A 57,671-nucleotide genomic window follows, 5' to 3' on the forward strand; every position below is an offset into this window, starting at 1 on the left:
GCCCTGGGGTACCTGAACCAACCGCGACTGAGCGAAGAACGCTTCGTCGCCAACCCCTTCAGCCAGGCGCCCGGGGCACGCTTGTACCGCACCGGCGACCTGGTGCGCTGGCGCGCCGACGGCGTGCTGCTGTTCCTGGGGCGCAATGATTTCCAGGTGAAGATCCGTGGCTTTCGCATCGAGTTGGGGGAAATCGAAACCCAACTCAAGGCCTTGCCGGGAATCAGCGAGGCGGTGGTGCTGGCCGATGCCCAGCAACGCCTGCTGGCCTACTTCAGCGCCACCGAGACGCACGAGCCCAACGCCCTGCGCGCCCGCCTGGCGGCCGTGCTGCCGGACTACATGCTGCCGGCGGCTTTCGTCCAGGTGGAAGGTTTCGCGCTGACCGCCAACGGCAAGCTCGACCGCCACGCCCTGCCCGAACCCGACGAACAGCATTTCGCCCTGCACCGCTACGAAGCGCCCCGAGGACCAGTGGAAACCCGCCTCGCCGAGCTGTGGGCCGAGGTCCTCGGGGTACCGCGGGTCGGTCGGCAAGACAACTTCTTCGCTCTCGGCGGGCATTCGTTGCTGGCGGTGCAACTGGTGGAACAGCTGCGGGTACAGGGCTGGCCGCTGGACGTACGCACGCTGTTCGGCGCCCCCAGTGTCGCCGCGCTCGCCGACTGCCTGGCACAGCGTCCGGCGCTCCCGGGGCTTGAGCTTGCATCACCGCAGGCCGCGATACCCCCTGGCTGCAGTCGTATCGTCCCTGAGCTGCTGCCCTTGGTGGAACTGACCCAGGCGCAGATCGACGCCATCGTGGCCCAGGTCGAGGGTGGCGCCGCCAACGTGCAGGACATCTACCCCCTGGCGCCTCTGCAAGAAGGCTTGTTCTTCCACTACCTGCTGCAGGAAGAAGGCGACACCTACCTGTTGCACACCACCCTGGCCTTCGACGACGAAGCCGGCCTGGACGGTTTTTGCCAGGCGCTGCAACAGGTCATCGCCCGCCACGACATCCTGCGTACCGCCCTGGCCTGGGAAGGCCTGGAACAACCGGTGCAGGTCGTCTGGCGTGACGCGCCGCTGCCCATCGAGGTGCTGCCTATCACCGAGGTCGACGCGCTCGCCCAGTTGCAGGCGCACACCCATCCACGGCAGCGCCGCCTGGATATCCGCCAGGCGCCGCTGCTGCGGGTCGTCAAGGCCTTCGACGCCGCCGGGCAACGCTGGCTGCTGCAAGTGCTGCACCATCACCTGGTGCTGGACCACACCACCTTGGAGCGGATGGTCGAGGAAATCGTGCTGATTCAGCAGGGTCGCGCCGCGCAACTACGCGAGCCGGTGCCGTTCCGGGCCTTCGTCGCCCACGCCCGACACGGCCAGGACAGCGCCCGCCAACAACGGTTTTTCGAAGCCATGCTGGCGGACGTCAGCGAACCCACCGCGCCGTTCGGCCTGCTGGACGTGCAGAATACCGGTGCACTGGACGAAGCCCGCGGCGTCCTCGACCCGACGCTGGCGCTGGCCCTGCGGCAAACGGCACGCCGCCACCAGGTGAGCGTCGCCAGCCTGTTCCACCTGGCCATGGCGTTGGTATTGGGCAAGGCCACGGGCCGCGCCGACGTGGTGTTCGGCACCGTGTTGCTGGGTCGTCTGCAGGGGATCGAGGGGGCTGACCAGGCCTTGGGGGTGTTCATCAACACCCTGCCGCTGCGCATCGGCTTCGCGCAGACCTCGGTAATCGACAGCCTGCAGCAAACCCATCAGGCGCTGCTAGGCCTGATCGAGCACGAGCACGCGCCGCTGGCGCTGGCGCAGCGCTGCAGTGGCGTGCCGGCGGGGACGCCGCTGTTTTGCGCGTTGCTGAATTTTCGCTACAGCCTGGAGGACACGCCTCACCAGAGCGTCACCGGCATGCAGGTGCTGAGCACCGCCGAGCGCACGAACTACCCCTTCACCTTCTCGGTGGACGACCTCGGCCAGGGCTTTGGCATCACCGCACAGATTGCCGGTTCGGTGGGTGCGCAGCGGGCGCGGGGGTTCCTGGAACAAGCCCTCGCCAGCCTGGTGCAAGCCCTGGACAGTAGCCCACAACGTCTGGCCCGGACCCTGGATGTGCTGCCGCCAGCGGAACTCGCGCAACTGGACCGGTTCAACGCCACGGCGCGTCCCCAGCCCCAGCGTGCCCTGCTCCACGAGCACTTCGAGGCCCAGGCCCGGCAGACCCCGCAGGCCCTGGCAGTGCACTGCAAAGGCCGCCGGCTCAGCTACGCCGAGCTCGACCGCCAGGCCAATCACCTGGCGCGGCGCCTGCAAGCGCTGGGCGTCGGACCAGAGGCGCGGGTCGGCATCCATCTGCGCCGCACTCCGGAACTGATCGTCGCCCTGCTCGCCGTGCTCAAGGCCGGCGGTGCCTACGTGCCGCTGGACCCGACCTATCCGGCGCAGCGCCTGGCCTACATGCTCGACGACAGCGCCCCACTGGCGGTGCTGACCCTGGCCGACGCGCCGCTGGAACTGACGCTGGCCGACGATTGCCACCGCGTGAACATCGATGAAGTGCTGCGCGGCAGCGAAACCGCGACCAGCGACGGGCCGCTGGCCCTAGGGCTGGAAGGCCAACATCTGGCCTACATGATCTATACCTCAGGCTCCACCGGACAACCCAAGGGGGTGATGATCGAACACCGCAACGCGCGCAATTTCCTCGACTGGGCGCTGGGCAGTTTCACGCCGCAAGTGCTCAGCCAGAGCCTGTTCAGCACCTCGATCAACTTCGATCTGTCGGTATTCGAATGCTTCGCGCCGCTGTCCTGCGGCGGCACCCTGGAGCTGGTGGACGATGCCCTCGCCCTGCTCGACCAGCGTCCGGAGCTGAGCCTGCTCAATACGGTGCCCTCGGCCCTCGATGCGCTGTTGCGCGCAGAAGCCCTGGCGGGCTCGTTGGAGAACGTCAACCTGGCTGGCGAGGCGCTGCCCCGGACCCTAGTGCAGCGTCTGTTCGAGCAGAGCCGCGTGCGTCAGGTCAACAACCTCTATGGCCCGACCGAGACCACGGTCTACTCGACCTGGGCGGCGATGGACCGCGAAGTCGGCTTCGTCCCACACATCGGCCGCCCCATCGACAACACCCAAGTGCACGTCCTCGATGACGCCATGCAGCGGTTGCCCGTGGGCGTGCCGGGCGAGCTGTACATTGGCGGTGCTGGCGTTGGACGCGGCTACCATCGGCGGCCCGACCTGACCCGTGAACGCTTCCTCGCCGACCCCTTCAGCGACCAGCCCGGGGCGCGACTGTACCGCACCGGCGACCTGGGCTTCTGGGATGCCCAGGGCCAGCTCCACTACCTGGGGCGCAATGACTTCCAGGTCAAGATCCGCGGCTTCCGCATCGAACTGGGGGAGATCGAAAGCGCCCTGTTGGCGCTGCCGCAAGTGGCCACGGCGGCAGTCCTGGCGGTCCCGCGCAATGGCCGCGAGCCGGCGCTGGTGGCTTACGCCGTGGCCAGTCCTGGCCACGGGCCGTTGGCGCTGGCGGCCCTGCGCGACGCCCTGGCGAACCGACTGCCGGGCTATATGGTACCGGCGGTCATCCTGCCGCTGGACGCGCTGCCGCTGACACCCAACGGCAAACTCGACCGCGGCGCCCTGCCACTGCCCGGTGAAGAGGCCTGGAGCAGCCAGGCCTACGAAGCTCCGCGGGGTGAGCAGGAAACCCTCATGGCCGCCATCTGGCGCGACCTGCTGGGGGTCGCCCGGGTCGGCCGGCACGACAATTTCTTCGAATTGGGCGGCCATTCACTGCTGGCGGTGCAATGGGTCTCGCGGGTGCGCCAGCGCCTGGGCCTGGAATTGCCCCTGGCGACCCTGTACGCGAACCCGACCGTTGCAGCCCTGGCCCCGCTGATGGCGGGCGCGGCGCGCTCTGCCCTGACGGCGATCCCGGTATTGCCGGACACTGCCGAACGGCCGCTGTCGTTCGCCCAACAGCGGCTGTGGTTCATCAGCCGCCTGGACGCCCAGGCGAGCGCCGCCTACCACATCAGCGGCGCCCTGGCCCTGGATGGCGAACTCGACGAAGCCGCCCTGGACCAGGCCCTGACCCGGATCGTCGAGCGCCATGCGGTGCTGCGCACCCGGTTCGTTGAACAGGACGGTGAAGTCCGGCAGGTCATCGAGCCAGGGCCGCGCTGGGGATCCTCGCGCCTGACCCTGGAAGCCAACGACGACGCCGGCCTGCGGGCGGCCCTGGCCACCGAAGCGGCACAACCGTTCAACCTGAGCGAAGGGCCCTTGCTACGGGCTCTACTGGTGCGACAGCAGGGCCAGCGCCATGTGCTGCACCTGACCTTGCACCACATCATCGCCGACGGCTGGTCCATCGGCGTGCTGGTGGACGAACTGTCGGCCCTCTATAAGGCCTTTCGCCGGCGCACCCCGGACCCGCTGCCGGCCCTGGCGATCCAGTACGCCGACTATGCCGCCTGGCAACGCCAGTGGCTGGCCGGCGAGCGCGGTGCCGAACAGCTGGCCTACTGGCTCGCGCACCTGCGCGACGCACCGGCACGCATCGACCTGCCCAGCGACCGGCCGCGGCCGCCGCGCCAGGACTTCAGTGGCGCGCGCCTGGCGGTCGCCCTCGATGAATCCACCAGCGCCGCGCTCAAGGAACTGGGCCGGCGCCACGGCTCCTCGCTGTACATGACCCTGTTGGCCGCCTGGGCCGTGGTGGTCGGGCGCCTGGCCGGGCAGGAGCAGGTAGTGATCGGGACACCCGTGGCCAACCGCACCCGTGCTGAAGTCGAACCCCTGATCGGCTTTTTCGTCAACACCCAGGCGCTGTGCGTCGACCTGCGCGGGGAACCGGACGTTGGCCAATTGCTGGCCCAGGTCCGCGAGCACGCCTTGGGGGCCCAGGCGCACCAGGACGTGCCGTTCGAGCATGTGGTGGAAGCGCTCAATCCGCCGCGCACCTTGGCCCACAGTCCAGTGTTCCAACTCATGTTCGCCTGGCAGAACGCGCCGCGCGGATCCCTGGACCTCGATGGCCTGAGCCTGACCAGTGTCGCCGGCGAGCAGATCACCGCGCCGTTCGACCTGTCCCTGGAGCTGTACGAGGCCGATGGACGCATCCTCGGAGGACTGAACTACGCCACCGCGTTGTTCGATCCCGCCAGTGTGCAACGGCATTGGGGCTACCTGGCCAATGTGCTGCGCCAACTGTGCCTGGACGACCGCCAGCCAGTGGCGCGCCTGTCGCTGGTGGACGACCTGGAGCGCGAGCGCCTGTGGCACCAGCTCAATCCGGTCCCGACGCCGTTCCCCGAAGCTGGCTGGGTCCACCGGCCGTTCGAACGGCAAGCCCGGCAGCAGCCCGAGGCCCTTGCCGTGGAGCTGCATGGACGCGGTTTGAGCTATGGCGAACTCGATCGCCAGGCCAGCCACCTCGCCGCGCAGTTGTTGGAGCTGGGCGCAGGCCCGGGCCAACGGATCGCCATCCACCTGCCCCGCAGCCTGGAAATGATTTTGGCCCTGTTGGCCACGCTCAAGACCGGCGCGGCCTACGTGCCCCTGGATCCGAGCCAGCCCATCGCCCGCCGGCAGGCTATCGTCGACGATTGCCAACCCTGCCTGCTGCTCTGGGATGCCCAGCGCGTCGAGACCCTGAGGCTCGGCGAGCGCTGCCGGGCGCTGTCGGTTCGCCTGGCGGCCACCGTGGGTCCGGCGTCCGTCCTGCCGGAACTGGCGCCGCCGCGGCCGGATGACCTGGCCTACGTCATGTACACCTCCGGCTCCACCGGAACGCCCAAGGGCGTCGCCATGGGTCACCTGGCCTTGGGCAACCTGTTGGCCTGGCAGGCCGCCCAGGCGCTGCCCGGTCCGGCGCGGACCCTGCAATTCGCCGCGCAGGGCTTCGACGTGGCGTTCCAGGAGATTTTCTCCACCTTGGGCACCGGGGGCACCCTGGTGCTGCTGGACGAGAACCAGCGCCTGGACCTCGCCGGCCTGCCCCAATGGCTGGCGCAGGCGCGGATCGAGCGGCTGTTCCTGCCCTACATCGCCCTGGCGACCCTGGCCGACGGTTGGGCCGAGGCGCCGCTGGCGTTGCCGATGCTGCGGGACGTGATCGTCGCCGGCGAAGCGCTGCGCATCAACGGCGCCCTGCGCGCGCTGTTCGAAGCTCATCCCCAGGCCCGTCTGCACAACCACTATGGCCCCACCGAAACCCACGTGGTTTGCACCCACACCCTGTCCGGCGACCCTGCGCTCTGGCCGGACTTGCCAGTGATCGGCCGGCCGATCGCCAATACCCAGGTGTGCCTGTTGGACGGCACCGGTCAATGGGTACCCCAGGGCGCCGCCGGCGAACTGCATGTCGCCGGCGTGGCCCTGGCCCAGGGTTACCTGAACCGGGCGCAGTTGACCGCCGAGCGTTTCATCGAGCACCCTTTCGACACCACCCCCGGCGCGCGACTGTACAAGACCGGCGACCTCGCACGCTGGACCGCCGAGGGCACCCTGCAGTACCTGGGGCGCAACGATTCCCAGGTCAAGATCCGCGGTTACCGGGTCGAACTGGCCGAAGTGGAAAGTCGCCTCGATCAGTTGCCCGGCCTGCGCGAATCAGTGGTGATCGTTCTGCCGGGCGACAGCGGTCAGGCGCGTTTGGTGGCCTATTACAGCGCCAGCGAGACTCTCTCGCCGCTGACCCTGCGCAGCCAACTGAGCGAGCGCCTGCCCGAGTACATGCTGCCCAGTGCCTTCGTGCAACTGCCGGCACTGCCGATCACTGCCAATGGCAAGGTCGACCGTCAGCGCTTGCCGGCGCCTCCCGCCGATGCGTTCGCCCAGGGTCAATACAGCGCGCCCCAGGGCGAACTGGAAACCACCCTGGCAGCGATCTGGTGCGAATTGCTCGGGGTCGAGACAGTGGGTCGTGACGATGATTTTTTCGCCCTGGGTGGGCACTCGTTGCTGGCGTTGCGCTTGCTGGCCAAGGTGCGCCATCGACTGGGCCTGGAAATGCCGCTCTCGGCGGTCTTCGCCCAGCCACGCCTGCACGCGCTCGCCGCCGCCCTGGGTAACGCCGGGCGCAGCCGCCTGGGGCCGCTGCTGGCCAGTGACCGCAGTCAGCCGCTGCCGCTGTCGTTCGCTCAACAGAACCTCTGGCTGATCCAGCAGCTCAATCCGGATTCCACCGCAGCCTTCAACATGCCCGCAGGCCTGCGTTTGCGCGGGCACCTGGATATCGACGCGCTGCGCAGGTCGCTGGAGCGCATCGTCGCGCGGCATGAAAGCCTGCGTACCCGCTTCGTCAGTGTGGCGGGACAGGCGCGCCAAGTGATCGATTTGCCCCGGGCGCTGGCCCTGCCGACCCTGGACCTGAGCGCCTCCGGCGCGACAGACTGGCAATCGATCTGCGCCGAGGAAGCCGCTCGGCCGTTCGACCTCACCCGCCAATGGCCGATCCGCGCCAGCCTGCTGCGTCTGGACCACGACGACCACGTCGTCCTCGTCACGCTGCACCACCTGGTCTCGGACGGCTGGTCCATGGGCATCCTCACCGACGAGTTCTCCCGCCTGTATCAAGCGTTCAGCCAGGGGCGGGTCGATCCACTGCCGACCCTGGATCGCCAATACGGTGACTACAGCCTCTGGCAGCGCCAATGGCTGCAAGGCGACGAACTGCAACGCCAGCGCGCCTACTGGGCCCGCCACCTGCAGGACGCACCGACCTGCGTGGCCCTGCCCACCGACCGGCCGCGGCCGGCACGGCTGGACTACGCCGGCGCCAACCTGCCGGTGCGCATCGACGCTGAGCTGACCCACGGCCTCAAGGCCCTCGGCCAGCGCCACGGCACCACGCTGTACATGACCGTGTTGACGGCCTGGGCGGTGGTGGTCAGCCGGTTCTCGGACCAGGACCGGGTGGTCATCGGCTCGCCGGTGGCCAACCGCAACCGGGTCGAGCTGGAGCCGCTGATCGGTTTCTTCGTGAACTTCCAGGCGCTGTGCATCGAAGTGGACGACGCCCCGACGGTGGAAACCCTGCTGGCCCGGGTCAAGGACCTGGCGCTGGCCGCCCAGGAACATCAGGACCTGCCGTTCGAACAGGTCATCGAGGCGCTCAATCCGCCACGTTCCCAAGCCTACAACGCGGTGTTCCAACTGATGCTGGCCTGGCAGAACGCACCGGCGGGCGAACTGGACCTGGGCAACGGCTTGCATCTGGAAAGCGTCGGTGCGCCGGTGACCACGGCCAAGTTCGATCTGGCGCTGGATGTACACGAGGTGGACGGCGTGATCGAAGGCGGCTTCAACTACGCCACCGCGTTGTTTGACGCCGATACCGTGGCTCGTCACTGGCAGGCGCTGCTCTCGGTGCTACAGGCGATGGTCGCGGACGACCGTCAATCGGTCGCCGACATCGACCTGCTCAGCCAAACCGAACGCGAGCAACTGCTCCATGGCTTCAACCCCGCCGTGGCGCTCCCCACGACCAATGGGGAGCGTCTGCACCAGCGTTTCGAGGCCCAGGCGGCTCGCCGCCCGGATGCCGTTGCGGTGGAGTACGGTGAACAACGGCTCAGTTATCGAGCGCTCAACGAGCGCGCCAATCGCCTGGCCCATCGCTTGCGTGGGCTGGGGGTCGGCGCGGACAGCCGCGTGGCAATCCATGTCGAACGCAGCCTCGACATGCCCATGGCCATTCTCGCGACCCTCAAGGCCGGCGGCGCTTATGTGCCGCTGGATCCGGTCTACCCGGCCCAGCGCCTGAACTTCATGCTGGACGACAGCCAGCCGCGGGTGCTGTTGACCCTGGCTGATCTGCCGGTTGAACTGCACGTACCGGCCGGTTGCGAAGTCCTTTCCCTGGACCCGGATCGCGGCGGCTGGCGCGACCTGCCCTGCACCGATCCGGCAGCCGATCCGCACGCCAGCGACCGCGACCTGGCCTACATCATCTATACCTCTGGCTCGACCGGCATGCCTAAGGGCGTGATGATCGAGCACCGCTCGTTGTTGCGGCTGTTCAGTGCCACCGATGCCTGGTTCGGCTTCGATGAGCGAGACGTCTGGACGCTGTTCCACTCCTACGCCTTCGACTTCTCGGTCTGGGAGCTCTGGGGCGCGCTGCTGCATGGCGGCCGGCTGGTGGTGGTGCCTTACCTGACCTCGCGCAGCCCCGAAGACTTCTACCAGCTGCTGGTGGAGGCCGGCGTCACCGTACTCAACCAGACGCCCAGCGCCTTCTACGCCTGGATGAAGCAGACCCGCGCCGAACCCCATCGCCTGCGCTGCATCATCTTCGGCGGCGAGGCCCTCGATGGCGCTGCGCTACGGCCTTGGTTCGAGCGCCCGGACAACCAGGGCACGCAGTTGGTGAACATGTACGGCATCACCGAGACTACGGTGCATGTCACCTACCAACCCATCGATGCCGCCCACTGCCACGCCGGGCTGGCCCCCATCGGCCGGCCAATCCCCGACCTGCGGGTCTATCTGCTCGATGAGCGGGGCGAACTGGTGCCCCGCGGCGTAGTGGGCGAACTCCACGTCGCCGGGCCAGGGCTGGCCCGCGGCTATCTCAACCGTCCAGCGCTGGACGCCGAGCGATTCCTGCCGGCGCGTTTTGCCGGTGGCGAGGGCGAACGCCTCTACAGAACCGGCGACCTGGCGCGTTGGAGCAGCGACGGCACCCTGTACTACATGGGACGCAACGACCAGCAGGTCAAGGTGCGCGGCTTCCGCATCGAGTTGGGGGAGATCGAAGCACGCCTCACGGCGCTGGACGACGTGCGTTCGGCACGGGTCCTGGCACGCCAGGACGAACCCGGTGATCCGCGGCTGGTCGCCTATCTGCTCGCCGAACCGGGCCGCCAGTTGGAGCCGGCGTCACTGCGGTTGGCGCTGGCCGAACAGTTGCCAGCACACATGGTGCCCGGCGCCTATGTGCAACTGGAACGATGGCCGTTGACCGCCAATGGCAAGGTCGACCGCGGCGCCTTGCCCGCGCCTGACCGGCAAGCCCTGCAGCAACGTCCCTACGCCGCGCCCCAAGGCGCCACGGAAAACCTGCTGGCACAACTCTGGGCACGGTTGCTGGGAGTCGAGCAGGTGGGTCGCGAGGACAATTTCTTTGCCCTCGGCGGGCATTCGCTGCTGCTGGTGCAAATGCTCGACGCCCTGCGCGAACAAGGCCTGGGCGTGTCCGTGGGCGACTTGTTCAACGCCGCGGACCTGGCGGCACTGGCTCGTGAAGTGCTGCCCCTGGATGCCCAGGACATCGACCAGCAGGCGCTACTGTGTATCCGCGCCGGCACGGACCAACGGGCCCCGCTGTTCTTCATCCACGAAGGCACCGGCGAGGCGCTGCCCTACGCTCGCCTGGCACGCTACCTGGACCCGGCGCTGGGGATATACGCGGTGCAAGCCGCCGCCGAACTGGAGCAAGGCATCAGCAACGAGACGCTCGCCAGCCGCTACATCGCGCTGCTGCGCAAGGTCCAACCCCAGGGTCCCTACCGGCTTGCCGGCTGGTCGGCGGGCGGCCTGCTGGCCTATGAAATGGCACGCCAACTGCGAGGCGAGGACTGTCCGGTGGCGTTCGTTGGCCTGATCGACAGCAGCCAGCCGGGCGCACTGCGCGCCGCGCCGGTGCCCCTGGACTTGGACGATGACGCACTGCGCCAGCAACTGCTCGCTTATCTGACGCAGCAGTGGCGCAATGGGGACGGCCAGGAACCGGGGGACGCCTGGCATGCAGGCCTCGACCTCGATGCGCTGATCACCACGGCCCAGGAACGCGGCTGGCTGCCCGGCGGCTTTGACCGCCAGGCACTGGACCGTCGCGCCCGCCTCAACCTGACCCTGCGCAACGCCATGGTCCGCTACAGGCCGGCGCCCCTGGGCCTGCCGGTGCACTTGTTCAGTGCCACTTCGCCTGTGCCGGGCTTGTCCAGCCCGAACGGGCTTGGCGCCGATTGGCAGGCTCTGCTGGGCAACGATCTGATGGAACAACGCATCGAGGGTGATCACTGGTCGATCATGCGTGACCCCGAGCCGCTGCGACACCTGGCCCAAGCGCTGGAGCAGGCCTTGAGCCAGGCCGAACGGGATGCCGACGAACTGCGCGACGGCCGTACCGGCTTTGTCTTGCAGACCGGCGCGGCGCAGGCGCCTTGCCTGTTCATGATCCCCGGGGCCGGGGCCAACGTCGCCAGCTTCGTCCCGCTGATCCAGCAGTTGGATGTGCGCTTGAACGTGGTCGGCCTGCAGGCCCGCGGCTCCGACGGGCACAGCGAGCCCCACGGGACGGTGCAGGCGGCCGCTAGTGCCTATGTGAAGGAGATCCGCAGACAGCAGCCGGATGGCCCGTATTACCTGCTCGGCCATTCGTTCGGCGGCTGGCTGGCGTTCGAAGTGGCCCGTCAGCTGCTAGCCGAGGGCGCGTTGGTGGCGCCGGTGTTGCTGCTCGACAGCCGCGCGCCCGGCCCGCGTCTGGCCAGCGACGCGCGCGACGCCCTGGCCCGTTACGTCGGCTTGCTGGAGATGGATGCCGGGCGCGACCTGGGCCTGGACATCGACCGCCTCGCCAGCCTCGAAGTCGACGAGCAATGCGCTCAACTGCTGGCGAGCATGCAAGCGGTCGGGCTGATGCCGGCGCAGGCCCGAGCCGAGGCGTTGCGCGGGCCACTGCGGGTGTTCCAGGCCAACCTGGCGACGCAGTACCAGCCAACACCGCCCTACCCAGGGCCCGTGATACTGGTCGAGGCTGGCCAGCACAGCGCCGAACCGGACGACCCGGCGCGACGCTGGGAGGCGTTCGCCCCCGACTGCAGGCGGCACGTTCTCGAGGATTGCAATCATTTGTCGATTCTCAAGTCTCGCGCGGCGCCGGCCCTCGCCGGTTTGCTGCACCACCATTGGCCCGTGATCGAGGCGCTGCCGAACCATGGCGATTGAACCTTCGCTACGCCCCTGGCTGTGGGCCTGGGGCGCCCAGGTCGCGTCCACCCTGGGCTCCGCCCTGGCGGCGTTCAGCCTGGGGATCTGGTTACTGCAGCAACACGGCAGCGTCACCGACTACGCCTGGGTCATCGCCTTGTCAGCCTTGCCCGGCCTGGTGCTGGCGCCGCTGGCCGGCTGGCTGGTGGACCGCTGTGAAGCGCGTGCCTTGCTGTTGGGCGTGGAAGCCTGTAGCGGCGCGGCGGCGCTGGCGCTCTGGTGGCTGTTCGAATCCAACGCCCTGGACCGCTGGCAGGTGTATGCCTTTGCCGCGGTGAACTCCAGCACCCTGGTGGTGCGCATGCTGGTCTGTCAGGCGGCCATCCCGCGACTTCTGCGCAGCCCCCAGGCAATCGGCCGGGCCAATGGCCTGATGCAATTGATGGTGGGCTCGCCGCAGCTGATCGCCCCCACCCTGGCGGCGCTGCTGTTGGGCAGCGTCGGGGTGACGGGGGTGCTGTTGTTGGACCTTGGCGCCGTACTGTCATGCGCCACCGTCCTTGTCTGGATCGGCCTGTTTGTCAGTGCCGTGCGCGGCACTGGCCAGGGCCGTGTCGACTTCGCGAGCGGATCGTCGGTGGTCCTGGCAGTGCTGCGTGGGCGTCCGGCGCTGTGGGCGTTGCTGGCCTACCTCGGGCTGGAGCACTTGATGCTCGGCCTGGCATCGGCGCTGTTGTCGCCACTGGTGCTGGAACGTCACTCGGTATTGGTGCTAGGCACACTGATGACCTGCGGCGGCCTGGGCATGCTCGGCGGCTCGCTGTGGGTGGTGGCCCGGCCGCCGGTGCGGCTGATCCGCACTGTATTGCTGGCCGACCTGCTGCTCGGCGCCGCCGTCCTGACCATCGGCGCCAGCGCTTCGCCGGTGGTGCTGTATGTGGCCGCCTTCGTCGCGTTCGGCTGTTTTTCCCTGAGCACCAGCAGCGACCAGAGTTTCTGGCAACGCAGCCTGCCCGCCGACGCCCTCGGCCGGGTCTTGTCGGCCCGGCAGATGGTTTGCCTGCTGGCAATGCCCATTGGCGCCCTGGGCGCCGGCGCATTGGCCGACGGCTGGGCGATCACATTGATGAGCAAAACCGGAGAGTGGCAAGCCAGACTGGCACCGCTGTTGGGAACGGGCAAGGTGGGTGGCCTGAGCCTGCTGTTTGCCGCGGCAGGCCTGTCATATGTGCTGCTGGCCAGCCTGGGGCTGGCCTTCGGCCCCTTGCGGCGCTTGCAGCCGGGCGTGCCACTATACGGCGAGACGAGGCGCGGAGCCGGGTTGACGGCAGCAGGCAGCGATGATGTTCACGACGGGGCTCCACGTTTGGAACAACAAGGCTGACTCACCACAACGACGGTCGCTAACCGGCCACAAACAGTCGTTCAAGCATATACCGGGAATGTCTACCAGAGCGGGGTAGTCCAAGCAGTCATTCAATGCGTCCACAAAAAGCAGGGTCGATTCAGCTGGATGCGTTTTTGATTTCAATCCTTTGCGCTGGGTAATAGATTACTTATTGAACATTTCGTAAAAAAGCGTAACATCGCCGCCCATGATACTCGAACAGCTCAAAGCCCTGGGCAATGACACTCGCATGCAAATGATGGAGTGGCTCAAAGACCCACTCAGTAATTTCCCCCCTCAGGATCATGGCGATCCCGCGATAGGCGTGTGCGTCACCCATTTGCAGCACAAGGCCGGGCTTTCACCTTCTACCGCGTCTGCACATCTAGCTATCTTGCAACGTGCAGGCTTCGTGCTGACCACCCGCATCGGAAAGTGGACCTACTACCGGCGCAATGAGCAGGCGATTGATGACTTTGCGGCCAGGCTGATCATCGAATTGTAATTTTTAAACTTTCATTTCGTTATTTCGCGTAATGAGAAAACATGAGGAAAACTCTATGAGCAGCAAAACTATCTTCGTTGAACCCGGTGGCGGCTATGAAAAGGTTGTGGTTGGCAGCAGCGAAGTCCGAGCCGCAGCGCGTGGTGAAATCACCGTGCGCCTTCATGCCAACTCGCTCAACTACCACGACTTCGCGGTGGTCAGCGGTATGTGGGGCCCTAGCGAAAAACGCATCCCCATGGCCGATGGTGCAGGTGAAGTCATTGCTGTCGGCCCAGATGTCACTGAATTCAAGGTGGGTGACTCGGTCGTCAGCACCTTCTTCCCGGAATGGATCAACGGTGTACCGCTGGTTGAAGGCTTTGTCAGCGTGCCAGGTGATGGCATTGACGGCTACGCTCGCGAGCAGGTGACGGCCAACGCCACATCGTTCACCCTCGCGCCTATTGGCTACAGCCATGCTGAAGCGTCGACGCTTACCACCGCCGGCCTTACTGCTTGGCGCGCCCTGATGGCCGATGACTCACTCAAGCCGGGCGACACGGTGCTCGTCCAAGGCACGGGTGGCGTTTCAATTTTCGCCCTGCAGTTCGCTAAAATGGCCGGTGCCACCGTTATTGCGACCTCTTCAAGCGACGAAAAACTTGAACGTTTGAAAGCGCTAGGTGCTGATCATGTGATCAATTACCGCAAAGACCTCAACTGGGGCGAAACTGCACGCGCGCTAACGGGTGGCCGTGGTGTTGACCACATCATCGAAGTCGGCGGCCCTGCGACGCTGGAGCAATCGATGAATGCAGTTCGGGTTGCTGGTCACATCTCCGTCATCGGCATATTGAGTGGCGTAAGCGGTGCAATGAATTTTGTACCGGCACTGATCAAGCAAGTGCGTCTGCAGGGTGTATTGGTGGGTAGCCGCAGCCAGCAGCAGGACATGATCCGAGCCATCAATGCTAATGGCATGCGCCCGATTATCGATCGTCATTTCCCTTTGAGCGAGATTGTCGAAGCGTTCAAGTATCAGGAAACCAACCAGCACTTCGGTAAAATTTGCCTGGATATCTAAGCACGCATGCATGGGCATGATCCGTATGCCTATCTCAAAGATGGGCTGCCACGGCTGCCGACGCAGCGGACGGGCGAGATTGACCCCATGCTGCCTGTCACAACCGGCAGCATGGGGTCGTTTTCAGCCGGCCACCACGGGCGGTACAGCCCTTCGCCTACCCTCAGACCTTGAAGCGCGCCACTAGATGATTGAGTTCAATTGCCAGGTTTGCCATCTCACTGCAGGCGCTGGCGGTCTGGCTGGCGCCTGCCGAGCTCTGGATTGACAGTTCGCGGATGCTGGTCAGGTTCTGGTCAGCCTCGCGGGCCACCTGGGCTTGCTCTTCGGAGGCGGTGGCGATCAGCAGGTTGCGTTCGTTGATCTGGGCTATGGTCTCGGCGATCTGCTTGAGCGAGAGGTCGGCATTCTGCGCCACCGAGATGGAACTGCTGGCCATCTGGGCGCTGACGTTCATGGCGCTCACCGCGTGGGTCGAGTCGGTCTGGATCGCGCTGATCATCTGTTCGATTTCCTGCGTCGACTGCTGGGTGCGATGGGCCAATGCCCGCACCTCATCGGCCACCACCGCGAAGCCACGGCCCTGCTCCCCGGCCCGAGCGGCTTCAATGGCCGCGTTCAGCGCCAGCAGGTTGGTCTGCTCGGCAATGGCTCGAATCACCTCGACCACCTTGCTGATGTCCTGTGCCCTGCCTGACAAGGCCTTGACCTGTTCACCGGTGGTGGCCACGTTGTTGGCCAGACCTTCGATGGCTTTGAGGGTTTGCGCCACGTTCTCGATACCCGAGCGGGTGAACTCCATTGATTCGCGGGAAGATTGGGCGGCGGCCTCGGCATTGCGTGCCACCTCGTCCACAGCGGCGCTCATTTCGGTCACCGCGGTGGCAGCCTGATTGACCTCGTCGTTCTGCCGTACCAAACCGCGGCTGGCGTCTTCGGTCACCGCGGTCATTTCTTCAGAGGCCGACGCCAGTTGGGTGGAGGAATCAGCGATGCGCGCGATGGTTTCCCGCAGGTTGCCCTGCATCTTCGCCAGAGCGGCCAGCAGGCGGCCGGCTTCATCGCCGCCATTGATCGAGACCTCCCGGGAAAGGTCACTACCGGCGATGCGCTCAGCCACAGCCAAGGCATCGCCGATGGGCGACGTGATGCTTCGGGTCAGCACCGCAGCCAGCGCTACGGTGAGTACCACGGTTACCACCAGCAGGCCAATTACCAGCGTCACGCCATTGCTGTAGGTGGAGGCGGCGTCCAGGCCCGCACGCTTGGCGCCCTCCTCGTTAAAGTTCGAGAGCTTGTCCATCTTGTCCTGCAGGGCGTTGGTCATAGGGCTGATGCGGGTATTGATCAGGGTGATGGCTGCGGCATTGTCACCACTGCGCAGCATCGGCTCCAGCTCATCCAACAGTTTGAAATACTGCTGCACATCGTTGGACACGGCCAGGTACAGTTCACGCTCAGTCGGACCCGTGATTAAGGGTTCGTAATGGCTGATGGCGTCCTGCAGCGTGCTGCGGTAGCCGCTCAACGCAGCAATGCGGGGCTGGCGCTGTTGTTCGTCGGTGATCACGGTGATGCGGATGCTTTCAAGACGCAGGCGCAAAATGCCTGTCTGCATCTTGCTGGTCTCGCGGGTGCTCGCCATCCAGTTGGTTTCAACATCCTGCTCCGAATCTCGAAGCTTCCCCATTTGCAATAGGGCGACGATGCCTAGAGCAAAAACCACCAGGACAATGAGCGAGAAGAACGTGGCAAACCTGGGAGCGAGGTTCATAGTCCTGATGTTCATTTTTTTATTCTCTTAAAAAGGTCGATACGGTGCTGCTGTCATTCCGGGATATCGACCAGAACGCTTGGAAATAAAAGCCATCCGACAAATGGGCTAGCGCAGCCTCTGGCAAACGCCAGCGTGCGCGCAACACATCTTGTGTGGTCACACGGACGTCGCACGGGGCGGACGTCATTGCGAAGGGAATCAGGCACTGTCGCTTCAGTAGCGTTCGCCGACGAGCCACTCGCTCTGGTGCCAGAACGCAGCCGCCCGCAATGGGTCGAGGGCATAGGCAAATAGCTTAAAGACACGACCTTGGCTTCCAGGTGTTGCGAGCGATCTCGCTCAAGACTTGCAGTGGTCAACCACGAGACAATCGGTCGAACCAGATCCCCCAGTTCACCCATTGATCACGACCTAACGGATTTCATTGACGTACATGAAGTGCTCGGTACTGACACGCTGATGGGTCATCATGACCGGTGTCGCAGCCTGGTCGAACGACACGGCGTCGATAATCATCACCGCGTGTGGCGAGGTCAATTCCAGCAAGCGGCAATCCTCATCATTGGCCAGCCCCGCGGTCAGTTGCTCGCGCACTGCAGCCACCCTTAGCCCGTACTGTTCAAGCAGATAACGGTAGAGCAATTCTGGCAACTCATCGGGGCCGGGAAAGTTTGGCACTTTGCTGGCGACGACGGTAAACCGTTCGTGCATCGCTGCCACACCGTCAATGCTGCGCAAGCGGTGCAAGCGATAGACGGGGCTGCCCTCATCGATCAACAGCTTTTGCGCATCCAGCGCGGTGGCCTCGCCCATTTGGTAATCGAGCAAGGCAGTGCGCGACTTCAGCAGTGCGCCTTCCTTGTTGTGCAGACGGAAATACTGGAAGAAGTAGCGCAGGTTATGCAGAGGCGCCCAGCCCGTCACTACCGTACCGGTCTTGCGCCGACGCATCAGCATTCCCTCCGACACCAACTCCGCCAGCGCACGCCGCACCGTCCCAACCGATACGCCAAAGTCATTGGCCAAGGCATTCTCGCTGGGTATGACCGTGCCGCTGGGCCACTCCCCGAGAAGGATCGCTTCCGAGATATGTCGCTTTACCACCTCATAGAGTGGCGCACTGTCGTGCTCGCTCAGGCGCGAAAAAGAACTGGCAGGCGCAGACGGCGCGTTGCTATCGGTCATATTTTTTCCTTGACGGGCTCTATCGAGATACTTAACTATAAACTATATAGAAATACAACGAGACTCAAAAATGCCCTCCCATGCAGCTCTGACGCAGGCACTCGAGTCGATCGAGGCGGATCATGATTCGCTGATCGATGATCTGCAACGAATGATCGCAGTCGACACCTGTTTTCCACCCGGCGCGGGCTACGGCGCGTTTGCCGACCTCATGGAAACGCTTGTCGCGCCGCTGGGCCTGCAGACCCACCGTGTCACCGTGCCAGAAGCGTTGTGGCAGACTCGCAGCGGTGAAGCCCATGGCGAGCGCATCAACCTGATCGCACGCCAGGCCGGCGAACAGGAAGTGTGCAGCCTGTACTTTCACGTCGACACCGTACCGCCAGGCGATGGCTGGACCCAGCCGCCGCTGCAACTGACCGAAGTCGACGGCAAGCTGATCGGGCGCGGCACCGCCGACATGAAAGGCAGCGTGGCCGCTACCCTCGCCGCCCTGCGCGCTGCCCAACGCTTCGACCTGCCGCTGCGCTTCTGCCCGTCCCTGTTGCTGTGCACCGATGAAGAAGGCGGTCTGTATCCCGGCATTCGTTATCTGGCCGAACAGCAACTTGTTGAAGGGCACATCCTCAGCTTTAACGGAGGGGCCGCGCCGCGTATCTGGGCTGGATGCTTCGGCAGCATTGACTTGAAGATTACCGTGAAGGGGCGCTCATCCCATTCCGGTGAACCGGTGGATGCAATCAACGCTATCGAACAGAGCCTGCCGCTGCTCGATGCCCTGTACGGCCTGAAACAACAGGTGCAAAAGCGCGCCTGGCCGATGCCGGCGCCGCCCCACTACAACGGCGCGCCGCTGATTTCACGCATGACCCTCGCCGCCGCCCACGGAGGCAGCAAAGGCTCTACCGTCCCGGCGCAGTTCGAGATATTGATCAATCGTCGCTACGCACCGCAAGAACCGTTCGAGTCGGTGATGGCCGAGTTGCAACAATGCATCGACACCGCCATGGCCGGTACCCAAGCATTGTCCGTGGAGCACGAAGTGATCGGCCATCTGGCGCCGGTCGCCGACCCGACAGGGCCGCACTGGCCACGTTGGCAGGCGGCGCTGGGAGTTGGCTTCGGTTTTACCGCAGAACAATTCCAGTGCTACGGCTCCTCCAGCAGTTCGGACATGGGCTGGGTCCAGCAAGCCGGGATTCAGGAAATCCTGCTGGGCGGGCTGATACGCCCGGAAAGCCGAATACATGCCGCCGACGAATACACCACGCGCAGCGATCTGGTTGCCCTGGCGCAATCGATCCTTGCCTACCTGGCCGAAGATTTCACCCCGCAAACCATCACCGCCGCACAGTCTGGCTGAGCGATGAGCCCCCGAAGACTGGCGCCAAGACTGGTCATCGGCTTTTTTACGTAGCTGCCCCACGCTTCTCTCATTGTCATGTGGAGTATTGCCATGAACACCGTCTTCAGGCTGAACCGCCGTCGCTTCCTGACCACTTCCGCCATTGTCACCGGCACCGCCATGCTGCCGTTTTCCTCGACCTTGTGGGCCGCTGCGACTGCGCAAAAAGGTGGGACCTTGCGCATCAGCGTCGACCAGGCGGTCGGCATGCTCAACCCGCTGCTGGCCAGGGTCAACCCCGAGTATCTGCTCAGTGAATTGCTCTACAACGGCCTCACCCGCCTGAGCCAGGACATGCAGGCCGAACCCGACCTGGCGCAGTCCTGGAGCCACAACGCTGACCTCACCGAATGGACCTTCACCCTGCGCGGCAACCTGCGCTTCCACGATGGCAGCGCCTGCACCGCCAAGGACGTCGCCGCCAGCCTGCAAGCCGTGCTCGACCCTAAAACCGCCTCCCCTGGCCTGCGCAACATCGGCCCGATCAAGCGCGTCGAGGCGCTGGACGACCTGCACGTCAAGCTGACCACCTCCGCCCCCTATGCCGACTTGCCGGTAAGCCTTGCCTACCCGGACGCCAAGATCGTGCCGGCCGCGATCCTGCAAAGCGACATGGCGCGACTGTCTCGCGAAGCCGTGGGTACCGGGCCGTTCAAGCTGGTGTCGTTCGAGCCGGAACGTATGGTGGTGGTTACCCGCAACGAACACTTCTACGACCCGCAACGCCCGCACCTGGACCGCGTCGAAATCCGCGTCTACCCCGACCCGGCCTCGGAAGGCTCGGCGTTGATGTCCGGCGATATCGACCTGATGCTCTCGGCCCAGGCAACCGAATTCAGCCGACTCAACGAGGCCAACGGTGTCAAAGGCCTGCGCGTGGCGTCCGGGCAGTTCCTGAACATCAACATGGCTTGCGACCAGCCGCCTTTTAATGACGTGCGCGTGCGCCAGGCGTTGTCGCTGTGCGTCGACCGTTCGGCCCTGGTCGACTTTGTCGCCGAAGGCTTTGGCACGCCGGGCAACGACACGCCGCTGAATGCCGCCTACCGCTATCACACGGACATCGCGCTGCGCCAAGCCAACCTGACCCAGGCGAAAAAACTGCTGGCCGACGCGGGTTACCCCAACGGACTGGACATTACCCTGGTGGCCTCGGACAAACCCTCCACGCGTACCCAACTGGGGATTGCCGTACGCGAAATGGCCAAGCCTGCCGGTTTCAACATCACCGTCGCGACCATGGCCAACAGCACCTACCTGGAGCAGGTATGGAAAAAGGGCAACTTCTACGTCGGGTTCTACAACATGCAGCCTTCGGCCGATGCGGTTTTCTCGCTGCTGTACACCTCGGATGCGGCCTGGAACGAAACCCGCTGGAACAACACCGATTTCGACGCTGCCGTGGCCGCCGCCCGTGGCACCGACGACCCGGTCAAGCGCACCGCGCTGTACGCCACCGCGCAACAGTTGATGCACGAACAAGTGCCGTCACTGATCCCCACCTTCTTCGACGTGCTGGCCGCCCAGCGCACTTACGTCCAGGGCTATCAACTGCATCCACGCGGCGCAGTCTTCCGTCTGGACCAGGCCTGGCTTGACGACAGTGCTCCAAAGCGCGGATGAACCGAGGATGAACCTGTGACTGCTGCTTACCTGACCAAGCGATTGCTGTTGGTGGTGTACACCTTACTGATCGTTTCACTGTTGGTCTTCGCGATTACCCAACTACTGCCAGCCGATGCGGCGGTTACGCTACTGGGCCAAAGCGCCACGCCCGAAGCCTTGGCCGCCCTGCGCGCCAGGCTCGGCCTGGATCAGCCCGCCTGGCTGCAATTCAGCCATTGGCTGATGGCTGTGCTGCAAGGCGACCTGGGCGTGTCGATGCGCAACGGCCAGCCGGTGCTTGGCTCGCTGATCGATGCCCTCGGCCGTTCGCTGTTGTTGGCGGGTTGTTCATTGCTGTTGATGCTGATGATTGCGATCCCGCTGGGCATCGTCGCCGCCGTGCGCCGTGGGCGTCCGGTGGACCTGATCATCGGTGTGCTGTCGTACATCGGCGTGTCATTGCCGGAGTTTGTGACGGCCACGCTGCTGATCCTGCTGTTCGCCGATGTCTGGCAACTGTTGCCAGCGACCGGTTATGTGCCCCTCGGCGACAACTTCAGCGAGGGCATTCGTCATCTGATCCTGCCGACGCTGACGGTGTCGATGATCATGGTGGCCCATGTGTCGCGCATGGTGCGCTCGGAAATGATCGACGTGCTGGAAACCGACTACATCCGCGCCGCACGCCTCAAGGGCCTGTCGCGGCGCCGGGTGCTGCTGCGCCATGCGTTGCGCAACGGTTTGCTGCCGACCATCACCATTGTCGCCCTGGACGTCGGCTACCTGCTGGGCGGGATTGTGGTGGTCGAAGAGATCTTCAACATCCCAGGCATCGGCCGCGAACTGCTGGTAGCGGTAGCCGCCCGCGACCTGCCGGCGATTCAGGGGGGCGTGTTGATCCTTGCCGCCACCTACTGCCTGGTCAACTTCGTGGCTGACCTGACCTATGCCTATCTCGACCGGCGAATTCAATATGCGTAATGTTTTTTATCGCCTGCTGGCGACTCCCCAGGGTTTTCTCGGCAGCCTGATCCTGCTGCTGGCGGTGGTGTTGGTGTGCGCGGGCCCGGCGCTGGCGCCTTTCGACCCTGAAGCCATTTCGATTCTCGCGCGCTACAAGGCGCCGGGCATGGTGCACTGGTTCGGCACGGATCAACTGGGCCGCGACATCTTCAGCCGCCTGCTGATCGGCGCCCGCGCGACGATCTCGCTGTCGGTCATGGCCACCGCCATGGCGATGCTCATCGGTGCGCTGTTGGGCACCGTCAGCGGTTACCTCGGCGGACGCATCGACGAAGCGCTGATGCGCACCCTCGATGCGGTGATGTCGATCCCTACCCTCTTGTTCGCCCTTCTGATCGTCAGCACCCTGGGTCGCAGCGACTTCAACGCCGTATTGGCGATCACCATTGCCTTCATCCCGAGCATGGCGCGCATCGCCCGCAGCGTCGCTCTCGCCGCCCGGCGCCAGGACTACGTGAATGCCGCTATCGCCCGAGGCGAATCGACGGGCTACATCGTGGTGCGCGAAATGCTGCCTAACATCGTCGCGCCGATCATCGTCGAAGCGACCATACGCGTGGCCTTCGCCATCATGCTTTTCGCCACCCTCAGCTTCCTCGGGCTGGGCGCGCAACCGCCGCAGCCGGAATGGGGACTGATGGTCGCCGAGGCGCGGCGCTATTTCTTCCAGGCACCGTGGATGATGCTCATGCCGGGCCTGGCCATCGCCACTCTGGCGATCGGTTTCAATCTGTTGGGCGATGGCTTGCGCGATGCCCTCAATCCAAAGGGGCAGCGCTCATGAGTACCGTATTGGAAGTGGCGGATTACAGCCTCGACTATCAATTGCCCGGCGGCGCCCTGCACGTCCTGCAAAACATCGACTTCAGCGTAGCGGCCGGCGAAGTGGTCGGGCTGGTGGGCGAGTCCGGTTCGGGCAAGACCACCCTCGGCTGGGCAATCATGCGTTACCTGGCCGGCAACGCGCGGGAAATCGGCGGCAGTATCCGTTTGCAAGGCGAGAACCTGCTACAGATGCCCCAGCGCCAGGTCGAACAACTTCGCGGTGGCCGCCTGGGAATGATTTTCCAGGACCCCAGCGCCTCCCTCAATCCGACGCTGAGCCTGGGCGAGCAGGTGGTGGAAGTCCTCACCCGCCACCGTAACCTGAGCTATCGCGACGCGTGGGCCCTGGGCGAACAACTACTGGCCGACGTCGACCTTAAAGACCCGGCGGCCATGATGAAGCGCTTTCCCCACGAAGCCTCGGGGGGAGAAAAACAGCGTGTGCTGATTGCGACCGCCTTTGCCTGTCGCCCGCAATGCTTGATTTTCGATGAGCCGACCACCGCCCTCGATGTCATCAGCTCCGCGCAAATCCTGCAGCTGTTTCGTCGCCTGCGGGAAGAAACCGGGGTTGCCTCGTTGTATATCTCCCACGACCTGGCGCTGGTGTCGCAAGTCGCTGACCGAGTGTGCGTACTCAACCAGGGGCGCATCGTCGAACAAGCCCGTGGCGGTCGCATTTTCAGCGCGCCGAAGGATGCCTATACACAACGCCTGGTGGCGGCGGTGCCAGCCGCCGACAAGCGCTTGCTGGACGAACCGACGGCCAGCGGCGAGCCCCTGTTGCGCGTCAGCGGCCTCAACGTGCGCTATGGTCGCCCCGCCCTGCTCGACAGCCTGTTGCGGCGCAAATCGGTGCCGTCCATGGGTGCTCGCGACATGAACCTGAGCATGGTGCGCGGTGAAATCCTCGGCATCGTTGGCGAGTCCGGCTCCGGCAAGTCGACCCTGGCCAAAGCCCTCACCGGCTTGACCCTGTTCACCGGAGCGGTGCATTTCGATGGGGCGCCGATCCATGGCCCGGCGCAAATGAACCGCGACTACCGGCGCAAGGTGCAGATTATCTTCCAGCACCCGGATGCATCGTTGAACCCACGGCAGACCATCGGCCAGATCCTCTCGCGGCCGTTGCGTCTGTACGGCCTGAGCGAGGGTGAAAATGAAGCCCAGGCGATTGCCCGCCTGCTGCGCGAAGTGCGCCTGCCCGAAGACTTTGTCAGCCGCTATCCCCACGAGCTGTCCGGTGGGCAAAAGCAGCGCGTGGCGATCGCCCGTGCCTTTGCCGCCCGACCGGAACTGGTGATCTGCGATGAAATCACCGCCGCCCTCGACGTCTCGGTGCAGGCCACGGTGATCGAGTTGCTCCTGGAGCTGCGACGCCAGCACGGCACCGCCTACCTGTTCATCACCCATGACCTCAACCTGATTCGCCAGATCGCCCACCGCATCGGTGTGATGTACCGCGGCGACCTGCTGGAGATTCTGCCGGCGGTGGGCATGGCCGCCCAGGCCACTCATCCCTATACCCGCGCCCTGCTCGATGCAGTGCCGCAGCCTTTGAACGAATTGGATTCCCTTCATGACGCCTGACACGCTGCTAGACCGAATTGACGAGACGTACTGCCTGGATTTTCTCGCGCGCATGGTGCAGCACAAAAGCTACAGCGCCACCCCTGAAGAACGACAGTTGGCCGAATACATGGCCGGCCAGATGCAGGAACTGGGCCTGCACACCGAGCTGATGCCCGTGCCCGGCGAGCGTCTGAATGCCATCGGCACGCTCAAGGGCAAGGGTGGCGGTCACAGCCTGTTGTTCAACGGTCACCTTGACACCAACCCGGTGACCGAAGGGTGGACCGTGGATCCGTGGGAGGGAAAGATTGATGACGAGTTCATCTATGGGATAGGCGTGTCGAACATGAAGGCCGGCGATGCCGCCTATTTCTGTGCGTTGAAAACCCTGATCGACGCCGGCATCAAGCTCAAGGGCGACGTGATCCTGACCTACGTGGTGGGTGAGTTACAGGGCGGAATCGGCACCATCGCCGCCATTGAACAGGGGGTGAAGGCTGACTACTTCATCAACTCCGAACCCACCGACCTGCAGGCCGTGACTCTGCACGTAGGCTCGCTGATGTTCGTCATCGAACTGACCGGCGACACCCGTCACCTGTCCAAGCGCGAAGAAGCGGTCGACGTGATCACCGCCGCCGTGCAACTGATACCACAGATCAACGGCATCACCTTCAGCGGAGCACGCTCGCCGGAACATGCCCAGGTCAATCGCGGGCATATCGGTGTGATCCGTGGCGCCCTTGGCCGAGACCTCGAAGAGTGGCGTCCACCGCAAGTCGCAGACTTCCTGCGCCTGCGCGGCTCAGCCCGCTACACCCCGGGGCAAACCGTGGAATCAGTGCTGGCGGATCTGCAACGCCTGCTCGATCAGCTCTGCGAGCAGTTTCCCGGCCTGCAGGCAACGTTGATCAATGACAGTGACAATCAGCCGCTGATGCCACCGTTCGAGGTGTCCCACGACTCGCTGATCGTCAAGGCTGTGAACGCTGCCTACCAGCAGGTGCGGGGCGAGCCCCAGCCGACCGGCATCATTACCCCGCCCGCCTATTTTGGCACCGACGCCGCTCACTTCTACCAGCGCCTTGGCATGCAAGGCGTCGTCTGTGGCCCTGGGGGCAAATTCAACACCATGCCCGATGAGCGCGTGCACAAGCGCGACTACCTGGACATGGTGCGCATCTACATCCTGGCCATCCTCAGCATTTGCGAGGTGTCCGAAACGCTCTGATTCATAAGCAAGAAGCAGGGATGCCAATAACAAAAACAACACTTCTTCGACTTCGCCATCTGCTGATTATTTGATAGGGCTTACAACCATGAGATCGGCTTTTGTATTCGGCAGTGCAACGCTGTGCGCGGCTATTTCCGGCGCGGCGTTTGGGGATGACATTCAGGACAATCCCTTCTTCAAGGACAGCACCACCTCGATCGTCGCGCGAAACTTCTACTTCAACCGCGACTTTCGCAATGCGCCATCCACAGCGCAAAGCTATCGCGAAGAGTGGGCGCAGGGCTTCATCGGCACATTTACCTCAGGGTTCACCCCTGGAACGGTTGGCTTCGGTATCGATGCAATTGGCCTTTACGGTATGAAACTCGATAGCAGTTCTGACCGTATCGGCAGCGGCTTGCTGCCGAGCAGCGGTAACCATGTCGCGGGCGTGGATCATGCGGCGGACAACTACTCGCGGGCTGCGGGGGCAGTCAAGGTGAGGATCTCCAAGACGGTGCTCAAATACGGCGGGCAAACGCTCAATCTGCCGGTTTTCTCAACCGGCGACAGTCGTTTGCTGCCGGAAACCACAGAAGGCTTCTACCTGAGCAGCAAGGAAATCGACAACCTGCGCGTGGACGTGGCGCATCTCACCTCCCTGAGCGCCTATAACCAGAGTGCCCACAACGCCGGCGCCATGACGAAGGCGGATGTGGTGGGCGCCACTTACAACTTCACCCCCAACCTCACTGGCGCGCTCTATGCCTCTGATGTCCAAGACCTGTGGAAGAAGAAATACGCGGGGCTGAGCTGGGTCAAACCGATCGATACCAAACAGACATTCTCCACCGATTTTCGCTTCTATAACCAGAAGAGCGTCGGCGCGGAAAACGGTGGTGTAATCGACAGCAACTCGTTCAGCCTCAAGGGTGCCTATGCCTATGGTTCCCATAAGGTGACCCTGGCTTACCAGGCGATAACCGGTAAGAACGGCTATGTGTTCTATACCGATGGGGGCAACACCGATTACCTGGCCAACTACGTGCAATACGCCGAGTTCACGCGTGAAGATGAGCGTTCGTGGCAAGCACGCTACGACTTCAACTTTGCCGCGTTCGGCCTGCCCGGACTTGACGTTTTTGCCCGCTACATCAAGGGCGACAACATCAGCCTGGCCAACGGTGCCTCCAACCAAAACGAATGGGAGCGCGATCTGGAAGCGGCCTACGTGATACAGAGCGGACCGTTGAAAAACCTGTCATTCCGCCTGCGCCAGGCGACCTATCGCAACTCGTTCAGTGGCGACGTCGACGACGTCAGGTTCATCACTCAGTACCCGATCAACCTGTAAGACGAAGGGCCCGGAGGGCTGTCATCTCCGGGCCCCTTTCATTTTTCCCGTGCGCGCTTGATGTCTCTCGAGGGAGGCGCTCCGAAGCGCCGGGCATATTCGCGGCTGAATTGGGCGACGCTTTCATAGCCGACTCGCAACGCGGCGGTGTTCACGTCGATCCGCTCGGTCAACATAAGGCTACGCGCGGCTTGCAGCCGTAGCGATTTTTGATACTGAATGGGGCTCGTGCCTGTCAGCTTGCGAAAGCGGTGATGCAGCGTGGAGCTGGCCATGCCGGATCGTTCCGCGAGGTCGGCCACCTGCAACGGTTTATCGTAGTGATATTTCAGCCATTCAACGGCTCTCACGATGCCGCTATCCCGGTAACCATCGCGAGTGACGCTGCGCAACAACTGCCCCGCTTCACTGAGCAGCAGCCTGCCGTATATCTCCCGCTTGATAAGGCCCGACATCAAGCCTGCTTCCAGCGGCCGTTCGATCAGCGTGGCGAGTCGAGCGAACGCATCGAGCATCTCGCTCGTCGCCATCCCGGATACGAAGCCCCGCGCCTGAGTAGCCATTTCCTGCTTTGGCGGCTCGAGGGTCAGGATCACCTCATTGAGCATGGAAAAATCGAGCTTCAACACAACGGATAAATAGGGGGTTGGCTCGTTAGCAGCGGTCACGCGAGCCAGTGTGGGGATATCGACCGATGTGACGAAAAACGCCCCTTGCCCGAACTCACAGGCTTGCTCGCCGAACGAGATCTCCTTCGCGCCCTGCAGGATAATGGCCACGCAAGGTTCATAAATGCAGTACGTAGGCGTACCTAGCTCGGCCACTCGATAAAAGCTCAAGCCTGGAATCGACGTCGTGCAAGCCTCGTTCAAGCCAATTTGCAGGGTGACTTTTTCGATAAGCCGCTTGAGCGCCTGGGAGCGTTCGGTGGGTTGCGCGGGATCGCGCAAGGTCAGGGAATGCACACGGCTGAAACCGAACTGCGAGAAAGAACCGCTCGTCATCACATGCCCCCCAATTTACGGAATGTTCGAGTCTGCTGAGAGTGCGTGACCAGCACAAGAGCATCGGCAGGATTGTGCAAAAGATATGGCGAATTAGGGTCACTCGGCCAACCCTCGTTGTTCTAACTTCTAGTGCGTGAACCGGCTTCGATGATCCGGTGAAACCTTGGTGGCGAAAGGAAAGTTGGATGGACAGACGAGATTTTCTTACCTATTCGGCAGTGGGTACCGTTGCAGCCGCCTTGCTGCCAGCATCTGGTATCGCAAGTTCGCTGGCGCCTGCCCCGATGCCCTCTTCGCTGACGGAGCCCGGAAGCGTGATGCGTACCGAAGGACGGATCGTGCGCGCGGACCTGCCCGTCAATTCACCTTCGCATACCATGAGATACCTGACGCCTCAACGCTTTGGTATGGGCGGGACGCAGATCGGCAATATCTTTGCGCCGATCAGCGACGAGCAGGCGGGCTCGGTTCTGCAGGCTGCTTGGGAGGCAGGTGTAAGGCTTTACGACACCTCGCCGTTCTACGGGTTTGGCTTGAGTGAATATCGCCTGGGTCGCTTCCTGCGCGGCAAAAATCCAGACGACTATGTGGTGTCCACCAAGGTCGGGCGCGTATTGACGGCCGCTGGTGGCCAGCGCGCGGACCATGCTATCTGGAAGTCGCCGGCGCCCTTCAACTACCGATATGACTACACCGCGGCAGGCGCGCGTCGTTCCGTGGAAGACAGCCTGCAGCGGCTGGGGCTGCCGCGTATCGATATCGTCTTTATCCATGACATCTCGCCAGATAACACCGAACTGGAAGGCGGTTGGGAAGCGGCGTATCGAATTGCACGCTCAGGGGCGATGGTCGAGCTTGAAAAGATGCGCGATGAAGGTCTCATCAAGGCATGGGGCTTCGGAGTCAATACGCCGAATGCCGTGGTTCAGGCAGTAGCCGGTTATGACCCGACTCCCGACATCGTGTTGCTTGCCTGCCAGTATTCCCTCCTTGACCACGGCGAGGCGTTGCGCAACACCTTTCCGGCGTTGAGCAGGAAAGGCACCAGCGCTGTGGTTGGAACACCACTGAACGATGGATTTCTGGGAGGGCGCAGCCGCTACAACTTCAGCTCGGATCTGCCTGCAGGAGCGGTGGAAAAGCGCGCGCGAATCATGGCGGTTACCAGAAAACATGGCATCGACATTCATACCGCCGCCCTGCAGTTCGCGGCAGCACATCCGCAAGTGTCCGCGATCATTGCGGGTGCCCGCTCGCCGGGACAGGTAGTTTCCAATGTGCAAGCGATGAAGGTCGATATCCCAGCAGCCTTTTGGGAGGAGCTGAAGAGCCAGGGCTTGATCGATGCTCAAGCACCGGTTCCTTCCTGACCAGGGTCTACACCCGTGCTACCTGCTGATGTGACGCTACCGTTGTCCCGGCAATCATTTACACCCATAAAGTTGAGAATTAAAGGACCTTATTCTCCAGTAAACAAACTGTGCACGCGTTCAAACAAGAACGCCAGCCTAAGGTCGTAATAATGAACATACGAACGTCACTCCTGATTTTCGGCGGCCTACTTGCATTCTCCAGCAGTGGTCACTTACTCGCGGACACACTTGCGTTTAGCGTTCCATTGCCTGAGCCATTCCCACAGCTAAAGGTTCTGACGGTCCTTATAGGTATACACCTGCTCGGTATGTGCTTCGGTCTCGGTGGGGCGACGATGCTGGACCTCTGGATTGTGCGCTGGATGCGCAGGGGCAGCCTCCCCGTTGAAATCGGACGCACTTTTCACTTCATCAGCGACGCGGTCACGCTTGGCCTATGCCTCCTGTGGCTCTCAGGCCTTGGTTTCCTGGCCCTTTACGCGATGGAATCGCCGGAAAAATTTGAAAATCCTAAACTTTGGGCGAAGGTCATTGTGGTGAGCGTCTTGACCCTCAATGGAATCATCATTCACGCGTTTGTGTTGCCAGAAGTACTACGCGACATGAGTCGGCCGCTGCTCTTTGGTGTGTCCCGCAAAAAAGCTGCCTTGTTTCTCGCATCCGGTGCAGTTTCGGGTGTGTCTTGGTACACGGCTTTTGCCTTCGGCATTTTTCGTGAGTTGAATAATAGTGTCACACTCTCTCTATTGGTCATTATGTGGCTTACATTGATAGTAGCCGCCTCTCTGGCAGCCATTCTACTTTATACCTGCCTGAAGCCGTTGTTAGAAGTCAGACCCCAGTGGAAGGCAGACAGCGATTTAAGTGAACTTTAATTCGTCAGTTCGATGATGCCATGCCGTCAGAAACCATGAATGTCTATCGACTCATCGCAGCCTTAGGCAAGAACGTCAGGGGTCACGTTTTGTCGTCTTGTCTTATAGCGTCGGCAAAGGGGTGCTGCCGTTCAAGGCTGGAATCTTTGAAAACACGTCAGCCATGAAATCCATGAACACGATAGCCCGCGTGGGGAGCAGTCTATTGGCGACATAAACCATCTGCACGGGGACAGGGGGAGCCGCGTGGTTGGTGAGAATGAACTGTAATTTCCCGCTGTTCAGCCCGCCCTCAAACAGCCACGCAGGTCCATGCGCCACACCCAGGCCTGCCGCGACCGCCGCACTCACAGCGTCGGGCGAGTTGACCCTGAGCCTGCCGGTAATCGGAATGTCCGCGTCCCGGAATCGCCAGGTCGCCCCGGACGACAGCAAGGTGTAGATGATGCAATCGTGGTCGCGTAGATCATCCGGGACCTGCGGCACTCCGCGTTTAGCCAAATAGTCCTTGCTGGCGACGAAGACCCGGTCGTACCAACCAAGACGCCGGGCGCGCAAGGTGCTGTCCTCCAGCTGTCCTATGCGAATGGCGAGTTCGGTGCCTTCATTGACCAGGTCTACGTATCGATCGTTGAGTTGGAGATCCAGGTTCAATTGAGGGTAGCGCTCCAGAAAGGCCGGAACATGGGGCAGCACAAACGCGTGTGCGAGAGCTGTCGGACAGGCTACGCGCAAGAGTCCCGATGGCTCGACGTTGTTCCTGAAGGACGATTCGGATTCATCCACCGCATCCAGGATGAGCCGGATGTCCGCATAGTAGCGTTCGCCTTCCGGCGTCAAGGATAGCTTGCGCGTAGATCGGTGGAGCAAACGCGTCTGCAAATGATCCTCCAGAGCCGCTACATAGCGGCTTACATTAGGTTGCCCGAGCCCTAGATCGCGCCCTGCCGCCGAAAAGCTCCCGGTTTCTACAGCACGCGCGAAGCATGTCATCAAAAGAAATCGGTCCACTTCTCCACCTCAATTCATGCTTGACTTGCATGAATCATATACGAATAGGCAGTCTTATCCTATACGGGGCATGAGCGCATATTTCTCCATGTCGACCGCAGTGGTCATTCACCGGAGAATTCAAATGTCGCGCTTGCAAGGTAAACGTACGCTCATCACTGGCGGCACCAGTGGCATCGGGCTGGAAACGGCAAAGCAGTTCCTGGCGGAGGGTGCTCGCGTGATCGTAACGGGTGTCAACCCCGATTCGATTGCAAAGGCCCAGGCCGAACTGGGCCCGGAAGTGCCGGTGCTGCGCGCCGACTCGGCCAGCGTTGCAGCACAAAAGGAGCTGGCACAAGTCATCAAGGAACACTACGGCCAACTCGACGTTGCTTTCCTCAATGCCGGCGTATCCGTCTGGCGGCCCATTGAGGAATGGACGGAAGACATGTTCGACCGCATTTTCGACATCAACGTCAAAGGGCCGTACTTCCTGATGCAGGCGTTGTTGCCGGTCTTCGCAAATCCTGCTTCCGTAGTGTTGACCACTTCCGTAAGCGCGCATGCAGGCGCAGATCGCTCGTCCGTGTATGCCGCAACGAAGGCCGCATTGCTGAACATGTCGAAGACACTCTCGACCGAATTGCTGGGTCGTGGCATCCGTGTCAACGCAGTGAGCCCTGGCCCCGTCGAGACTCCGCTTTACGACAAGGCCGGTATTCCGGACGCTTATCGCGAGCAGATTAACAAAGCGATCACGGCAACCATTCCGCTTGGCCGCTTCGGTACCTCCGACGAGGTGGCCAAAGCAGTGCTGTATCTGGCATCCGACGAGTCGCGCTGGACGGTCGGCTCTGAAATCGTCCTTGACGGCGGCCGCCTGCTGAATGGCTAAGCGCGCCGCTCAAGAATTGCGCGAATGCAACATCGCCTGGGCTGAGTAATCAGGTACTGAACGCCCGCCTCAGCACTCAGCGACGAACGAGTCCAATCCAGACTGTGCAAACAGCGGTACGCGGGAAACCTCTGCCGCTGTTTCCGCTTGATAAACCATCCAGGGCCACTAAAAGCAATGAACGCTCTTACGCTAATAAGCCACCCACTATGCCCATTCGTACAGCGCGCCGCGATTGTGCTTCTTGAAAAGGGCATCCAGTTCGATCGGATAGATGTCGATTTATCAGCCAAGCCAGACTGGTTCCTGGCCGTTTCGCCAACCGGCAAGGTCCCAGTGCTCAAAGTGCGCCAGGACAATGCGCAAGATGCGATCCTATTCGAAAGCATGGTCATCTGCGAGTACCTCGACGAAACCCAAGGCGGCGCGCCGATGTACCCCGTTGATGCGTTAGCTCGCGCACGGAATCGCGCATGGATCGAGTTCGCGTCGCAGACTCAAGCTGAAGCCTGGCAGTTTCTCCACGCTCGTGACTCTGCGACCGCAGATGCCAAGCGCACCGCATTTCGCGAACGGCTCGGCAAACTGGAGTCAGAAATAGGCGTGGGGCCGTTCTTCGATGGCTCAGCCTTTGGAATGGTTGATGCGGTTTATGCCCCGCTTTTCCGTTACTTCGAGAGTATCGACGCAACTGCAGCACACCAGATTTTCGACGGCCTTCCGCGCATTTCAGCTTGGCGTGAGGCACTTGAGGCGCGCGCCAGCGTAAGGGATGCCGTTGTCGAAGACTATGCCGATCGATTCCAAACGCATCTGCGCCAACAAGGAGCGCTGATCGCTGCCGCTTAACCGAAGCGATAAAAATCCATTCACGCACTCTCACGCTCGATCAACCGACACCCCAGCAGATTCAATCGCGAGACCTCATCCTCTACCGGCAGGCGACCGAGACTCTCCAACACCCGTGTGGCGGCCAACACGCCGATTTCCAGCGCAGGGGGCTTGATGGTGCTCAGGCTCGGCAACAGCATTTCGGCAAAGGGATAATCGCCAAAGCCGAACACCGCGCACTCCTCCGGGATTTTCAGCCCTGCCCGTTGCCCGGCTAACAAGCCACCGGCAGCAAGGTTATCGTTGGCGAAAATGATCGCGTCGGGGCGCTGGGCCTCGCGCATCAATGCATCCATGGCTTGCTTGCCAGCCTCGAACGGTGCCCGGCCAGCGTCCGGCGTGAACACCCAAGGCTCCAGTTCCAGCGCCAGCAACGTCGCGGCATAGCCATCGCAGCGCTCCTGCGCGCTGAGGTCTCCCACCATGCTGTTCTGCACAAAAGCGATGCGTCGATAACCCTTGCCGTGCAGATAACGAACAGCTGTCACACCGACTTCATAGTGGGAAAAACCGATCTGCACCGGGTCACGTTCAGGTTGGTAATCCCAGGTTTCAATCACCGGAATGTCCGCCTCCGCGATCATCTTTTCGGTGCCGGCGCTGTGGTAGTGGCTGGTCAGCACCAGCGCCGCCGGTGACCAGCCTAGGAACGCCCGAACCGCATTTTCCTCCTGTTCCAGGGAGAAATAACTCGACGCCAGCAGTGCCTGATAACCGTGCAGGCTGAGGGTGTCGCTGAAGCCTTGAAGGGTATTGGCGAAGATTGGCCCGGAGATGTTCGGGATCACCATCGCCACGATCTTGCCCCGCGCCGATGCCAGCCCACCAGCCACCAGATTCGGCACATAACCCAGCTCATTGACCGCCGCGGCGATCCTTTCGCGACGCTCGGGTGAGACCTGCTCCGGCTGGTTGAAATAGCGCGAGACCGTGATAGCGGAAACGCCGGCGTGCTTGGCCACCGTGCTCAGCGTCACGCGTCCGGCGCCGCGGCGTTTGCGTCCGGGGGGCTTCTCGATACTCAACTGGAACTCCTTTTTAGCCTTAAATTACATATAAATATAATTTTTTATTATTTTACGATCTATACCTGATCTCTCAATACTGGTGATGTTAGCGCTACCGAAGCATGTTGTCTGCTACTCGCTCGAGCGAATGCCCCAAGACAAATTCAAGGCGCCGTGGCTAAAGGCCAGCGGCGGTTCAGGGCAACTTCCAAGCAGGCACAACGATGCATTACATTCTTGGGGAACAACAGAAACTGGCGCGGTCGATACGCGCCGCCACGCCACGCCAGCAGCATTTGGGCCTGTTACTGGCTGGGCTCACAGCGTTGCCACTGCCCTACGCCGTTGCCGCGGACAGTACCGCGGCCGCCCAGGTTCAACCGCTGACCCTGCAGGCAGTCACCGTCACTGCCACCCGCCGCGAAGAATCCCTGCAGAAAGTCCCGGTGGCGGTTTCGGTGGTAGACGGCGAACAGCTGGAGCGTGACAACCGCAACGGCGTCGCCAGTATCGTCCAACAGGTGCCGTCGCTGAATTTCCGTACTGGCGCGTCGAACAAAGACACCTCGCTGTTCATCCGCGGGGTCGGGACCATTTCCACCTCCCCCGGCGTCGAACCAACGGTGGCGACAGTGATCGACGGCGTGGTTTACGGCCGTCCTGGCCAGGCAACCCTTGACCTTCTCGATCTGGAGCGCATCGAAGTGCTGCGCGGCCCGCAGGGCACGCTGTTCGGCAAGAACGCCTCGGCCGGGGTCCTGAACATCGTGACCAAGGCGCCCGACAGCGAGACCCACGGCTACATCGACCAGTCGTACTACAGCGGCAATGAAAGCCGCACCCGCTTCGGCATCGGCGGCAGCCTGATTCCAGAGACCCTGACCGGTTCCGTCACCACGCTGTTCGGCAGTTACGATGGGAATGTCGACAACGAACACAACGGTCATGAAGTCAACGGCTACAACCGCAAGGGCGTGCGCGGCAAACTGGCATTCACGCCCAACGACGACGTCACCTTCACCCTTGCGGCCGACTACATGCAGTCCCACGACGATGCGCCCAATGGAGTGGTTACCAAGGCCCTGACGCCAGCGTTCGCCAATGCCTTGAACCCGGTGCGGGCCAGCGGCGATAACCGTGACATCAACACCGACACCCGCAGCCACGTGGAAGACGTCAACAAGGGCTTGTCCGGCCAGCTCGACTGGAACCTCGGCGACTACACCCTGACATCCATCACCGCCTGGCGCGGCTGGGACAACACCCAATACCAGGACGGCGACCGTCTCGGCACCGTCACTGCCGCCTTTCCCGGCACCGCCGACAAGGGCGAGCTGGATTACAACCAATACTCCCAGGAACTGCGCCTGGCCTCACCCAAGGGCCAGTTTCTCGAATACGTAGGCGGCCTGTTCTACATGCACGCCAAGGACGAGGAAACCTACCGACGCACGTTGACCACCGTCAGCACCACCAATCGTGGCGTCGCCGACTACAGCACCACCAGCGACAGCTATGCGGTGTTCGGCGAAAGCACCCTTAATTTCACTTCGGACTTTCGTGGCATCGCCGGCCTGCGCTGGACTCACGACGACCTGGAATACGATCACCGCCGTGTTTCCACCTCGACCACTGCGGTCAGCGGCATTCAGCCGGGCACCAACAGTTCCGGCTCGGTGGACGAAGACGGCTGGTCCGGTCGGCTCGGCGTTCAGTATGACTTGAGCGACGCGGTCACGACCTACCTGACCTATTCGCGAGGTTATAAAGGCCCGGCCTACAACGTGTTCTTCAACATGCAACCACGCGATACCGAAGCGCTGAAACCGGAAACGTCCAACACCTGGGAAGTCGGCATCAAGGCGACCTCATGGAACAATCGCCTGACCACCAATCTGGCGGTGTTCCACAGCGACTACGACAACTACCAGGCAAACTTTTTCGACACCGTCGCAGGTCAAGTGGTGACGCGTTTGATCAATGCTGGCAGCGTCAGTGCCGAAGGTGTCGAACTGGATTACACCTTGCAGGCGACCCAACAACTCAAGTTATCCGGCGCCCTTGCCTACACCCGCGCCAGGATCGACGCGTTCGCCTGCCCGGCGGGCGCGGCGGCTTCGTGCAACGTCAACGGCAAGCCGCTGCCGTACAGCCCGGACTGGAAAAGTTACGTGCGCGCCGACTACAGCATTCCGCTGGACAACGGTCTGGATATTGAACTGGGGACCGACTACAGCTGGCAGAGCGAGGTGCAGTACGACATCAGCCAGAACCCGGATACCAGACAGGGCGCCTACGGTATCTGGAATGCCAGCATTGCCCTGGCCGATTACAACGAAGGCTGGCGCGTAGCGCTGTTGGGCAAGAACCTCGCCGACAAGTCCTACTCACCGCTGCTGGCCAGTGGAGGCAACTACATCTACCGGGCTGTGCCCCGGGACGACGAGCGCTATTTCGGTGTGCAAGTGCGCAAGGATTTTTGAGCCGTTGCGCACGCTCGACGATTGATCAAGGAACTGGCTATGACCCACACAACCCGCCAACTCAAACTGGGCGCTTTTCTGATGGCCACCGGGCACCACGTCGCGGCATGGCGCCATCCACAGGTTCCGGCCAACGCCGGGCTGGATTTCAAGCATTACAAACATCTGGCCCAGATCGCTGAAGCAGCCAGATTCGATGCCTTGTTTGTCGCCGACAGCGTCGCCGCGGCGACGGGTGAAGCAGCCAGCCGCATGGCGCGCTCGGATCATTTCGAGCCGTTGACCCTGCTAGCGGCCCTGAGCGCAGTCACCGAGCGAATCGGACTGATCGCGACCGCCACGACGAGCTACAACGAGCCCTACCATGTGGCGCGTAAATTCGCCTCCCTGGATCACCTGTCCGGCGGCCGCGCAGGCTGGAATCTGGTGACGTCCGACGCGGCCGCGGAAGCGGCGAATTTCGGCCGCGAAGAACACATCGGTCACGCCGAGCGCTACCGTCGCGCCCGGGAATTTCACCAAGTCGTCACCGGCCTCTGGGACAGCTGGGAAGATGATGCTTTCATCCGAGACAAGGTTTCGGGTCAGTACTACGCCCCAGGCAAGCGGCATCTCCTGGATCACAGCGGCGAACACTTCAAAGTCAAAGGTCCGCTGAACGTCGCCCGCTCCCCACAAGGCCAGCCGGTAGTCGTCCAGGCCGGCGCTTCACAAACCGGTCGGGAGCTGGCAGCGCAAACCGCTGAAGTGGTGTTTACCGCGCAGACATCAATGACCAATGCCCAGGCTTTTTATGCCGATTTGAAGGGCCGCCTGGAAGCGTTCGGACGCAATCCTGACTCGCTGAAAATCATGCCGGGGGTGTTTGTCGTGGTCGGAGAAACACAAGCGCAAGCCTGGGAGAAGTTCGAAGAACTCCAGGCGCTGGTCGAGCCCGAAGTCGGCATCGCCCTGCTTGGGCGCATGCTGGGCAACTTCGATTTATCCGGTTACCCGCCGGACGGCCCGTTGCCTGAGCTCCCGCTGACCGATAACGGCCAGCAAAGCCGACAGCAACTGCTGACCGACCTGGCCGGCTCGGAAAACCTCAGCCTGGCGCAATTGGGTCGCAGAATCGCCGGCGGCCGTGGGCATTACAGCCTGATCGGCACACCGGGACAAATTGCCGATGAATTGCAGAACTGGTTCGAAAGCGACGCGGCGGACGGTTTCAACGTGTTGGTCCCCCACCTGCCCGGTGGGCTGGAAGACTTCGCGCAGCAGGTGGTGCCCGAACTGCAAAGGCGTGGGCTGTTTCGCCGTGAATACGAGGGCCGGACCCTACGGGAAAACCTGGGACTGGCGCGCCCGGGCAACCGCTTCGTCTCAACCTGACAAGCCACTTTTCCAATGCCGGGAACGGCCTCTACGGTTCCGGCACAGCAAAGAGAGACGACGATGAATGTTCTGAAAAAAATTTGTGCAGGTCTTGCCCTGCTCGGCCTGACCCACATCGCCGCCGCGGCGGACCCCGCGACGCTGAGGATCGGCTACCAGAAGGGCTCGATCGCCCTGGTACTGGCCAAGGAACACGGCCTCCTGGAAAAACGCTTCGGACAGACCGCCGTCAAGTGGATCGAATTTCCAGCCGGGCCGCAGATGCTCGAAGCACTGAACATCGGCGCGCTGGATGTCGCCTCCACGGGCGACATTCCACCGCTGTTCGCCCAGGCCGCCGGCGCCGACCTGGTGTACATCGGCGCCGAGCCGGCCAAACCCCAGGCCGAAACCATCCTGGTGCGCGGTGACAGCCCACTGCACGACATTGCCCAGCTCAAAGGCAAGAAAGTTGCCTTCCAGAAAGGCTCCAGTTCACACAACCTGATCCTGCGCGCCTTGAACAAGGCGGGTCTGAGTTACAAAGACATACAGCCGATCTACCTGCCTCCCGCAGACGCACGCGCGGCATTCGAACAAGGCAGCGTCGATGCCTGGGCGATCTGGGAACCCTACGCGTCACTGGCCCTGAGCCAAAGCGGCGGTCGCGTACTCGCCAATGGCGAAGGATTGGGCCTGTCCGGCCCGGTCTACACCGCCCGGCGCGACTATGCCCAAAGCCACGGTGCGTTCCTCCATGCACTGCTTGATGAGTTGACCGCAGCCGAAGCCCTGACTCGCAGCCAACGGGAGGCAAGCCTTCGAGTGCTGACTCAATCCATGGGGTTGCCCGAAGCCGTGGTCGCTCGTTACGTGGATAATCGGCCGCCGTCACCCGTGCTGCCCATTGATGAAAAAATCATCGAGGCGCAGCAGGCCACAACAGATCTGTTTTATGCCAACAAACTGTTGCCTAAACGGCTGGACGTGAAGGATGCGGTCTGGACGCCGGCAAACTGAGGCTGACCTGGCGCGGTCAACGCGCCAGGTTCCGGATCGCCGTGTCGAATCAGGCCGCCTGCCCGTAGGGCAAGCATATTGGCCGCTTCAAGGCAGGCTATAGGCTATGACCCAATCTCCTCGGTCCGGGGACTGACGAGCACCACCGGCGGTGATGACGACGTACTGTTTTCCAGACTTCGGCGACACGTAAGTCATCGGGCCTCCTTGGCTACCCACTGGCAAACGGGCTTTCCAGATTTCCCCACCGTCAAAGCTGTTGAAAGCGCGCAGGTAGAAATCCTGGGTACCAGCAATAAACACCAGGCCACCTTGCGTCGACAGCGTGCCACCAAGGGTTGGCAGACCCACCTTGATCGGAAGGTGCATACGGATCCCAAGGGGGCCGGTGTCTTCGACGGTGCCGACCGGGACTTGCCAGGCAACCTTACGAGTCTTCATGTCGATGGCGGTCAGGGTGCCGAATGGCGGCGCCTGGCATGGAATGCCTGCAACCGACAGGAAGCGGTTTTTGTTGACCGCATAAGGCGTGCCTTTTAGCGGAACAGCCCCCATGCCTGTGTTCAGCGCTTCGCCAGCGGACGCACCGGTAGGCCGTGCTTTAGGTGCCTCTGCTGGGGCCCCGATCATCTGGATCCACAGGCCCAGGCGCATGTCGTTGACGAAGATGAAGCCATGCACTGGGTCAGTAGAGATGCCGCCCCAGTTCATGCCGCCCAGCGAACCCGGGAAGCTCAGCGATTTGTCGGTGCCCGGCGCTGTAAAAAGGCCCTCGTAACGCATGGACTTGAAGTCGATACGGCATAGCAACTGATCGTAAGGCGTCGCGCCCCACATATCCGACTCGGTCAGATGCTGGGCACCGATCTGTGGCATGCCGACGGATTTTGGCTGGGTCGGCGAGTACGGTTCGTTCGGAATGTCGCCCGGCCTGACGGGTACTTCACTGACTTCAGTCAGCGGCTTGCCGGTAGCGCGATCGAGGACGAAAATCTGCCCGGCCTTGGTCCCGATCACCACCGCAGGAACAGTTTTGCCGTCTGCTTGCGGGAAATCGATCAGGCTCGGTTGCATCGGCAAATCGAAATCCCAGAGATCGTTGTGCACGGTCTGATAGACCCACTTCTCATCACCGCTGGTGGCATCCAGCGCCAGCAGTGAGGCGCCGTACTTGTGGTTCAACTCGGTACGTTCAACACCGTAGATGTCGGTGGACGAACTGCCCATTGGCAGGAACACCGTGTTGGTTGCCGGATCGTAAGACATCGGCGCCCAACTGTTCGGGGTGCTGCGTACATAGGTACTGTTGTCAGCTGGCGCGGTTTTGCTTTGCGGATTGCCCGGGTCGAACGCCCAACGCATTTGGCCGCTGATCACATCAAAACCACGAATCACGCCGCCTGGCATGTCGGTTTGAACGTTGTCGGCAACGCGGCCGCCAACCACCACCGTGGTACCGGCCATTAGCGGCGCCGAGGATAATTGATAGTAGCTGTCCGGCACATTGCCCAGACCGGCTTTGAGATCAACCTGGCCATTGGTGCCGAAACCCTGGCAGAACTCGCCTGTGTCAGCATCGACGGCAATCAGGCGCGCATCGATGGTATTCGTCAGCACACGACGCTGGCAGTTGGCGCCGGCAGGAATGCTGACCGGTGTGATTGGCGAGCGGGTCGCCTGGGCGACTGGCTGGGTAGCGTCAAAATAGGCGAGGCCACGGCAACGCTGCCAGACTTTCGACTGCGCGTTGATCGCGTTCTTCCACAACTCTTTACCGGTGTCGGCATCGAGGGCGATCAGGTTGTTGTGGGGTGTGCAGATGAACACCTTGTTACCAATCTGCAGTGGCGTCAGCTGGTCTTCGGCGCCATTACCATCGCTCTCGGCAATATCGCCGGTGTGATAAGTCCACGCGACCTTCAACTTGTCGACGTTGTTGCGATTGATCTGATCCAGCGCGGCGAAACGACTGCCACCCTCGGTGTTGCCGTAGTGCGCCCAATCCTTTTGAGCTTTGGCCGGGTCGACCGCCGTCACGCCTGGGCCATCACCTGTCGGGGCGACGCTTGGATGAGCCACGAACATGTTGCCCGCCGAGACGGCGAGCACCACGGCCAACACGCCCGCCAGGCCATAGGCACCGCGGCCCGAAGCTGCACCGCTGGCACGCTTGAGCTGTGGATACACCAACGCCACTGCCAAGCCGATTACGCCAAACATGAACAGACGCGAGAACAGTGGCCAGAACACTAGCCCGACATCCACCAGCGCCCAGATTGCCGTACCGAGGAGAAACGCCCCGAACCACCACGCACCGGCCGGTTTTCGGCAAGCGATCAACACGCCTGAAACGACCATGGCAAGGCCACCGATCAGGAAGTACCACGACCCTCCTAAACTAAGCAACTTCACCCCGCCAACAGCCAGCGCAAGGCCGAGCATGGTGATGATCACGCCTAATCCAATCAAAATGATTGCCGAGACCCTTGATAGGTGCTGTGCATGCTTCATATACAAACCTTCACTGAAATGAAGTGAATATTATATAGGTAGCTAACTACTTATTGGTGCCTTACGTCGGCGCCGTCACCTCCAGGTGCATCTGGCGGTTGACTTGATGCCTGTGCACCAAGCCCTGGCCTGGCCTGGCGAACTAATGGTCCTAGGCTAGAGTCAATGCTTCTGGATATTTTTAGAGGATGGAGCAATGGCCACTAGCTACAGCGCCCCTGGGATCATGATCGTCGATATCAACGGATACGCCGATAACGCCTACGACATGGTCATACAGCCCGACGGCTCAGTATTGGTCGCCGGTCTCTCCTACCATGCGCTCGACCTTGACTACGGCCAAGACTTTTCCTTGGCCCATCTCAACGCCGATGGCAGCGTGGATTCGACCTACGGCAATGCTGGACGGCTGGTGATTCATAAGCAAATCCCCCTCGAAAAGGACTATAGCCTTCGCGTCCAGACTGACGGGGCGGTGGTGGCGGCCCACGAAGGGCACGATAACACCCCCATCGTCCAGCGTTGGGGCCCGGACGGTAAAGCCGATGCCGTGTTCAACGCCAATGCCCAGGCCAGCCTGTCCAGCGGCTTCGGCCACGCGCCGATAGTGGAAGTCAACGCTGACGGCAGCGTGTTGGTGGGGGCCGTCGAGGGCAGCACGCTGAGAGTGACGCAGCTGCATGCCGACGGCACACAAGATCTCTCCTTCGGCACAAACGGAATCCTGACATTGCAGGCCCCTGGAACGCTTGATTTCGTGCTAGGCCTCACCTCCCTGGCGGATGGCGGCATACTCGTCCAAGGTGCGCCGAACTTTCATAACAGCTTGCTCAAATACACAGCTGGTGGAGAACTGGACACCCACTTTGGCGTCAATGGCATCATGGAGATCGATGTTGGCAGCTACGGCGGCGGTGTGGCGGTGCAAGACGATGGCAAAATACTGCTATCCAACACGACCTCTTTCGATGACTTCACCGTGCTGCGTTTCAACGCCGATGGCAGCCCCGACGTCAGTTTCGGCAACCAAGGTTCGGTCAGCATTAATCTGCCTGGCGATTACGCCGCAGGCAAAGCAATAGCTGTGCAGGACGATGGCAAGATTCTGCTCGGAGGAAGCGCTTTCGCCAATGGCGGCAGTGATTTTGCTGCGGTTCGGCTAAACGCCGATGGCAGTCTGGACAGCACTTTCGGCAGCACGGACGGCAGTACCCGTTTGGTGGGGTCGTCCGGCAGCGATGTATTGGAAGGCTTGGGTACCGATGAAATCCTGCGTGGCCTGGCAGGTGACGATGTGCTGCAAGGCAATCTCGGCCGCGACTTGCTCTCCGGCGGTGCGGGGAACGACGTATTCCGCTATGCCAGCGTGACAGACAGCTTTCGCACCGCTGACAGCAGTGGCAGTGACCGCATACTCGATTTCAATCCTGCCGAGGATCGCATCGACCTCAGTGCCCTGGGTTTCACCGGGATCGGGAACGGATACGACGGCACCTTGTTGATTGGAAATAACGCAGACGATACCCGCACCTATCTGAAAAGCTTCGAGGCCAATGCCGACGGCCAACGCTTCGAGCTGGTGCTCGATGGAAACTTTGCCGGACAACTCGACGACAGCAACCTGATGTTCAGCACGGCGAGCGTCGCCCGCTCCAGCATCGATAATGCTGCGCTCCCCGGGGATCTTTCCGCGCCTGAACCTGTGGAGCTGACGCTGATAGGCACCGTAGATCCCCATACTTATAACGTGGTCTGATCGGGTTGCGCGGCGCTGTGTGCTTACCGTATCTGGTACAGCACAGCAGCCCCTGGCTTGGGCTCGAAAGCCGGCACGGTGCGCTGCTCAAGTGGCATGCCCTTGGCGTCCCAAACCAAGGTGTCCGATGGATACTCGTCCTTGCGGGTCATGACGTCGATCTGCTTGGCGATCACCTCCGAGCTTGCAGGCACCTCGGGGTTCCATTCGAATACGCCAACTCGACCGTAGAATACAGCCGGCGCGTCGACATCGAGACGACGATCGGGACACATCACCAAGCCACGATCAAGCATGACCCGTAACGCGCCAACAGGCACCGCCTTCACCGTGGGCGTGGTGCGCTCGGTGCTGTGGCCTGGGCAGACATTGGCCGAGCGAGTCACCATGTCCTCGACCACTTGACGGTCGGATTGGGCCTGCGCCGAAAAGGCAACGGCAGACAAGGCGAGCACGACAAGATTTGACTTCCAGAGCACGCGAAACCTCCTATGGCAAAAAATACTCCAACGTTTCAGACCGCCCCCATGTAAGAACCGTCCGGTGCCAAGGGGCACTCTTGAAGACTACCAAGACATTAGTTTGTTCCACTTGCTGATTGATAACCCTAGCGCTGACTACCGCCATTCATCCGCATGCACAGATAGGTTTGAGAGGAGCACGTTGTGCCGTCGATCACCTGAATGCCCCCTACCGGCTCCCCCTCAGAAAATCCCTACGAAAATATCTTGCAGATAAAGTAACGCCGGCTATGCTCCCAAAGCTGACTTTCAGGATACTGGCTCCGAGCCACAAGACCTTCGATCTTGCCGTCCGGGCATCGCAACGCTGATTAGCAGGAAGCTACACATCTGGCGACGCAAACGCGTTCGTCATGGTGTTCCCCAGGAGGGAGCCATGTCCGCACCAGGACAGTACCTGTTTGCACTAGCGGCCCATGATCGCGTGGACTTGCTCGATATCAGTGCCCCTTACGAGCCATTCAAACGGATGGCTCGGAGAGAACCGCCGTACAACCCCGCCCTCCCTTGCCCCGCCCAATCGCCGGACCACTGCCCAACGGCAGGTCGCACCTGCGACTCCTCCGGCATGGCTGCGAACGTCGCCAATGAGCTGAAGCGCAAAGACTCCTCCTGGAAAACAGGCAGCCTCACCGCAGGATCGATGCCGGTTCCCCTGTAAATCAGCTGATCAAAGGACACACGGCCACCAAGGCTGTCGCACACATTCGCGCAATGGCGCAGGGAGAACAATATGACTTCGCTTCGTATAGTCCTGGCCGGGTTGTTGGCCTGCACAACCTCCCAGGCAGTGTTTGCCGAACTCGCCGCCCAGCCGTTCCTGGCGCCGCCCAGGCTCGTTGAAAAAGGCGCGCCGGGCACGCTGAAGGCAACTGAGTCGACCCTTGCGAAAACAGATTGCAACCCGCAGGGCGACATTACCCGCGACGGACAAACCGTCGAACTCAACCTGCAAGTGCAGAAACGCGAAAACTATATCTACAACCCGGGCAATCCCGACGGGGCCAAGGACAAGGTCCAGCTGCGTTCCTATGGCGGCTGTCTGTCGGGGCCACTGATCGATGTGCAGCCCGGCAACACCTTGCGGGTCCACCTGGACAACCAGCTGGATAAAAATGATCCCAGCTGTCCGGGAGGGGGTGATCCGGCGAATGGCCAGCCGGGCTGCTTCAATACGATCAATCTGCATTACCATGGGATGCACGTGTCGCCGTCGGGCAACAGTGACAACGTGCTGTTGAACATCGCTCCGCAAACCAAATTCGAATACGAGATCAACATCCCCACCGATCACCCCTCGGGCACTTTCTGGTACCACGCGCACCGGCATGGCTCCACGGCGCTGCAAGTCGCCAGCGGTGCCGCGGGCGCCCTGATTGTGCGCGGCAACCGCCCCTACACGGGCGGCAAGCCAGGCGACATCGACACTATTCTCAAGGACGCGGCCGGGAAGCCCATTACCGAACAAGTCTTTCTGTTCCAGCAAATCCCGTATGCGTGTTTCGACGACAAGGGCGCCATCATCAAGCAAAAGGATCTCACCTGGACGTGTCCCAGCGGCAAAACCGGTGTGGTAGAGAACTTCGATGCACAACTTTCCTCGGCCACTGTCTGGGATGAGAGCGGTCGGTTCACCAGCATCAATGGCGTGGTGCAACCGACCCTGCAGGGCATTGCCGCGGGAGAAATCCAACGCTGGCGGTTCATTCATGGGGGCATCCACGACACCGTGAACCTGCAAATCGTGCCCATGAACACGACCCATCCCAAAGCCAGTCTCGCGCTCAAAGGCGTGCTCAGCGGTACACCGAAGGAACAGGCTGCGCTGATCACCGACCTGTGCCCGGCGACCGTGCCGGGCACCAGTACACCGGTCGAGCTCGTACCTCAGTTCGAAATCGCCGCCGACGGACTCACACGCACTGCAATTCGCCCCATCGGCGTCAATAAGAAGAGCGTGAGCGGCGGCATCGGCAGCAACTTCCTGCAACCGGGCTATCGCAGCGATGTGCTGCTGATGTTCCCCCGCGACGGCACCTACTGTGTACTGAACCAGGCAGCAACTCCCGCTGAACGCGCCAATGCTGGCCCCAAGGGAGGCCCGGGCGGCCAGGGTCCGAACGAAACACAATTGCTGGCCACGGTCATCGTGTCGGGCGGCCAGGTTGTGACTGATGATCCGCAAGGCTACATCCAGCAAGCGCTGTACGACGCTAACAAAACGGATAAATCGCTCCCTGCCGCCGCCCTGGAAGGGCTGCGAACCGGAGACCTGAACCCCTGGCGCGGGATGGATGACCTGAAGAACGCCGTGGTCAATGACGACATTCAGAAGGCCGATTTTTTTATTGGCAATCCGCCATTCCCACCCTCGCCACCCGCCAACGCGCCGAAGAAACCGGGAGACCCGTGGACCGGCCCGTTCGGCTTCTACATCAACTACAAGTCCTACGATCCGGACCGCATCGATTTCACCCGACAGGTCAATACGACCGACGATTGGGTCCTGACCTCCCAGGGTGAACCTCATATCTTTCACATCCACGTCAACCCGTTCCAAGTGATGGACGTGCTCTACGCCAAGCCGGGCGAGAAGCCCAAAAGCATCTTCGGCGCCAACGGCGAGTGCCTGGTGCCAGCCGACGAACTGGGCCTACAGAATCAATACTGCGGGATGTGGCATGAGTTCAAGGACACCCTCTTCGTGCAGAACGACTACCAGGTCCTGGTGCGCACGCACTACGACCGCTACATCGGTGAGTTCGTCATCCACTGCCACATCCTCGACCACGAAGACGGCGGCATGATGACCAATATCCAGATCGTGCCGGACATCACGGCTAGCGGCGGAGGCATTGGCATGGCTGGTATGAAGCACACGGCACATCAACACTCGGACTCCAAGCAACCCTGATCAGGAGTTATCGGCTATGAGCAATCCCTTTGCAGGACAATGGACGTACAGAAGTTTTCTCAACAACCCCGCGTTGACTGACGGTGACCCGAAAAAACTCGAGGCGCTGTTATTCGCCGAAGGTGTGTGGACCGTAGAGGACACCACCAACGAGACGTTCATGGGCGAACTCAGTTTCGGGGCAAACGCCGTTATGGATTTGAAGGGGCTCATCACCCATGGCCACGGTCGTCCAGACCATGTGCACATTGCGGGCAGCGGGCGTCCCGGGACCTCGACACAAGACTACTTCTACGATTATGACGGGTCGCTGACGGAGCGTTGGCCCAACGGCGTGAGCCAGGTTCCGGCCATCACCGGGTCGGTCATCCGCATGAAACCTCACAATGGCGAACCCGCTGGACTGGTCGCCTCGTTCATCTGCGTCAAAAGTACCTAGGTACTGTTTGCCGGGACACTACCGGGCCGCCACGGATGTCGAGCAAGCAATGCTGGCGACCCAGGATCCGATCCACTGCAACGTTCGTTATTGACGACAAGGAGTCGAGCATGACCACTACCTCCACCACAGCGCCTGTCGCCCAACCTAGCTGGTACGGGCAGATCCGCGACATGTTCACCTCAGTAGACCGGGCGCACATGGCCAGGCAAGGCCTCGACCTGGCCAGCTACGACGCGGTGATGAAACACGCAGGCGACATCTACCAACAAGTGGCGGGGGGCAATATGCCGCCAGACCGACCCTGGCCGGCTGACTGGGTGGGTACCTTCCTCAACTGGATGAACAACGGCTACCCGAAAGGAGTCCCCGCTGCCAGCGTCAACGCAAGGGACTTCGCTGCGCGGTCACTGTTCAGCGCAGACGCGTCCACCGCCAGGGTCCGCAAGGACATCACCACGCTGTCCAGCGCCGAGCTCGATCTGCTCAAACAGGCGTTTTCAGCCATTATGGCCATGGACCCCAGCGATCCCAACAGCTACTTCACGCAGGCCGGTTATCACTGGTTTCCGGCACCCAATACCTATTGCATGCATCACGTCCCGGGCTACAACCCTTGGCACCGAGCCTATCTGGTCAGCTTCGAGAACGCCCTGAGATCGGTCCCCGGCTGCGCGAACGTCACCCTGCCCTACTGGGATATCACCACGCCCTTCCCCGACGTGCTTAAAAGCCCGCCCTTCGACCAGTACACGTTGCAGCAAGCGGCCAGCTCCGATTATCCGGCAGGCTACGTCACCACACGTTTTACCTACGACACGATCGCCCAGAACCTGCTGACCTATGGGGTGACTGATGATGTGAACCGAGCCATGAGCAAAACTGACTGGGAGGACTTCCACGGCTATTGGTCCGGCGCCGCCCACAACACCATCATTGCCGCCCACGACAGTGGCCACAACTCAATTGGCCCCACCATGCAGAACCAGGAAGTGGCGGCCTTCGACCCAGTGTTCTGGTTCTTCCATTGCAATTGGGACAGGCTGTTCTGGGAATGGCAGAAAAAAATGCTGGCCACCGATCTGCATGGATTGCTCACGACCATCAACGAAGTCACCGACCCCGTCAGTTATCAGATCTTCAACGATACGGCGCTGCAAACCCTGAACCCATTCACCAGCACCCCACCAGAGCTGAACACGCTGGCGATCATCGACTCGGTCGGTCAACTCGGCATCGACTATGCGCCCGCGGCGACAGGCTCGAACGTCGATTTCCTGCCGAAGTCCCAGCGTACGCTCGCTGCGTCCAAACACTTCACGGTTGAAGCCGATCGGGTCAATGTGCGGGTCAGCGGTATCAATCGCCTGAAGATCCCCGGCAGCTTCTCGGTGCACTTGCAAAAAGACGCCAAGACCATCGCCTCCAGAGCATTGTTTCAACCGGTAGAGGTTCAAAGCTGCGCCAATTGCGTGACCAATGCCATGACCCAATTCGATTTCGAATTACCCATGGCGGCCGTGTTGGGCGGCAAGCTGAGCGTCTGGGTAGAGCCGGCGAACAAGGACTTCATCGGCGATCGGTTCCCGCAGAAGCTGATGGGCGATCCCGTCATTGATGTGCATCTATTGCTGCAAACTCAGTAGCGCTGCTGGACCAAGGGTACCGGACTTCAGGCGTTGGAGTCCGGCTTCAGCCGTTGACGAACGCCAGATAGCCATCAGCGTCGAGAACGCCCCCCATGCGCCCAGGCTCTGTTCTACGCAAATTTACCTACGACCCCTGGCCGGTGCTTTTGGCAATGGCGGGACTCGGCCTGGCCTTGTCCGTCTACAACGACATCACCACCAACGGACCTGCGTTTTGCGTCACTGTGAATGGGCTATCGATCTTCACGAGTTGGCCTGCCGCCCTGCAAGCGGAGCTGGCACTCAACCCACCCCAGCGAATCCTGGCCGGTTGGGCCTTGATGCTCCTGGCCATGATGCCACCCCTCCTGGCGACGCCACTCATACACGTCTGGCGCTCCAGCCTGCCAAGCAGGCGAATACAAGCGTCAGTCGGCTTCCTGCTCGGTTACGGAGCCATGTGGATGGCCGCCGGCCCGCTCCTGATCGCCCTGGCGCTGTTGCTACAGATGGCTGCCGCAGAAAATGCCCTGGCCGTGGCGCTGCTGGTCGCAATGCTGTGGAGCGCGAGCCCGTGGCACCGCGCAGCCCTCAATCGTGGCCACCGAATGGGGCGGCTAATTCTGTTCGGCTGGGCTGCCGACAGGGATTGCCTGATCCGAGGCCTGACGCACGGCCTCTTTTGTATCGTTTCGTGCTGGGCCTGGATGCTCGTGCCGCTTGTCAGCGGGTCCTGGCACATTCCGATGATGTTGCTGGCGGGCGCGATCCTGCTGGCTGAACGGCTCATCGCTGCCAAAAACGCCGCGCAAGAGCTGACCGTTTAAAACAAGGCTTCACGTATGCAATCCGTGTGGACCCCCCTTCCACCTCATGTTTTTTCATAGGCCGTCGATACCCTGCTAACTTCAGACGTTCAAGGAATGACGACATGACCCTTTCAATCAATTCTGTATTTATCCGGCCATCAGCCGCTCAGTTGAGCCAAACCAGCCAGCCATTGACCACCAAACCCCTCAGTGAAGACTTGCTGAAAACCACGGTCAACATCAATCCGGCGGCGATTTACCATCCAATCAATGACCCCCCCGCGCCGAGCCCGGAAACGGAATCGATCGAGAGCATGATCGCACGCACCCAGTCGCCGGATTACCCGCAAATTGCCGAGAGGCACAAAAGCGCCCATCAATCGCTGAAACTCTCTTTCGAAGAGTTCCAATCAGCGTTGGCTCACACCGACCCGGATCTCGCCGAGAAGAAATTTGGCTTCACCATCGAAGCGGATGGCAGCCTCAAGGTTCTCGACAGTTCACAGCAGCTCAGCGCTTCCGACATGGATCGGCTGAACGAGCGGCTGAATGCTTCCGGTGAATTGAAATCGGCAGCGAGCAGCTACCGCGACGCCTCCATCGCCCTGGTGGCCGCTGACGCTACGTGGGGTGGCAACTTTACGGGCGGGTACATTCTGAACAAGGACAACTTCGCCAACACCATCGACCTGGGCGCGCTATTCCTTAAAAAAGGAACAACCCCAAACGCTGAGACCCTGAACGGCTTCTTCTCCTCCCAGTTGTGGAGCAAGGGCCAGCGGATGACGCATGAAACAGTCACCCAGATGACCGTGGGCACCAATAAGGTCGACGTGACGGTTTGAGTGGCACGTTCTTGGAACTCACGCGACTTCACAGCACGCGGCGGATCCGCTTGATGGGAAACCAACGATTGACACTGACTTCCGCTAATTAACGGGTTGTGTCAATTTGGATCTTTGTGCCTCTGGCCTTCAAAACTTGCCCAGTGCACGTATGGATTCCCCCCAAGATTTGAAATCCAAGGGGTTAATTTTCTTGCCCTTGGAGGAAAAAGCTTAATTCTGGACTTTTTTTGAGGGTATCAAGGTACCTCGCACACTCAAGCCGTATCTGCCCCAGCGTCATCAAACGTCTGCTTGTCGAGATTCAAGACCTTGTCCATCACGTCCTGAGGACTGCCCTTACCCTCAACGGTATGGGTCTTGTAGTTGAAATCGAGTGCTATCCAACCCTGCAACTTCGCCTCATAACTATCAGGGTACTGTGCCTGCTCAATAGCGGGCAAATCCTTATAGTGCTCAAGTGCTGCAGTAAAGAATTTCGTCAGCTTTCCGGTTTCATTGTATTCCGCGATCGAGTTGGCAACGACCTTCTGCCGCCAGGCATATTCCTGATCGGACGACTCACTCCACGCCGCGCGACGCTCGTTAGTCGTAAAACTTCCACTGTCATCATAGATAATCAATGAGAGCTGATCGCTCGACATACCCGCAAATGGATTTTTACCACTGCCATTGACAAACTGAGTTGCATTGTCCGCACGAGCCAATAACACAGGGTCCTGAGTGTCAGGCACTTCAGCATCATTGGCTTTTTTGTTGATAAAATAACCCTCACCGGAAATCTTGCTCAAAAACTCACTGGCTTTCGCGCCAAGTTCTTTCCTGCTCAAACCCGAATCCCTTGCCGTCGCATGCGCAGCACTCTCACTCAACTGTAGAGAGAGTGAAGAAAGGCGAGTGGTACCTTTATGACTACCGACATCAGCGCTTTCAGTTGCCACCTGAGTCTTCGTTAGCGATTCATTTTGGCTCGCCGTCACATTGGAAACCTGCGAACCAGAAAACCCATTGGAATTAATTGAACCGACCAAGATAATGTCCTCCTTGTTATCAGCCATTCCTGAATACGTGGCTAGTAAATTTATTATCGGCAGCTCAAAAAAACCGTGTATCCGGGCCCGTCACGCGACCAACCTGGTTTCCTGTACGGATTCGGCCGCTTGATAGACAAAGCAGTTCCATCAGTCGCGTCCTTTTGAGAAAATCCACTTCAACGCTGTGTATCTTAAACCATTTTTTCAACATTGCGGCGCTTCTGGGGGCCACGCTTCGCAACCAGCCCCTAACATGCCGCCGCTCGCCATTAAAAGCATAGCTTTCAAAGGGAATGGACTTAATTCCAGAGTCGTTTCCAGCGAGCATCAAGAGCAACGTGAACTTCCCCTCATAGGCGCGTTAGCGATCTGCGTGATCAACACGCCAACTCCATCCAATAAAAAAGCCCGGGCTGATTCGTCCCGTAGCTGCCCCTGATCTATTTTGCCGGTCACGTTACCGATCACGATCTGCGGATAAACGACCTGCAGCGCCTGGATCGCCCAGAGCGTTTCATTGAGCTGTTGATGCGCACGCACCCCACCCGTGAACGCCGGCGAGGCAGTGAAACTCAATACCGGGCAGCCCTGCAGTACCGATTTCCCATGAGGACGGGACAACCAGTCCAGCGCATTTTTCAGCACGCCGGACATACCGTGGTTGTATTCCGGCGAGCCGATCACTAACCCATCGGCGGCCGCCACAGCAGCGCGCAAGGCAATCACGGCCTGTGGTGGATGGGCGCCATCGTCATCCTCGTTATAGGGAGGGACACTGTTCAATTCGTGGAGCGTCAACTGCACATGTTCAGGCAATCGTCCGACCACCGTACGCAGGATCGCCGTATGGGCCGATTGTTGGCGCAAACTGCCGGACAAGCCCAAGAGGTTTATCGTTGCGGTCATTTAAACACTCACGGTCTGTAGCTTGGGCTTGAGGAGAAAATGCGCGAGCGCGGGCACCAGGATCAGCGCCCCCACCATGTTCCAGACGAACATGAAGCCCAGCAAAATGCCCATGTCGGCCTGGAACTTGATCGGCGACAGTACCCAAGTGGTCACGGCCACCCCCAAGGTAATCCCGGTCATCACCACCACCTTGCCGGTGGATAACAGCGCCAGGTAATAGGCATCCGACAGGCTGGAGCCATTGCGCAGGTTGGCAAGCGTCACGCTGAGGATGTAGAGCGCGTAATCCACACCGATTCCCACCCCCAAGGCGATCACTGGCAGGGTCGCCACTTTTACACCGATGTTGAGCCCCACCATCAAGGCTTCGCACAGCACGGACGTGAGCATCAACGGCAACACCGTACAGACCACGGCTCGCCAGGACCTGAACGTGATGAAACACAGGGCAATGACCGCTGCGTACACCATGAACAACATCTGCACATTCGAACGTTTCACGACGATGTTGGTGGCCGCCTCGATACCGGCATTACCCGCCGCGTTCAGGAACTGAGTCTGATCGCTGTCATGGCTTGCCGCGAACTGTTCGACCGTCTGCACCACGCGGGTGAGCGTATCGGCCTTGTGGTCCGTCAAGTAGACATACACGGTCAGCAGATCGCAGTTCTGGTTGAACAACTCCCGCGGTGCACGAGTGATGATCGCGTTCAATAGCCCCTGGTTACGCGGTATCTCGTACCACGTCATGCTGCCCTCGTTCATCCCGGCCGCGGCCTGTTTGCTCAGTGCCGCCAGGGAGGTGGTGGACACCACGCCCGGCAACTGTTGCAACTGCGCCTCCAGTGCATCCACCGTTACCAACGTCTGGTAATTGGCGCAGACGTACTGCGGGGTCTTGACCATCACCACGTACTTGTCGCTGCTGGCGGAGAAGTTGCTGACCATGAAGCGGTTGTCGGTGTTGTAGCGCGACTCAGGACGCAACTCCGGCGCTCCAGGATTCAAGTCGCCAATCTTGACGTGAAGGCTGATGGCAAAGCCCAGCGCACCCAGCACCACGCCGATGAAGATCGCGCCGCTGGCCCATTTGCGTTCGGTGAAGCGATCCAGGAAAGCCCAGAGCGGATGCCGGGTGTGATGAGCGTCCAGCTTGGAAAACCGGTCGTTGGCCGCTTCCCGTTGCGCCGCCACTTTGCTCACGCCGGTGTATGACAACAGGATCGGCAGCAGGATCAGGTTGGTAAAAATCAGCGTCAGCACACCGACCGTCGCGGTAACGGCCAGGTCCTGGATCACCGGGATCTTGATGATCATCAACACTGCAAAGCCCACGGCGTCCGCCACCAGCGCCATCAACCCGGTTAAAAACAGCCGGCGAAAGGTGAAGCGCGCCGCTACCAGCTTGTCGGCACCGCGTCCGATGTCTTGCATGATGCCATTCATTTTTTGGGCGCCATGGCTCAAGCCAATGGCAAACACCAGGAACGGAACCAGGATGGAATACGGATCCAGGTCGAACCCCAGTGTCGGCAGCAAGCCCAGCAACCAGACCACCGCGATGATCGAGCACAACAACACCAGCACCGTGCTACGCACACAACGGGTGTACCAGAACAACACGAGCCCGCAGATCACCAAGGTCGCGGCGAAGAACAGCTGCATCTGCCGCATGCCGTCCATCAAGTCCCCCACGACCTTGGCGAAACCGGTGATGTGAATCTGGATGTTCTGGTTTTCGTACTTGGTCCGAATCTGTTCAAGTCGGTTTGACAGTGCGTTGTAATCCAGTGGGGCACCGTCATCCGAGGCGCTTTCCTGAAGCGGCAGGAGCACGATGCTGGACTTGAAATTGGAGGCCACGAGCCGCCCCACCTCACCTGACCGTTCGATGTTCTGCTGCACCTGTTCCAGGCTGCTGGCTGAACCATCGTAATCGTCCGGGATGACAGGACCACCGTCGAAACCCTCCTCGGTCACGCCGATCCAGCGCGTGGCCGGCGTCCACAAGGACTTCATATAGGAGCGGTCGACACCGGGGAGCAAAAACACTTCGTCGTTGATCTTCTTGACCGTTTCCAGGTACTCAGCACTGAAAATGCTGCCCTGTTTGGCCTCGATCGCAATCCGCAATGTGTTGCCGCCCTCCCCCAACTGACTGCGGTTCTGCAGATAGTTCTGCACATAGGGATGATCCGTGGGGATCATTTTTTCAAAGGCGGCATTGAGCTTCAGACTCAACGCCTGATAGCCGAGCACCAGGCTTAGCAGCACACAGATGCCCAAGACGATGCCGCGATGATTGAACAACAATCGCTCGACCAGGGTCCCGGAAGCAGGATCAAAGGCAGGCGATGCAAGTGCAGGCGAGTGTTCGGCAGAGTGCGTAAAACTGTTCATTGTGGCGACTCCGACGATTCCACTTTTATGGCGGACGACAGCATGCCGCGCGTACTGCTGATGATCAGGTCACCGTTCGTCGCTTGCGTCATCCCCGTGAAGTAACGAGGTTGAGGTATCTGAAGGACAGCGGCTTGCGTGTCGCCATCGGCAAAACGCAGCACCCGACCCGACTCGTCCGCCAGCAGGACCGAGTCATCATCAAGACGAAGACCGCTGGTCAACGTCACCGGCTGCAAGGTGTCGAGACGCTTCCAGGTCTCACCGCGATCCCGGGACTCGAAGGCCTTGCCACGCAGTCCGAACGCCAGGATCGAATGATTGGCGGCCGGTGCGAGACCGAAGATCGTTCCCTCGAAAGGCGGCGTCAGCGCCTCGAAGGTCTGGCCGGTGTCGCTGGAACGCAGCAATGTCCCTTGCTCGCCAGCGATGAAGACATCGGCTCCTATCCGCGCGATGCCATAGAGATGTAATCCATCTGGATTATCGACATGGGCACGAATGGACTGCCAACTGAGCCCGCCATCATGGGTGACGAAAGCCAAGCCATAAGCCCCCACCACCCAACCGTTTTGCGCGTCCAGGAAAAGCAGGTCGAGCAGAGGTTTGTCAGGACCTTCATCTACCAGCTGCTGAGCCTGGGACAGACGCTCCGGGGCCCGCTCATCGGTGTCACGCCTGGCCTGCTCCAGTTCGATTTCGGCGGCTCGAACACCGTCGAGCTGTTTAGCCCAGGTCGAACCGCCATCCTGGCTGTGCAACACGGTGCCAGCATGCCCGACTGCCCAGCCCTGGTTGTCATCGATGAAACGCACCTTGACCAGCGTCACGCTGACCGGCGAGCCGACTTGCTGCCAGGTCGCCCCGTTGTCATCCGATACGATGATGAAACCTCGCTCGCCCACGGCCACCAGCCGCTGCCCTGCCCGGGCCACACTGAGCATGACCGATTGCGTTGCCATCGCGCTGTGGATCGCCGGTTGCTGGAACAATCCTGCCGTTTGCGCTACGGCGACCGAACCATAAAACGTCGTCACCATCCACAGGCTGGCAATGAAGGCCTTTATAGGGCCTGAATAGAAAGTAGGCATGTCTGAACCTCGATGATGCCGCTCTCTGGAAGCGATGACCGTGCACCGCTTCCAGAAAACAAACGTATTAATCAACCGTTGCGAGGCTCAGCGAACCGACCCGGATGCCACCGCGGTGCCGGTGAAAAAGTTCTCGGGTTTGCGCGGTACCACGCTGTAGGTTTCCCCGTTCAGACCCTGGACGACGCTGTAGGTCTTGGCCTGCAGGTTGTAGATCACCACAGGTTTGACCACCACCGCTGGGATGGCCGGCACCACGAATGGCAGCACCTGGGAGACACGCCAGAGCTTGCCCTCGGCGTCGTAGCCATCCACCAGCGAGATGGTCCAGCTGTCTTCGTCGATGAAGAATCGGCGCTTGGGCACGGCGTGGCGTTTGCCCGGCGCCACCGTGGCTTCCAGCTCCCAGACACGGTGCAGTTCCCAGCGCACCTTGTCCGCATTGAGGTGGTTGGCGGTAAAGGCATCGTCGCGTTTTTCGGCGTGGAACTTGTTGTTGTTATAAGGGATGTACAGTTCCTTCTTGCCCACCAGTTTCCAGTCGTAGCGATCCGGATGACCGATGAAGCCGTGCACCTCATCGAAATAGTTCGCACCTGAAGCAACGAAGTCCGGAGTGTCATAACCCACGGTTGGCGCCCGCCGCACACGACGCTGGCCGACCAGGTATTGCCAGGCCTCCCGTGGCTCCTGGACGTTGATACTGTCATGGGTCACCAGCGATTCCCCGGCCTTGAATGGCGGCTCGCTGGTCAAGAATCGCAGCAGCGCATACTGCCCGGACCATTTATCCGCAGCGCCGTCCTTGTAGTAGTACGGGTATTGCCAATTCTCCACGCCCCGGCTGGCCAGCGTCCGAGTCCCATCAGCGTTGCCGATGACGTTGACATAGCCCATCTGTATGGATTCGGCTTCAACCCGCAGCAGAAAATTCCAGATGACCTCGTTGCCGTTTTTCGGGATCGGGAACGGGATACCGCCGTAACAGCCCTCTACCGACAAACCATTGCTGGTGGTCTTGCAGCCAGTAGCGTTGGCGAAGGTGTTCTGATAGACGTTGTCCGGCGCCGCAGCGCTGCGGTGAGTCGGGTAGACATCAAGGTGAAAGGTGTCCGGAAACTTGGCCAACAGGGCTTTGGTTCCTTCACTCAATTTGTCGGCGTACTGCGCTGCGTTCTTGGCGGTGATCTGCAACAGCGGTTTTTCGCCAGGGAACGGATCGGCAGGCACATCGCCGAACTTGGCCCCGGCGACATCCTTGGTCAGGCCGCCGGTCCAGGCCGGGATGGAGCCATCGGCGTTGCCGGCTTTTTCGGCCCCCATGGGCGTCAGCGTCGTCTTGAGCTTCGCCGCCTCGTCGGGACTGACCGCCGCCAGCGCGGTACCGACAGACAGGGAGATCGACAGAGTGGACAGCAACAGCAGTTTAATTTTTATCATTATCAGGGCCCGCCTGTTCTTTGCTTAAAAGGTTCGCTGGATCGAAAACGCCACGAAATCCCGGTCTTTCATGTTTTGCTGGTAGGTGAAGGAATTGGCTGAGTTGATAACCGGCCCGGCCTCACCAAAGAAGTTGGTGTAGCTCAGCGAGGCGTACCACTGCTTCTTGTAATCGGCCTTGAGACCCAGTGTCAGGTCGCCGCCATGTTCCGGTCCAAATGCCTGCGGCGTGACGGAAGAACGCCCGGACGGGTTGTAGCCAAGGGTGATCGGCGCTTGGACATCGATGCCGGGAAAGACCTGGAAATATTGCGGCTCAAAAGTGAAGCGCATGGCGAATGCATCGCGCGTGGTGTTGGGGTCCAGTTGATCGGCATTTTTGGTGACGCTCAGCCGTCGGTTGAACGCCAGCTCACCCAACAGGGAAGCGCCGTCCCACAGAGCGGATCCTCCATAGACATTGATCATCGATACCTGGGCATGCCACGACCGACCGATGGGGTACGCGGGGTTGGAATCGTTGTCGGCGTCCATGCCAGTGATGATGGTGCCGCCGACGCCTGCCAAGGGCGTATCGAGCCTGATGGATGTCTCACCGGCAATATTGGCTTCGCCCACCAGCG

The 57,671-nt window shown here is 61.3% G+C and carries 37 protein-coding genes and 1 pseudogene (1 of these 38 running past the window's edge); 25 read left to right on the forward strand and 13 right to left on the reverse strand.

Going from position 1 to position 57,671, the window contains the following annotated elements:
• Positions 1–12: 12 nt before the first annotated feature.
• The 5 genes and pseudogenes from BLQ55_RS27235 to BLQ55_RS32625 all read left to right on the forward strand — a co-directional run.
• Entirely contained in the window at positions 13–11,952 is an 11,940-nt protein-coding gene (locus BLQ55_RS27235; RefSeq protein WP_256326657.1) for a non-ribosomal peptide synthetase, read from the forward strand.
• Positions 11,942–13,318: an MFS transporter gene (locus tag BLQ55_RS27240; RefSeq protein WP_092258472.1), complete on the forward strand. Its 1,377-nt coding sequence runs from the start codon at positions 11,942–11,944 to the stop codon at positions 13,316–13,318. The genes BLQ55_RS27235 and BLQ55_RS27240 overlap by 11 nt, the downstream gene beginning before the upstream one ends.
• A gap of 211 nt (positions 13,319–13,529) precedes the next feature.
• Complete coding sequence (locus tag BLQ55_RS27245; RefSeq protein WP_072405141.1) at positions 13,530–13,826, forward strand: ArsR/SmtB family transcription factor; 297 nt, start codon at positions 13,530–13,532, stop codon at positions 13,824–13,826.
• A 55-nt stretch (positions 13,827–13,881) separates the two neighbouring features.
• On the forward strand, positions 13,882–14,892 hold the full coding sequence (locus BLQ55_RS27250; protein ID WP_092258475.1) for a zinc-dependent alcohol dehydrogenase family protein: 1,011 nt from the start codon (positions 13,882–13,884) through the stop codon (positions 14,890–14,892).
• A pseudogene (locus tag BLQ55_RS32625) lies at positions 14,893–15,066 on the forward strand (transposase domain-containing protein); the annotation flags it as partial. It abuts the gene before it with no gap.
• Here the strand turns inward: BLQ55_RS32625 and BLQ55_RS27255 are convergent.
• Together BLQ55_RS27255 and BLQ55_RS27260 are read right to left on the reverse strand one after the other, a co-directional pair.
• Complete coding sequence (locus tag BLQ55_RS27255; protein ID WP_092258478.1) at positions 15,056–16,681, reverse strand: methyl-accepting chemotaxis protein; 1,626 nt, start codon at positions 16,679–16,681, stop codon at positions 15,056–15,058. The pseudogene BLQ55_RS32625 and the gene BLQ55_RS27255 overlap by 11 nt on opposite strands.
• A gap of 399 nt (positions 16,682–17,080) precedes the next feature.
• On the reverse strand, positions 17,081–17,854 hold the full coding sequence (locus BLQ55_RS27260; RefSeq protein ID WP_092258481.1) for a GntR family transcriptional regulator: 774 nt from the start codon (positions 17,852–17,854) through the stop codon (positions 17,081–17,083).
• Between the two features lie 70 nt (positions 17,855–17,924).
• On the opposite strand from BLQ55_RS27260, the gene BLQ55_RS27265 reads away from it, so the two are divergent.
• The 7 genes from BLQ55_RS27265 to BLQ55_RS27295 all read left to right on the forward strand — a co-directional run bounded on the left by BLQ55_RS27265 (position 17,925) and on the right by BLQ55_RS27295 (position 26,851).
• On the forward strand, positions 17,925–19,217 hold the full coding sequence (locus BLQ55_RS27265; protein WP_092205169.1) for a M20 family metallopeptidase: 1,293 nt from the start codon (positions 17,925–17,927) through the stop codon (positions 19,215–19,217).
• 93 nt (positions 19,218–19,310) lie between these two features.
• On the forward strand, positions 19,311–20,882 hold the full coding sequence (locus BLQ55_RS27270) for an ABC transporter substrate-binding protein (protein ID WP_092205170.1): 1,572 nt from the start codon (positions 19,311–19,313) through the stop codon (positions 20,880–20,882).
• Between the two features lie 15 nt (positions 20,883–20,897).
• Complete coding sequence (locus BLQ55_RS27275) at positions 20,898–21,845, forward strand: ABC transporter permease (protein ID WP_092258483.1); 948 nt, start codon at positions 20,898–20,900, stop codon at positions 21,843–21,845.
• Entirely contained in the window at positions 21,838–22,671 is an 834-nt protein-coding gene (locus tag BLQ55_RS27280) for an ABC transporter permease (RefSeq protein ID WP_092258486.1), read from the forward strand. The genes BLQ55_RS27275 and BLQ55_RS27280 overlap by 8 nt, the downstream gene beginning before the upstream one ends.
• Positions 22,668–24,302: a nickel ABC transporter ATP-binding protein NikE gene (gene nikE / locus BLQ55_RS27285; RefSeq protein WP_092258489.1), complete on the forward strand. Its 1,635-nt coding sequence runs from the start codon at positions 22,668–22,670 to the stop codon at positions 24,300–24,302. Before BLQ55_RS27280 ends, nikE begins: the two co-directional genes overlap by 4 nt.
• Positions 24,292–25,515, forward strand: a complete 1,224-nt coding sequence (locus tag BLQ55_RS27290) for a M20 family metallopeptidase (RefSeq protein ID WP_092205174.1) — start codon at positions 24,292–24,294, stop codon at positions 25,513–25,515. The genes nikE and BLQ55_RS27290 overlap by 11 nt, the downstream gene beginning before the upstream one ends.
• 88 nt (positions 25,516–25,603) lie before the next feature.
• Entirely contained in the window at positions 25,604–26,851 is a 1,248-nt protein-coding gene (locus tag BLQ55_RS27295) for an OprD family porin (protein WP_092258492.1), read from the forward strand.
• 38 nt (positions 26,852–26,889) lie between these two features.
• On the opposite strand, the gene BLQ55_RS27300 is transcribed toward BLQ55_RS27295, so the two are convergent.
• Complete coding sequence (locus tag BLQ55_RS27300; protein WP_176814259.1) at positions 26,890–27,855, reverse strand: AraC family transcriptional regulator; 966 nt, start codon at positions 27,853–27,855, stop codon at positions 26,890–26,892.
• Between the two features lie 188 nt (positions 27,856–28,043).
• On the opposite strand from BLQ55_RS27300, the gene BLQ55_RS27305 reads away from it, so the two are divergent.
• Positions 28,044–29,228 carry an aldo/keto reductase gene (locus tag BLQ55_RS27305; protein WP_092258495.1) on the forward strand — a complete coding sequence of 395 codons (1,185 nt, stop codon included), beginning with the start codon at positions 28,044–28,046 and terminating at the stop codon, positions 29,226–29,228.
• 152 nt (positions 29,229–29,380) lie between these two features.
• Positions 29,381–30,106 (forward strand): hypothetical protein, encoded by a 726-nt coding sequence (locus tag BLQ55_RS27310; RefSeq protein WP_218130124.1) that lies wholly within the window; start codon positions 29,381–29,383, stop codon positions 30,104–30,106.
• Positions 30,107–30,208: 102 nt separating this feature from the next.
• Here BLQ55_RS27310 and BLQ55_RS27315 read toward each other — a convergent pair whose 3' ends face one another.
• Positions 30,209–31,117: a LysR family transcriptional regulator gene (locus BLQ55_RS27315; protein WP_092258498.1), complete on the reverse strand. Its 909-nt coding sequence runs from the start codon at positions 31,115–31,117 to the stop codon at positions 30,209–30,211.
• Positions 31,118–31,241: 124 nt separating this feature from the next.
• On the opposite strand from BLQ55_RS27315, the gene BLQ55_RS27320 reads away from it, so the two are divergent.
• Positions 31,242–31,994, forward strand: coding sequence for an SDR family oxidoreductase (locus BLQ55_RS27320; protein WP_092258501.1), 753 nt, complete (start codon positions 31,242–31,244; stop codon positions 31,992–31,994).
• Positions 31,995–32,171: 177 nt separating this feature from the next.
• Positions 32,172–32,843 carry a glutathione S-transferase family protein gene (locus BLQ55_RS27325; RefSeq protein ID WP_092205179.1) on the forward strand — a complete coding sequence of 224 codons (672 nt, stop codon included), beginning with the start codon at positions 32,172–32,174 and terminating at the stop codon, positions 32,841–32,843.
• A 20-nt stretch (positions 32,844–32,863) separates the two neighbouring features.
• Here BLQ55_RS27325 and BLQ55_RS27330 read toward each other — a convergent pair whose 3' ends face one another.
• Positions 32,864–33,910 (reverse strand): LacI family DNA-binding transcriptional regulator, encoded by a 1,047-nt coding sequence (locus BLQ55_RS27330; RefSeq protein ID WP_092205180.1) that lies wholly within the window; start codon positions 33,908–33,910, stop codon positions 32,864–32,866.
• Between the two features lie 206 nt (positions 33,911–34,116).
• On the opposite strand from BLQ55_RS27330, the gene BLQ55_RS27335 reads away from it, so the two are divergent.
• The 3 genes from BLQ55_RS27335 (at position 34,117) to BLQ55_RS27345 (ending at position 38,751) form a co-directional block, all read left to right on the forward strand.
• A complete protein-coding gene (locus tag BLQ55_RS27335; RefSeq protein WP_092258504.1) occupies positions 34,117–36,375 on the forward strand; it encodes a TonB-dependent receptor in 2,259 nt (752 codons plus the stop codon).
• A 39-nt stretch (positions 36,376–36,414) separates the two neighbouring features.
• Entirely contained in the window at positions 36,415–37,749 is a 1,335-nt protein-coding gene (locus BLQ55_RS27340; protein WP_092205182.1) for an LLM class flavin-dependent oxidoreductase, read from the forward strand.
• A 63-nt stretch (positions 37,750–37,812) separates the two neighbouring features.
• Positions 37,813–38,751 carry a sulfonate ABC transporter substrate-binding protein gene (locus tag BLQ55_RS27345; protein WP_092205183.1) on the forward strand — a complete coding sequence of 313 codons (939 nt, stop codon included), beginning with the start codon at positions 37,813–37,815 and terminating at the stop codon, positions 38,749–38,751.
• A gap of 87 nt (positions 38,752–38,838) precedes the next feature.
• On the opposite strand, the gene BLQ55_RS27350 is transcribed toward BLQ55_RS27345, so the two are convergent.
• A complete protein-coding gene (locus BLQ55_RS27350; protein WP_092258507.1) occupies positions 38,839–41,262 on the reverse strand; it encodes a glucose/quinate/shikimate family membrane-bound PQQ-dependent dehydrogenase in 2,424 nt (807 codons plus the stop codon).
• Between the two features lie 196 nt (positions 41,263–41,458).
• Between BLQ55_RS27350 and BLQ55_RS27355 the strand changes: the two genes are divergently transcribed.
• Positions 41,459–43,018 (forward strand): M10 family metallopeptidase C-terminal domain-containing protein, encoded by a 1,560-nt coding sequence (locus BLQ55_RS27355; RefSeq protein ID WP_092258511.1) that lies wholly within the window; start codon positions 41,459–41,461, stop codon positions 43,016–43,018.
• Between the two features lie 23 nt (positions 43,019–43,041).
• Here the strand turns inward: BLQ55_RS27355 and BLQ55_RS27360 are convergent, their stop codons facing one another.
• The gene (locus BLQ55_RS27360) at positions 43,042–43,497 is read right to left on the reverse strand and encodes a hypothetical protein (protein ID WP_092258514.1); all 456 of its coding nucleotides are present in this window, start codon (positions 43,495–43,497) and stop codon (positions 43,042–43,044) included.
• 775 nt (positions 43,498–44,272) lie between these two features.
• On the opposite strand from BLQ55_RS27360, the gene BLQ55_RS27370 reads away from it, so the two are divergent.
• The 5 genes from BLQ55_RS27370 to BLQ55_RS27390 all read left to right on the forward strand — a co-directional run bounded on the left by BLQ55_RS27370 (position 44,273) and on the right by BLQ55_RS27390 (position 50,174).
• On the forward strand, positions 44,273–46,453 hold the full coding sequence (locus BLQ55_RS27370) for a multicopper oxidase family protein (RefSeq protein ID WP_176814260.1): 2,181 nt from the start codon (positions 44,273–44,275) through the stop codon (positions 46,451–46,453).
• A 16-nt stretch (positions 46,454–46,469) separates the two neighbouring features.
• Positions 46,470–46,892, forward strand: a complete 423-nt coding sequence (locus BLQ55_RS27375) for a hypothetical protein (RefSeq protein ID WP_092258520.1) — start codon at positions 46,470–46,472, stop codon at positions 46,890–46,892.
• A 110-nt stretch (positions 46,893–47,002) separates the two neighbouring features.
• Complete coding sequence (locus tag BLQ55_RS27380; RefSeq protein ID WP_092258523.1) at positions 47,003–48,538, forward strand: tyrosinase family protein; 1,536 nt, start codon at positions 47,003–47,005, stop codon at positions 48,536–48,538.
• A 155-nt stretch (positions 48,539–48,693) separates the two neighbouring features.
• Positions 48,694–49,347 carry a copper chaperone gene (locus BLQ55_RS27385; RefSeq protein ID WP_256326655.1) on the forward strand — a complete coding sequence of 218 codons (654 nt, stop codon included), beginning with the start codon at positions 48,694–48,696 and terminating at the stop codon, positions 49,345–49,347.
• A 104-nt stretch (positions 49,348–49,451) separates the two neighbouring features.
• On the forward strand, positions 49,452–50,174 hold the full coding sequence (locus BLQ55_RS27390; protein WP_092258529.1) for a hypothetical protein: 723 nt from the start codon (positions 49,452–49,454) through the stop codon (positions 50,172–50,174).
• Between the two features lie 257 nt (positions 50,175–50,431).
• On the opposite strand, the gene BLQ55_RS27395 is transcribed toward BLQ55_RS27390, so the two are convergent.
• The 6 genes from BLQ55_RS27395 to BLQ55_RS27420 all read right to left on the reverse strand — a co-directional run.
• On the reverse strand, positions 50,432–51,232 hold the full coding sequence (locus BLQ55_RS27395) for a hypothetical protein (protein ID WP_256326656.1): 801 nt from the start codon (positions 51,230–51,232) through the stop codon (positions 50,432–50,434).
• 303 nt (positions 51,233–51,535) lie between these two features.
• Positions 51,536–52,114 (reverse strand): NADPH-dependent FMN reductase, encoded by a 579-nt coding sequence (locus tag BLQ55_RS27400; RefSeq protein WP_092258532.1) that lies wholly within the window; start codon positions 52,112–52,114, stop codon positions 51,536–51,538.
• Positions 52,115–54,517 carry an efflux RND transporter permease subunit gene (locus BLQ55_RS27405; protein ID WP_092258535.1) on the reverse strand — a complete coding sequence of 801 codons (2,403 nt, stop codon included), beginning with the start codon at positions 54,515–54,517 and terminating at the stop codon, positions 52,115–52,117.
• Positions 54,514–55,608: a WD40/YVTN/BNR-like repeat-containing protein gene (locus tag BLQ55_RS27410; RefSeq protein WP_092258538.1), complete on the reverse strand. Its 1,095-nt coding sequence runs from the start codon at positions 55,606–55,608 to the stop codon at positions 54,514–54,516. Before BLQ55_RS27410 ends, BLQ55_RS27405 begins: the two co-directional genes overlap by 4 nt.
• Positions 55,609–55,695: 87 nt before the next feature.
• A complete protein-coding gene (locus tag BLQ55_RS27415) occupies positions 55,696–57,048 on the reverse strand; it encodes a DUF1329 domain-containing protein (protein ID WP_092258541.1) in 1,353 nt (450 codons plus the stop codon).
• 24 nt (positions 57,049–57,072) lie between these two features.
• Positions 57,073–57,671, reverse strand: the 3' end of a protein-coding gene (locus tag BLQ55_RS27420; RefSeq protein ID WP_092258544.1) for a DUF1302 domain-containing protein. 1,054 nt of this gene lie beyond the right edge of the window; the window shows 599 of its 1,653 coding nt (coding positions 1,055–1,653); its start codon lies off the right edge, out of view — the gene reads right to left on this strand; its stop codon occupies positions 57,073–57,075.

The organism is Pseudomonas sp. NFACC13-1, assembly GCF_900104425.1.
Lineage (GTDB): Bacteria > Pseudomonadota > Gammaproteobacteria > Pseudomonadales > Pseudomonadaceae > Aquipseudomonas > Aquipseudomonas fluorescens_AA.

Bases quoted from the DNA above. Each gene is read 5' to 3' on its own strand.
- BLQ55_RS27300 (WP_176814259.1), bottom strand. From the start codon at position 27,855: ATGACGAGCGGTTCTTTCTCGCAGTTCGGTTTCAGCCGTGTGCATTCC.
- BLQ55_RS27350 (WP_092258507.1), bottom strand. From the start codon at position 41,262: ATGAAGCATGCACAGCACCTATCAAGGGTCTCGGCAATCATTTTGATT.
- BLQ55_RS27245 (WP_072405141.1), top strand. From the start codon at position 13,530: ATGATACTCGAACAGCTCAAAGCCCTGGGCAATGACACTCGCATGCAA.
- BLQ55_RS27325 (WP_092205179.1), top strand. From the start codon at position 32,172: ATGAACGCTCTTACGCTAATAAGCCACCCACTATGCCCATTCGTACAG.
- BLQ55_RS27380 (WP_092258523.1), top strand. From the start codon at position 47,003: ATGACCACTACCTCCACCACAGCGCCTGTCGCCCAACCTAGCTGGTAC.
- BLQ55_RS27395 (WP_256326656.1), bottom strand. From the start codon at position 51,232: ATGGCTGATAACAAGGAGGACATTATCTTGGTCGGTTCAATTAATTCC.
- BLQ55_RS27410 (WP_092258538.1), bottom strand. From the start codon at position 55,608: ATGCCTACTTTCTATTCAGGCCCTATAAAGGCCTTCATTGCCAGCCTG.
- BLQ55_RS27255 (WP_092258478.1), bottom strand. From the start codon at position 16,681: ATGAACATCAGGACTATGAACCTCGCTCCCAGGTTTGCCACGTTCTTC.
- BLQ55_RS27415 (WP_092258541.1), bottom strand. From the start codon at position 57,048: ATGATAAAAATTAAACTGCTGTTGCTGTCCACTCTGTCGATCTCCCTG.
- nikE (WP_092258489.1), top strand. From the start codon at position 22,668: ATGAGTACCGTATTGGAAGTGGCGGATTACAGCCTCGACTATCAATTG.
- BLQ55_RS27250 (WP_092258475.1), top strand. From the start codon at position 13,882: ATGAGCAGCAAAACTATCTTCGTTGAACCCGGTGGCGGCTATGAAAAG.
- BLQ55_RS27320 (WP_092258501.1), top strand. From the start codon at position 31,242: ATGTCGCGCTTGCAAGGTAAACGTACGCTCATCACTGGCGGCACCAGT.
- BLQ55_RS27400 (WP_092258532.1), bottom strand. From the start codon at position 52,114: ATGACCGCAACGATAAACCTCTTGGGCTTGTCCGGCAGTTTGCGCCAA.
- BLQ55_RS27375 (WP_092258520.1), top strand. From the start codon at position 46,470: ATGAGCAATCCCTTTGCAGGACAATGGACGTACAGAAGTTTTCTCAAC.
- BLQ55_RS27295 (WP_092258492.1), top strand. From the start codon at position 25,604: ATGAGATCGGCTTTTGTATTCGGCAGTGCAACGCTGTGCGCGGCTATT.
- BLQ55_RS27280 (WP_092258486.1), top strand. From the start codon at position 21,838: ATGCGTAATGTTTTTTATCGCCTGCTGGCGACTCCCCAGGGTTTTCTC.
- BLQ55_RS27385 (WP_256326655.1), top strand. From the start codon at position 48,694: ATGGCGGGACTCGGCCTGGCCTTGTCCGTCTACAACGACATCACCACC.
- BLQ55_RS27335 (WP_092258504.1), top strand. From the start codon at position 34,117: ATGCATTACATTCTTGGGGAACAACAGAAACTGGCGCGGTCGATACGC.
- BLQ55_RS27355 (WP_092258511.1), top strand. From the start codon at position 41,459: ATGGCCACTAGCTACAGCGCCCCTGGGATCATGATCGTCGATATCAAC.
- BLQ55_RS27390 (WP_092258529.1), top strand. From the start codon at position 49,452: ATGACCCTTTCAATCAATTCTGTATTTATCCGGCCATCAGCCGCTCAG.
- BLQ55_RS27270 (WP_092205170.1), top strand. From the start codon at position 19,311: ATGAACACCGTCTTCAGGCTGAACCGCCGTCGCTTCCTGACCACTTCC.
- BLQ55_RS27310 (WP_218130124.1), top strand. From the start codon at position 29,381: ATGAACATACGAACGTCACTCCTGATTTTCGGCGGCCTACTTGCATTC.
- BLQ55_RS27260 (WP_092258481.1), bottom strand. From the start codon at position 17,854: ATGACCGATAGCAACGCGCCGTCTGCGCCTGCCAGTTCTTTTTCGCGC.
- BLQ55_RS27340 (WP_092205182.1), top strand. From the start codon at position 36,415: ATGACCCACACAACCCGCCAACTCAAACTGGGCGCTTTTCTGATGGCC.
- BLQ55_RS27345 (WP_092205183.1), top strand. From the start codon at position 37,813: ATGAATGTTCTGAAAAAAATTTGTGCAGGTCTTGCCCTGCTCGGCCTG.
- BLQ55_RS27265 (WP_092205169.1), top strand. From the start codon at position 17,925: ATGCCCTCCCATGCAGCTCTGACGCAGGCACTCGAGTCGATCGAGGCG.
- BLQ55_RS27370 (WP_176814260.1), top strand. From the start codon at position 44,273: ATGACTTCGCTTCGTATAGTCCTGGCCGGGTTGTTGGCCTGCACAACC.
- BLQ55_RS27240 (WP_092258472.1), top strand. From the start codon at position 11,942: ATGGCGATTGAACCTTCGCTACGCCCCTGGCTGTGGGCCTGGGGCGCC.
- BLQ55_RS27290 (WP_092205174.1), top strand. From the start codon at position 24,292: ATGACGCCTGACACGCTGCTAGACCGAATTGACGAGACGTACTGCCTG.
- BLQ55_RS27305 (WP_092258495.1), top strand. From the start codon at position 28,044: ATGGACAGACGAGATTTTCTTACCTATTCGGCAGTGGGTACCGTTGCA.
- BLQ55_RS27405 (WP_092258535.1), bottom strand. From the start codon at position 54,517: ATGAACAGTTTTACGCACTCTGCCGAACACTCGCCTGCACTTGCATCG.